This window comes from Terrimonas alba, assembly GCF_042434975.1.
In the GTDB taxonomy this organism is placed as follows: domain Bacteria; phylum Bacteroidota; class Bacteroidia; order Chitinophagales; family Chitinophagaceae; genus Terrimonas_B; species Terrimonas_B alba.
The window spans coordinates 57672-115342 of sequence record NZ_JBHMQM010000003.1 but is presented as its reverse complement, the minus strand read 5'-3'; the positions used below and the strand labels follow the sequence as shown (position 1 = coordinate 115342).

47 protein-coding genes and 2 tRNA genes are annotated in these 57671 nt (G+C 41.8%); 23 read left to right on the top strand and 26 right to left on the bottom strand.

Translation table 11 applies throughout. The annotated features are described in order from the left end of the window. Positions 1-20: 20 nt before the first annotated feature. A complete protein-coding gene (locus ACFEL9_RS09395) occupies positions 21-671 on the bottom strand; it encodes a hypothetical protein (RefSeq protein ID WP_385888825.1) in 651 nt (216 codons plus the stop codon). A gap of 103 nt (positions 672-774) precedes the next feature. Then, the gene (locus tag ACFEL9_RS09390) at positions 775-1239 is read right to left on the bottom strand and encodes a (2Fe-2S)-binding protein (RefSeq protein ID WP_385888823.1); all 465 of its coding nucleotides are present in this window, start codon (positions 1237-1239) and stop codon (positions 775-777) included. 411 nt (positions 1240-1650) lie between these two features. Here ACFEL9_RS09390 and ACFEL9_RS09385 point away from each other — a divergent pair, with 411 nt between their 5' ends. From ACFEL9_RS09385 to selD, 7 genes are all read left to right on the top strand, one after another. Further along, positions 1651-2529, top strand: coding sequence for an AraC family transcriptional regulator (locus ACFEL9_RS09385; protein ID WP_385888820.1), 879 nt, complete (start codon positions 1651-1653; stop codon positions 2527-2529). Positions 2530-2593: 64 nt separating this feature from the next. Further along, positions 2594-3211, top strand: coding sequence for a DapH/DapD/GlmU-related protein (locus tag ACFEL9_RS09380; RefSeq protein WP_385888817.1), 618 nt, complete (start codon positions 2594-2596; stop codon positions 3209-3211). A gap of 133 nt (positions 3212-3344) precedes the next feature. Beyond that, entirely contained in the window at positions 3345-4403 is a 1059-nt protein-coding gene (locus ACFEL9_RS09375) for an alpha/beta hydrolase (RefSeq protein WP_385888815.1), read from the top strand. A gap of 67 nt (positions 4404-4470) precedes the next feature. Continuing rightward, the gene (locus ACFEL9_RS09370; RefSeq protein ID WP_385888813.1) at positions 4471-4950 is read left to right on the top strand and encodes a cyclophilin-like fold protein; all 480 of its coding nucleotides are present in this window, start codon (positions 4471-4473) and stop codon (positions 4948-4950) included. Between the two features lie 53 nt (positions 4951-5003). Next, positions 5004-5762: an SDR family NAD(P)-dependent oxidoreductase gene (locus ACFEL9_RS09365; protein WP_385888810.1), complete on the top strand. Its 759-nt coding sequence runs from the start codon at positions 5004-5006 to the stop codon at positions 5760-5762. A gap of 196 nt (positions 5763-5958) precedes the next feature. Beyond that, complete coding sequence (gene mnmH / locus ACFEL9_RS09360) at positions 5959-7038, top strand: tRNA 2-selenouridine(34) synthase MnmH (protein ID WP_385888808.1); 1080 nt, start codon at positions 5959-5961, stop codon at positions 7036-7038. After that, the gene (selD, locus tag ACFEL9_RS09355; protein WP_385890048.1) at positions 7038-8117 is read left to right on the top strand and encodes a selenide, water dikinase SelD; all 1080 of its coding nucleotides are present in this window, start codon (positions 7038-7040) and stop codon (positions 8115-8117) included. The genes mnmH and selD overlap by 1 nt, the downstream gene beginning before the upstream one ends. Positions 8118-8600: 483 nt before the next feature. On the opposite strand, the gene ACFEL9_RS09350 is transcribed toward selD, so the two are convergent. The 5 genes from ACFEL9_RS09350 to ACFEL9_RS09330 all read right to left on the bottom strand — a co-directional run bounded on the left by ACFEL9_RS09350 (position 8601) and on the right by ACFEL9_RS09330 (position 13462). After that, positions 8601-8966, bottom strand: a complete 366-nt coding sequence (locus ACFEL9_RS09350) for a hypothetical protein (protein ID WP_385888806.1) — start codon at positions 8964-8966, stop codon at positions 8601-8603. 72 nt (positions 8967-9038) lie between these two features. Then, complete coding sequence (locus ACFEL9_RS09345) at positions 9039-10631, bottom strand: Na+/H+ antiporter (protein WP_385888803.1); 1593 nt, start codon at positions 10629-10631, stop codon at positions 9039-9041. A 183-nt stretch (positions 10632-10814) separates the two neighbouring features. After that, positions 10815-12338 (bottom strand): serine hydrolase, encoded by a 1524-nt coding sequence (locus ACFEL9_RS09340; RefSeq protein WP_385888801.1) that lies wholly within the window; start codon positions 12336-12338, stop codon positions 10815-10817. Between the two features lie 251 nt (positions 12339-12589). Continuing rightward, positions 12590-12841, bottom strand: coding sequence for a DUF4342 domain-containing protein (locus tag ACFEL9_RS09335; protein WP_385888798.1), 252 nt, complete (start codon positions 12839-12841; stop codon positions 12590-12592). Between the two features lie 123 nt (positions 12842-12964). Next, a complete protein-coding gene (locus tag ACFEL9_RS09330) occupies positions 12965-13462 on the bottom strand; it encodes a deoxycytidylate deaminase (protein WP_385888797.1) in 498 nt (165 codons plus the stop codon). Between the two features lie 118 nt (positions 13463-13580). Between ACFEL9_RS09330 and ACFEL9_RS09325 the strand changes: the two genes are divergently transcribed. Continuing rightward, positions 13581-14948: an amidohydrolase family protein gene (locus ACFEL9_RS09325; RefSeq protein ID WP_385888794.1), complete on the top strand. Its 1368-nt coding sequence runs from the start codon at positions 13581-13583 to the stop codon at positions 14946-14948. A gap of 136 nt (positions 14949-15084) precedes the next feature. Further along, positions 15085-15867 (top strand): NIPSNAP family protein, encoded by a 783-nt coding sequence (locus ACFEL9_RS09320; protein WP_385888793.1) that lies wholly within the window; start codon positions 15085-15087, stop codon positions 15865-15867. 25 nt (positions 15868-15892) lie between these two features. Here ACFEL9_RS09320 and ACFEL9_RS09315 read toward each other — a convergent pair whose 3' ends face one another. Continuing rightward, positions 15893-17185 (bottom strand): serine hydrolase, encoded by a 1293-nt coding sequence (locus ACFEL9_RS09315; protein ID WP_385888791.1) that lies wholly within the window; start codon positions 17183-17185, stop codon positions 15893-15895. A gap of 108 nt (positions 17186-17293) precedes the next feature. Between ACFEL9_RS09315 and ACFEL9_RS09310 the strand changes: the two genes are divergently transcribed. Together ACFEL9_RS09310 and ACFEL9_RS09305 are read left to right on the top strand one after the other, a co-directional pair. Then, complete coding sequence (locus tag ACFEL9_RS09310; RefSeq protein ID WP_385888788.1) at positions 17294-17839, top strand: 2'-5' RNA ligase family protein; 546 nt, start codon at positions 17294-17296, stop codon at positions 17837-17839. A 132-nt stretch (positions 17840-17971) separates the two neighbouring features. Next, positions 17972-18742 carry a DUF4846 domain-containing protein gene (locus ACFEL9_RS09305; protein WP_385888787.1) on the top strand — a complete coding sequence of 257 codons (771 nt, stop codon included), beginning with the start codon at positions 17972-17974 and terminating at the stop codon, positions 18740-18742. A 53-nt stretch (positions 18743-18795) separates the two neighbouring features. Here ACFEL9_RS09305 and ACFEL9_RS09300 read toward each other — a convergent pair whose 3' ends face one another. After that, a complete protein-coding gene (locus ACFEL9_RS09300) occupies positions 18796-22080 on the bottom strand; it encodes a TonB-dependent receptor (protein WP_385888785.1) in 3285 nt (1094 codons plus the stop codon). A gap of 181 nt (positions 22081-22261) precedes the next feature. Between ACFEL9_RS09300 and ACFEL9_RS09295 the strand changes: the two genes are divergently transcribed. Beyond that, entirely contained in the window at positions 22262-23479 is a 1218-nt protein-coding gene (locus ACFEL9_RS09295) for a bifunctional 3,4-dihydroxy-2-butanone-4-phosphate synthase/GTP cyclohydrolase II (RefSeq protein ID WP_385888782.1), read from the top strand. A gap of 131 nt (positions 23480-23610) precedes the next feature. On the opposite strand, the gene ACFEL9_RS09290 is transcribed toward ACFEL9_RS09295, so the two are convergent. Both ACFEL9_RS09290 and ACFEL9_RS09285 read right to left on the bottom strand, forming a co-directional pair. Then, on the bottom strand, positions 23611-24003 hold the full coding sequence (locus tag ACFEL9_RS09290) for an endonuclease domain-containing protein (protein ID WP_385888781.1): 393 nt from the start codon (positions 24001-24003) through the stop codon (positions 23611-23613). A gap of 183 nt (positions 24004-24186) precedes the next feature. Continuing rightward, on the bottom strand, positions 24187-28953 hold the full coding sequence (locus tag ACFEL9_RS09285) for a translocation/assembly module TamB domain-containing protein (protein ID WP_385888779.1): 4767 nt from the start codon (positions 28951-28953) through the stop codon (positions 24187-24189). Between the two features lie 251 nt (positions 28954-29204). Between ACFEL9_RS09285 and ACFEL9_RS09280 the strand changes: the two genes are divergently transcribed. After that, positions 29205-30257 (top strand): isoaspartyl peptidase/L-asparaginase family protein, encoded by a 1053-nt coding sequence (locus ACFEL9_RS09280; RefSeq protein WP_385888776.1) that lies wholly within the window; start codon positions 29205-29207, stop codon positions 30255-30257. A 135-nt stretch (positions 30258-30392) separates the two neighbouring features. Here the strand turns inward: ACFEL9_RS09280 and tnpA are convergent, their stop codons facing one another. The 3 genes from tnpA to ACFEL9_RS09265 form a co-directional block, all read right to left on the bottom strand. Further along, positions 30393-30827 (bottom strand): IS200/IS605 family transposase, encoded by a 435-nt coding sequence (gene tnpA, locus ACFEL9_RS09275; RefSeq protein WP_385888774.1) that lies wholly within the window; start codon positions 30825-30827, stop codon positions 30393-30395. 146 nt (positions 30828-30973) lie between these two features. Beyond that, positions 30974-32209 (bottom strand): exo-beta-N-acetylmuramidase NamZ family protein, encoded by a 1236-nt coding sequence (locus ACFEL9_RS09270; protein WP_385888772.1) that lies wholly within the window; start codon positions 32207-32209, stop codon positions 30974-30976. A 169-nt stretch (positions 32210-32378) separates the two neighbouring features. Beyond that, positions 32379-33074, bottom strand: coding sequence for a hypothetical protein (locus ACFEL9_RS09265; protein WP_385888770.1), 696 nt, complete (start codon positions 33072-33074; stop codon positions 32379-32381). Positions 33075-33255: 181 nt separating this feature from the next. Between ACFEL9_RS09265 and ACFEL9_RS09260 the strand changes: the two genes are divergently transcribed. Next, entirely contained in the window at positions 33256-34452 is a 1197-nt protein-coding gene (locus ACFEL9_RS09260; RefSeq protein WP_385888768.1) for a DUF5009 domain-containing protein, read from the top strand. Positions 34453-34551: 99 nt separating this feature from the next. After that, positions 34552-37371 (top strand): TolB family protein, encoded by a 2820-nt coding sequence (locus ACFEL9_RS09255; protein WP_385888766.1) that lies wholly within the window; start codon positions 34552-34554, stop codon positions 37369-37371. 130 nt (positions 37372-37501) lie between these two features. Here the strand turns inward: ACFEL9_RS09255 and ACFEL9_RS09250 are convergent, their stop codons facing one another. Then, positions 37502-40177 carry a valine--tRNA ligase gene (locus ACFEL9_RS09250; protein WP_385888763.1) on the bottom strand — a complete coding sequence of 892 codons (2676 nt, stop codon included), beginning with the start codon at positions 40175-40177 and terminating at the stop codon, positions 37502-37504. A gap of 213 nt (positions 40178-40390) precedes the next feature. Between ACFEL9_RS09250 and ACFEL9_RS09245 the strand changes: the two genes are divergently transcribed. Beyond that, positions 40391-41122 (top strand): esterase family protein, encoded by a 732-nt coding sequence (locus ACFEL9_RS09245; protein WP_385888760.1) that lies wholly within the window; start codon positions 40391-40393, stop codon positions 41120-41122. 6 nt (positions 41123-41128) lie between these two features. Here the strand turns inward: ACFEL9_RS09245 and aat are convergent, their stop codons facing one another. Both aat and ACFEL9_RS09235 read right to left on the bottom strand, forming a co-directional pair. Continuing rightward, positions 41129-41776 (bottom strand): leucyl/phenylalanyl-tRNA--protein transferase, encoded by a 648-nt coding sequence (gene aat / locus ACFEL9_RS09240; protein ID WP_385888757.1) that lies wholly within the window; start codon positions 41774-41776, stop codon positions 41129-41131. 27 nt (positions 41777-41803) lie between these two features. Continuing rightward, positions 41804-42106: an ATP-dependent Clp protease adaptor ClpS gene (locus tag ACFEL9_RS09235; RefSeq protein ID WP_385888755.1), complete on the bottom strand. Its 303-nt coding sequence runs from the start codon at positions 42104-42106 to the stop codon at positions 41804-41806. Between the two features lie 387 nt (positions 42107-42493). Here ACFEL9_RS09235 and ACFEL9_RS09230 point away from each other — a divergent pair. After that, positions 42494-42568, top strand: a tRNA-Val gene (locus tag ACFEL9_RS09230). 187 nt (positions 42569-42755) lie between these two features. Next, on the top strand, positions 42756-43304 hold the full coding sequence (locus ACFEL9_RS09225; protein WP_385888752.1) for a DNA-3-methyladenine glycosylase I: 549 nt from the start codon (positions 42756-42758) through the stop codon (positions 43302-43304). Positions 43305-43388: 84 nt separating this feature from the next. On the opposite strand, the gene ACFEL9_RS09220 is transcribed toward ACFEL9_RS09225, so the two are convergent. Next, entirely contained in the window at positions 43389-43697 is a 309-nt protein-coding gene (locus ACFEL9_RS09220; RefSeq protein ID WP_385888749.1) for a hypothetical protein, read from the bottom strand. A gap of 81 nt (positions 43698-43778) precedes the next feature. On the opposite strand from ACFEL9_RS09220, the gene ACFEL9_RS09215 reads away from it, so the two are divergent. Further along, positions 43779-43853, top strand: a tRNA-Val gene (locus tag ACFEL9_RS09215). A 121-nt stretch (positions 43854-43974) separates the two neighbouring features. Here ACFEL9_RS09215 and ACFEL9_RS09210 read toward each other — a convergent pair. The 3 genes from ACFEL9_RS09210 to mtaB form a co-directional block, all read right to left on the bottom strand. Then, a complete protein-coding gene (locus ACFEL9_RS09210) occupies positions 43975-45099 on the bottom strand; it encodes a glycosyltransferase family 4 protein (RefSeq protein ID WP_385888746.1) in 1125 nt (374 codons plus the stop codon). Between the two features lie 108 nt (positions 45100-45207). Further along, positions 45208-46080: a glycosyltransferase family 2 protein gene (locus ACFEL9_RS09205; protein ID WP_385888744.1), complete on the bottom strand. Its 873-nt coding sequence runs from the start codon at positions 46078-46080 to the stop codon at positions 45208-45210. 423 nt (positions 46081-46503) lie between these two features. Next, entirely contained in the window at positions 46504-47796 is a 1293-nt protein-coding gene (gene mtaB / locus ACFEL9_RS09200; RefSeq protein WP_385888742.1) for a tRNA (N(6)-L-threonylcarbamoyladenosine(37)-C(2))-methylthiotransferase MtaB, read from the bottom strand. Between the two features lie 109 nt (positions 47797-47905). Between mtaB and ACFEL9_RS09195 the strand changes: the two genes are divergently transcribed. From ACFEL9_RS09195 to priA, 3 genes are all read left to right on the top strand, one after another. Next, positions 47906-48364 carry a DUF4258 domain-containing protein gene (locus ACFEL9_RS09195; protein WP_385888740.1) on the top strand — a complete coding sequence of 153 codons (459 nt, stop codon included), beginning with the start codon at positions 47906-47908 and terminating at the stop codon, positions 48362-48364. Further along, positions 48364-49134, top strand: a complete 771-nt coding sequence (locus ACFEL9_RS09190) for a lysophospholipid acyltransferase family protein (protein ID WP_385888738.1) — start codon at positions 48364-48366, stop codon at positions 49132-49134. The genes ACFEL9_RS09195 and ACFEL9_RS09190 overlap by 1 nt, the downstream gene beginning before the upstream one ends. A gap of 87 nt (positions 49135-49221) precedes the next feature. After that, entirely contained in the window at positions 49222-51750 is a 2529-nt protein-coding gene (gene priA / locus ACFEL9_RS09185) for a replication restart helicase PriA (protein WP_385888736.1), read from the top strand. A 223-nt stretch (positions 51751-51973) separates the two neighbouring features. Here the strand turns inward: priA and ACFEL9_RS09180 are convergent, their stop codons facing one another. Beyond that, positions 51974-52648, bottom strand: a complete 675-nt coding sequence (locus ACFEL9_RS09180) for an NAD(P)H-binding protein (RefSeq protein ID WP_385888734.1) — start codon at positions 52646-52648, stop codon at positions 51974-51976. A gap of 33 nt (positions 52649-52681) precedes the next feature. On the opposite strand from ACFEL9_RS09180, the gene murB reads away from it, so the two are divergent. Then, positions 52682-53719 (top strand): UDP-N-acetylmuramate dehydrogenase, encoded by a 1038-nt coding sequence (murB, locus tag ACFEL9_RS09175; RefSeq protein ID WP_385888731.1) that lies wholly within the window; start codon positions 52682-52684, stop codon positions 53717-53719. Positions 53720-53837: 118 nt separating this feature from the next. Here murB and ACFEL9_RS09170 read toward each other — a convergent pair whose 3' ends face one another. The 4 genes from ACFEL9_RS09170 to ACFEL9_RS09155 all read right to left on the bottom strand — a co-directional run bounded on the left by ACFEL9_RS09170 (position 53838) and on the right by ACFEL9_RS09155 (position 57636). Next, positions 53838-55370 carry a MoxR family ATPase gene (locus ACFEL9_RS09170; RefSeq protein ID WP_385888729.1) on the bottom strand — a complete coding sequence of 511 codons (1533 nt, stop codon included), beginning with the start codon at positions 55368-55370 and terminating at the stop codon, positions 53838-53840. 25 nt (positions 55371-55395) lie between these two features. Next, positions 55396-55872 carry a GxxExxY protein gene (locus ACFEL9_RS09165; protein WP_385888727.1) on the bottom strand — a complete coding sequence of 159 codons (477 nt, stop codon included), beginning with the start codon at positions 55870-55872 and terminating at the stop codon, positions 55396-55398. Further along, a complete protein-coding gene (locus ACFEL9_RS09160; protein ID WP_385888724.1) occupies positions 55847-56944 on the bottom strand; it encodes a vWA domain-containing protein in 1098 nt (365 codons plus the stop codon). The genes ACFEL9_RS09165 and ACFEL9_RS09160 overlap by 26 nt, the downstream gene beginning before the upstream one ends. Positions 56945-57150: 206 nt before the next feature. Then, the gene (locus ACFEL9_RS09155; protein ID WP_385888723.1) at positions 57151-57636 is read right to left on the bottom strand and encodes a hypothetical protein; all 486 of its coding nucleotides are present in this window, start codon (positions 57634-57636) and stop codon (positions 57151-57153) included. Positions 57637-57671 lie beyond the last annotated feature (35 nt).

The following is a 57671-nucleotide window of genomic DNA, read 5'->3' as shown; positions in this document are numbered from 1 at the left end:
TTTCTTCATCTGTCAAAAAGTTATCTCGCTTTGGGAGCATAAGCACCTTTTTCGATCCAGGTGATCCATGCCTTTTTAAATTCCGCGTGACTCATCGGCGGAAGTGTACGGCCTTCACCGGGATTCCACGCAGCTAAAACCAAACCATCGTCTGCATGTTCAATTAGCTGTTCCTTTGTTTTGTGACCATTTTGTTTTGGATCCATTAATTGTTTGGCCAACTGGTGAGCTGTTCTGCCCTGGAAAACCATTTTCATATCAGCCGGTGGTAAATGCCAGTTTGGGTTACCGGGAGGTGTGTTTAATCCTGCTGTATTCGTTGGTTGATGACAGTTCGAACATTTCATTGCATAGACACCTTTGCCGTCTTTGCCTCTTTTTGGAAACATTGTATGCAAATGATTATCGTCTCCCTGTAGTGGTACATCTCCCGAAGGGTGACAGTTCATACAACGCGGACTCATCAATACTTTATACACCTGCATAAAGGCCTTTACTGATTCAACACTGTCCTTGTTGATGTAGTGATATTTTCCATCATTGCCTGTAAAATCATTCTTGTTCTTAAATGCCGAAGTCATTACTGCAACAACTGAAAGAATTATCGCCATGACAGTAATTGTTTTCACAGGAAAAAAATGCCCTGCCTTAAATGCCGAATGCTGTTTCATAAAATGAAATGAGTTTAACAGTATCAAATTTTGTATTCAAAAAACCGCTGCTTGTTACTGCACAAGATTGAAAAAACTGGTACCTGCATCCCGGTTACACTATTTAAAAACCTTTTCGCTGCTTCTCCGCTGCTAAATGAATGGCCTTACGAATGCGTGGGTAAGTGCCGCAGCGGCAAATATTACCTGCCATGGCATCATCAATATCCTGGTCGGTAGGATTCGGATTCTCCCTGAGAAGAACGGCTGCTGACATCAATTGTCCTGAGTGACAATAGCCGCATTGCGGTACATCAATTTCCTGCCACGCTTTTTGTAACGGATGGTCATTCTTTTCCGATAAGCCTTCAATCGTCGTCACTTTTTTCCCTTCGGCACGGCTGACTTTAGTAATGCAGGAACGAACAGCTTCTCCATCCAGGTGCACGACACAGGCGCCACATTGTGCTACGCCGCAGCCATACTTCGTTCCGGTAAGGCCGATGAAATCTCTTAACGCCCATAGTAACGGCATGTCAGGACTTACATCCACCTGGTATGTTTTCTGATTTACATTTAGTGAGATCATACGTTAGTGACACATTAGAAGTGAGAAAATATTTTTGGCCTTCCTGGTCTGAATCAGGAGAACTTTTATGTTACAGCAAAAACAGTGCATCTTTCAAAGGTATTTTAGTTCTACCGCAGGTTTTTTATGAATTTCAAACCATTTATTACGTTTTTCAAACAATCGCCGATTCGTTAACTTAAAAAACCGGACTAGCATCGTTCAGCTATTGTTCAATTCGGTGGGTAACTTATGAATTCGTTTACCGGTTGCTGAGCCGGGATGATTCGGCTATTTCAACCTACCTGCGACACGAATTATAGAAATTTTATTTCTGCGCATTCCGTTGCTATTGATGCCGTGTTTATGCTATCCAATGGTCATGAAGTATTTTTCTAGAAACCCACTATTTGATTTTCTTAACTTTGCTTCATGCAAAACAAGAATGTGCGTTCTATTTCGGAGTTCAATAATGAACTAAAGCTAAAGGGATTTAAAGTGTTCCAAATTGAAAGCGATGGTAGCGCAACCCGCATTTACAGCAGGAAGGATTTTTATAAGATTTGCCTCACTACGGGCAAAAGCATCATTCACTATGCCGACAGAAGTTTTGAGGCGGAGGGCACTGTTTTATTTTTTGGTAATCCCCATATCCCTTATTCCTGGGAGACCATTTCGAGAAGCTATGTAGGCTACACCGTTCTTTTTTCTGAAGACTTTTTAAAATTATCTGACCGCTCCGAAAGCCTGCAACAGTCACCTTTTTTTAAGATTGGCGGCACGCCCATTTTAAATATATCGGAAAAGCAACGGGAGTTTTTAAATAGCATTTTCCAAAAAATGATTGATGAACAACAAACCGAATATACTTATAAAGACGACCTCATACGCAACTACATTAATTTGATTATTCACGAAGCCCTGAAACTGCAGCCTTCTGAAAACTATGACACACATAAAAAAGCCTCTTCAAGAATCACTTCTGTTTTCCTCGAACTATTAGAAAGGCAATTTCCGATTGAAAGCACAGACCGTCCGCTTCAATTAAAGACTGCGCAGGATTATGCAAAGTCATTATCTATACATGTTAATCATTTAAATCGTTCAGTTAAGGAAATCACCGGCAAATCAACTACTACGCATATTGCTGAAAGAATCATAGCCGAAGCAAAGGCATTATTGCTTCATACTGACCTGGCTATTGCTGAAATTGCTTACGCACTTGGTTTTGAATATCCTACTTACTTTAATAACTATTTCAAGCGAATGACCGGAGCAGCCCCTTCATCCCTGCGGGCTGAAATTGTTTGAAATTCTTAAGCATTGGTTTGATAGTCTTTACCATACAGGGTAGGGGCTAAAATACCTTTGTGGTATGTTATCAAATTCAACGACAGTGGACAGGTGGGAAAGCAAAAATGTCTTCAACCAGAACGATCGGGACATTTTTGACAGAATGAAGGCCGGAGAGTTATTCCGGTTAGATGATCCGGAATATCCCAAGGTGCTTGAAATAGTTAACCGTACAATAAAATTATCTGCTGAACTCAATACTTCTACCGATGTTAATCAAATAAGGGAACGGTTGAGTGAAATAACAGGTACTCAGATTGATGAGAGTACAACTGTGTTTGCTCCGTTCTACACTAATTTTGGCCGCTTTATTCAAATAGGCAAAAACGTTTTTATTAACCATGCCTGCACCTGTCTTGATATGGGTGGAATAACCATCGAGGATGATGTACATATTGGACCCAAGGTTAATCTCATCACCGAAAATCATCCATTAGATCCTGCCAATCGAAAAGCACTTATTTGTAAGTCAATAGTTATTAAACGAAATGCATGGATTGGTGCAGGAGCTACTATACTGGCTGGAGTAACTATTGGTGAAAATGCTGTTGTAGCTGCCGGTGCAGTTGTTGCAAATGATGTTCCGGCAAATACGGTTGTGGTTGGTATTCCTGCTAAAGTTATTAAGCAAATTGATTAATCATAAATTTTGAAAACATGAAATGAGCCATAAAATTTTCGAGGTATTATACCAATCACCGATGAAAATTTTATGGTGAACCTGTCTGCCGATAGGCAAGATTCCATGTGACCAAAAAACAAAAAATATACACATGAAAAGAATAGCAGTTTTTACGATGTTGTGTCTAATGATGATGGGACAGGCAAATTCACAAACAATGCAAAAAGAAAAAAGCAAAACGATGAAACAAACAGAACAAACAGATTACTATACATTTCAATTAAGTGATAAAGTAAGCCGACAAAAAGTAAGTTTTAAAAACCGGTATGGAATAACTCTTACAGGCGATTTATATCTACCTAAAAATCGTAGCAGCGAACCTTTGGCCGCAATTGCCATTAGCGGCCCGTTTGGTGCAGTAAAAGAACAATCTTCGGGGCTATATGCTAACACAATGGCAGAACGTGGCTTTGTTACACTTGCATTCGACCCATCTTATACAGGTGAAAGTGGAGGCGAACCACGTAATGTAGCATCGCCCGACATTAATACGGAAGATTTTAGTGCAGCAGTTGACTATCTCGGATTACAACCATCTGTAAACAGGAACCGGATTGGCATCATTGGTATTTGTGGTTTTGGTGGCATGGCGTTGAATGCCACAGCAATTGACAAACGTGTGAAGGCCGTTGCAACCACCAGCATGTATGACATGTCACGGGTTATGGCGAAAGGTTATTATGATAGACTCACTATTGAACAACGCACTCAGATGCTGGAGCAGATGAGCCAGCAACGTTGGAAAGATGCAGAGAAGGAAACACCAACAGCTGGCCTACGTATTTTACCTGAAAAGTTGGAAGGCAACGAACCTCAATTTGTAAAAGATTATTTCGACTATTATAGAACCCCGCGTGGCTTTCATAAAAATTCACCAAACTCAAACGGTGCATGGACTGCAACCAATGCTTTGTCGTTTATGAATATGCCGCTCTTAACATACATCAAAGAAATCTCACCCCGGCCCATGCTTTTAATAGCAGGTGAAAATGCCCATTCACGTTATTTCACCGAGGATGCTTACAAAGCCGCAGCCGAGCCAAAAGAGTCAATGATTATTCCGAATGCCGTTCATGTTGATTTGTATGACAAAACAGAATTAATTCCCTTTGATAAATTAACTTCCTTTTTCACTCAAAACTTGAAATAAGTTAGTATCAATGTTGTTGTCTGTTGGATTGGTTAGAACTGTTGTAAACTGTTAACTAAATATTTTTATGAAACAATTACTCTGGCTTGTTTTCTGTGCATTCTCTCTTTTTACCATTTGTGCTTCTTGTGATAAAGATAGTACAGTACCCGGCGTCGAAAACAACAGTAGCAACAACTCAAATCCAACCGGAAGCAAAATGAAAATAAAAATTGGAAACAAGACGTTCACGGCAACGCTGTATGACAATGCCACAACAAACGTATTCAAATCAATGCTGCCGATGACTGTCAATATGGTGGAGCTAAATGGAAACGAGAAGTATGTTGATTTATCCAGGGATATCCCGACAAACGCTTCTAATCCGGGAACTATACAAGCTGGCGATTTGATGTTGTACGGCTCTAACACTTTAGTGCTTTTCTATAAAGCATTTTCCACATCGTATAGTTATACAAGGCTGGGACGTATTGCTGATGTTACAGGGCTTGCCGATGCTGTCGGGTCGGGAAATGTTACTGTTACTTTCGTATTGGAAAATAAATAATGGCAGCTAGAAAAATTGTTCTTTAATAAAGTGTATAAGCTCAAACAAGTGCAATGGCGAGAATATTTATCACCGGCTCGGCAGATGGACTGGGGCACCTGGCAGCAAAGGCAATGATTAACCTTGACCACCAGGTTGTTCTTCATGCACGCAATGAAGAGAGGGGGAAACAAGCATTAGATAAAGCGCCGGGTGCAGCCGGTGTACTGACAGCTGACCTTTCCAGTATTGAGGAAACAAAAGCATTGGCGTCAAAAGCCAATGCTTTAGGGAAGTTCGATGCGGTGATTCACAATGCCGGAGTTTACCAGGTTTCAAAGAATAGCATAGGTGCAGAAGGTTTGCCGGTATTATTTGCGGTAAACAGTCTTGCGCCTTATATCCTCACCTGTTTAATGCAAAAACCTAAACGGCTTATTTATCTAAGTTCAGATATGCATCTTCAGGGCAACCCTAACCTTGATAGTTTATCTGCGGGTAAATACAATCGTGTAACCTACTCCGACACGAAGCTTCACGATGTGATCCTTACTATGGCCGTAGCACGTAAATGGGCAGATGTATATGCCAATGCAGTTGACCCCGGTTGGGTACCTACAAAAATGGGCGGTGCAAGTGCACCTGACAATCTTGAAGGAGGATTTCAAACGCAGGTATGGCTTGCTGTGAGCAACCACCCTGAAGCCAAAGTAAGCGGGTGCTATTTCCACCATAAAAGGCAGGCTCATTATCTGCCGGCGGCTAATGATGCAGCTGTACAGGAGAAATTCCTTGCCTTGTGTGAAAAGATTACACGAGTAGGTTTCGTCTGAAGTCAGGTAGTTGATAAACAAAGAAGCTCGTTAACGGTATGTCATTGATGCAGCACCGATTTAATAACAAGTACATCTTATGCCTTCTTTGCAGGCAGATATCCACAACAGTCAGGACGCCATTTTATCCAGCTTCTTTAATGCCTAACTTCGCAATCTGGCAATTGAAAAATTACATATCGACCATTTCCTGGAGTTGGGAAAAAAGTTTCCTGTCCTCGATGTTCGTTCGCCGGGAGAATATAATCATGCACATATACCCGGTGCTTATAATCTCCCCCTGTTTAGTGATGAGGAAAGAAAAATAGTAGGTACTGCCTACAAGCAACAAAGCAGGGAAGCAGCTATCAAATTGGGTCTCGATTTCTTCGGCTCTAAAATGCGGCCCATGGTTGAGTATGTTGAATCATTGACTGCTTCGCTGTCAGCGGCTCCCGGGCCAAAACCCGTATTGGTGCATTGCTGGCGGGGTGGTATGCGCAGCGCTGGTGTTGCCTGGTTATTGGATTTGTACGGATTCAAAGTGTATACACTCACGGGTGGTTATAAAGCTTATCGCCACTGGATAATCGAAACATTTTCTTTTCCTTTTTCTTTCCATATACTCGGTGGTTATACCGGCTCGGGTAAAACCTATGTGCTGGATGAACTGAAGAAGAAAGGAACCAGCATTATCAATTTGGAGAAACTGGCTTGTCATAAAGGTTCGGCCTTTGGTAATATCGGGATGCCTAAACAGCCCACACAGGAAATGTTTGAAAACCTGTTGGGCCATGAATTAAGAGCTTGTATAGAAAGCGATGTGGCATCGAATGGTAACGGCCAATTTCATACTGCGTCGTTATCGATGGACCAGCAGGATCATATTTGGCTGGAAGATGAAAGTCAGCGGATCGGCGACCTTAATATTCCGCATACATTATGGAACAGCATGTCGCAATCACCGCTTCTTTTTATTACCATTCCTTTTGAAGAGCGGCTGAAGCATATAGTAGAGGAATACGGACAACTGGACCTGGAGAAAATGAACAATGCTATAACGCGGATCAAAAAAAGGCTGGGCGGGCTGGAAACGAAAACCGCCCTGCAAAGCCTGGCCGCAGGGGACATTGAATCCTGCTTCCGCATTTTGCTGAAGTACTACGATAAATTATATAACAAAGCGTTGGACAAACGCAATCAATCGAAGGCGCCGCTGACCAACCTGGATTGCCGCACTGTCAATGCTCCGTTGATTGCGGATAAGATAACAACGCATGAATTGCTGGTAAAATGATGACAACAGAAGAAATAGTGAAGCTTACCCAATACTCACATGGAGCAGGCTGTGGATGCAAACTCTCACCAAAAGTGCTGGAAGAAATATTATCCGGCAGCATGGCTTTACCCGATAATAAAAATTTATTGGTCGGCAATCATAGTAAAGATGATGCCGCGGTGTATGATATGGGTAATGGAACAGCGTTAATATCCACTACTGATTTTTTTATGCCGGTGGTGGATGACCCGTTTGAATTCGGACGGATAGCGGCCGCGAATGCCATTAGCGATGTATATGCCATGGGTGGCACGCCACTGCTGGCGATAGCTATCCTGGGCTGGCCCGTCAATAAGCTGTCGCCGCATATTGCCAAACAAGTGATTGAAGGTGGAAAAAGTATTTGCGCCGAAGCGGGTATTCCCCTTGCCGGCGGGCATAGTATTGATTCGCCGGAACCGATTTTCGGCCTGGCAGTAAACGGAATCGTTGCTACCAGCCACATCAAACAAAACAATACCGCAAAAGCAGGTGATTCATTTTATCTCACCAAACCATTGGGCGTTGGCATTTTAACTACGGCTGAAAAAAAGGGATTACTAAAACAAGAACATCTCGGCGTTGCCGCCAAACAAATGATGCAATTAAATAAACCAGGAGAGGCGCTGGGAAAGATAAAAGGCGTAACGGCTATGACCGATGTAACGGGTTTTGGCTTGTTGGGCCACTTGACCGAAATGGCCGAGGGAAGTAACTTAACGGCCGTCATTCCTGATGCCAGCATGGTTCCGCTTATCAATAGCGATCTTGAGTATTATATAGGTCATCAATGTGTGCCCGGTGGCACCAAACGCAATTGGGATAGTTATGGGCATAAGATTGCCATCAATGCCAATGCGGCAAAAAGCGAAATCATAAAAAGTATTTTGGCCGATCCGCAAACTAGTGGCGGGTTGTTGATTGCCGCTGATCCAAAAGCTGCCAATGAAGTGGAATCATTGCTGAAAGAATATGACCTGGCAAAACATCTTGTCCCGATTGGATATTTTAAGGAGAGGGAAGCGGTGTGTGTTTTGGTGGGTGATGTTGAATGCTGAGGGATTCCGAAAAAAATGAAATATTTTGTGTACTTCAATTAACAAGAGTGATAAAAAAAGTGATAGCGAAAAGACTTGGTATAAACTTGCTACTGACATTTGTGTTAAGTAGTTTTTTGACATTTCTGTCTATTCAAATTTATTATTCAAAAGAAGCAGGTAGTTTAGAAGGTAATCAAGGAATTGCTATAATGACACTTGCTGGTATTTTTTGGACTTTTGTTTTGACACTTTGTTCTTTGACCGTATTTTTTAATCTTAACGACAAAGTAAGACAGAACAAATTTATTAGTTCCCTGACTTTTTTTCTTGTTCCTATCTTAATTGCGACAATTGTCTTTATCACAAGTGATTTCCAAGATATGTGGCAATCATTTTTTCTAATGACACTTTCATTCATAGTGACACAAGTTTATTTTTTTATAAAATTTAGCAAGACCAACTTCGACGACAGCTAGGATGCCTGATGATAGGACGTTTTTCCTATTTCATTCTGTATCTTCTCAATAACCCATAAACAGGTTCAACAAGCAAAAGAGGATTGGCCTCAGGCTCTATCCCAAAATTTACATGTCCCTTTTTACAAGGAATCAGTAAAACAAAAAAATTACCATAACGGATAATAAAATATTCAAGACCGCCACAGTCTATATTACCCCGCTGCGAAGCAAGTTTGAGTAATGTCGGGTTGACCAGGATCTCTTCATATTTATCTGACTCATTGGAGCTGACATGCGTGATATCGCTACGCTGTTTCATGACAAGGCCGTCATCGTCGTATACAGCTATGTACCGGATGTGTTCGGATATTTCGAACGATTCGTTGATCAATTGGTCCTTATCGTTCATGTTTTTTTGTAAAGTTGGCATGTTTCTATTTGGTGAACAAAAACATGACCGGCTGTTATCCAACATAAGTCATTACTGGTACATCTCCAGCTTCAACCTTGTTTCTTCCAGGTCCAGTTCCTTTTCGATCTTTCGCAGTATTTCATCACTTGATTTGCCTTCCCGGTGCAATCGCTCTACCGTTTTTCTTTCCACGGCTATCATATCAATCTGTAGTTGCGTGTACTCATTAAAAACATTTGCGCCTAATGTTTTTCCATCGCCAAAATAATTGGCGGGAAGATCGGTGCGTTGCAGCCGGTTGTATTTTACTTCGTATTTGCTTTTGATATTGTTAAGTAAAGTGTCCTGTACCCGGGAAAGATTTTCTTCGATATGCGTGATGGTCTCCGTGACTACGTGATTGCGAACCTCGTATTCCTCTGCCTCCATGGAATGTTTTGGCAACTTTAGTTTTTTAATGATCCAGGGCAATGTAAAACCCAATAGTACCAGGGTGGATACGATCACACAAAAGGTAAGGTAAATGATAAGGTTACGGTAGGGAAAAGGAGAGTTGTTGGATAGCGTTAATGGCAGCGCCAATGCAGCCGCCATGGATACCACGCCACGCATGCCCGCCCAGCTAAATACTACAATATTGCGTGGGTCAATCTTATCCCTTATCATTCTGCGCCGCAAAGCCGGCACGGCAACGCGGGGCAGTATCCATACAAACCTGACAAGTATGACAACGAGGCTAATAACCACGCCATATAACGCCAATGTACCGGCGGGATAATCGTCAATGCCCTGGATAACGCTGCGCAACTGGAGGCCAAGCAAAATAAAGATGAGACTATTTAAAATAAAGATAACAACCTCCCAAACAGAATAGGCCATGATCCGGCTTTCGTGGCTGAATATGTGGCCGGAATGATAGGAGAGATACAGTCCTGTAGTGACTACAGCGATGACACCGGAAAAATGAAAGTGCTCCGCCAGCAGGTAAGAAGCGAATGGTGTAAGAAAAGTAAGGGTGACTTCAATAACCGCATTGCAAACAAATTTCTTGTGAATAAAATAAAGCAGGTAACCGATGGCAAGACCAATGGCAACACCGGCTGCTACGACTAAAAGAAAATTGAGCCCTGCCTGCCACAACACAAAGTTGCCCGCCATAACAGCCGCCAGCGCATATTTGTAAGCGATCAGCCCACTGGCATCGTTTACCAGGCTTTCGCCTTCCAATACGGTAATCAGCCTGGGATGAAGTCCCAATCCTTTCGTAACAGAAGTGGCGGCTACCGCGTCGGGCGGCGATACAATGGCGCCGATCAAAAAAGCCAGCGGCCAGCTCAACCCGGGAATGAGCAGGTGTGCGGCCACAGCCACCAGCAACGTAGTTAACAGTACAAGCCCAACTGCAGCCCTTGCAATCGGGCTTATTGCAGCTTTAAAATTGTGCCAGCTCGTATTCCAGGCGGCGGCATATAAAATGGGAGGCAAGAAAATGACAAAGACAATTTCAGGATTAAGAGAAATAACCGGCAAACCCGGTATAAGACTAATGGCGATGCCGGATAATACCAATACAATGGGGAAAGGGAAATTGTACCGGAAGCTTAAAAGACCCAGAAAAGTGATACCAAATAAAAGCAATATAATAAGGCTGACATTTTCCATAGCATAAAAATAAGTGTTTGAAAGCTATGTCTGCCGGGAGGGGTGCATTCTAAATTGTCGCCATGCAAACAGGGAAAATATAGCTACAGGGATTACACAAAGAAGGCACTGGGCACACAGAGAAACACTTCGTGGCCCCTGTGTAAATCTCAGTGAGCTTCATGGTTAATAAAATAAGTGCGACTATTTCGGTAGGTTAAATTTTCGGAACACTATATCCTTTACCATTGGCTCAAAAGGAATTTGAAATGATTGGAGCGTACCTTTCTTATCAAATTTGAATACGACATCTCCAACGCCATTCGGAAAAATTCCTTCTTCCCACCAGTAGTGACTGGAAAAGCGATGTCCGCCTTTCGGGATCAATAAAAGTTTCAGGCTATAATAAGTTAACAAAAGCGCTTTTTTATAGTGTTCGATCTTTATTTCTCCATAGCCGGCGTTACCAAATAGCCCGGTATATTTTTCAATTGAAAAGAGCGGCCTGGTGCTGATTGTATCAACATTTACCAATACAGGTTTTGCTGTGTTGCCTTCATACTTTTTTCGGGCTGCGATAAAAGCGGAATTTTTATCACGAACGGGAAGATTAAATACTAAATCCGCAACGAAACCCGGAACAAGACTTATCAGTGGGGAATTATTCTGGTTAGTAAGCACCACTATTCCCAGGCTATCGTAAGGGAAAAAACTGATACTGGAAGAAAAGCCGTCTATATTTCCGTTATGATGGGCCTTGTAATGCCCCCGGTAGGAAGACAAAAACCAGCACAAACCCATATTGGTAAAATGCTCATCAGGATATTGATCATTTATTCCGCTATGAACCACGAAATGCGATTCAATAGATTTTTTTACAAAATCCCGGCTGAGCACCTGTTTGTTTTTATACTTTCCCCCGTTGATCCACATTTGCAACCAATGCCCCAGGTCAGCGGCAGTTGAATTAACGGAGCCTGCTCCGAGCAGATCATCCATCTGGTTCGTGGTTTTTAACCGGAAGGAATCGTTGAATTCATAGGTGAGTGCTGCATTTGTATAATTATTATTTCGTGAGGCGTAGTTGCTATACGTATTATTCATTTCCAGCGGCTGAAATATTTTTTTACCGGCAAGATCATTCCACGTTGTGTTATATAATTTACCGCTTAACACACTTAATGCGAAGAACATAAAATTGCTGTACTGAAATTGCGTCCGCAAAGGAGCAAATGGCTCCTGGTGTTTTATTCTTTTTAAGTACACTTCTTTCGGGAAGTTGGTATTAAATGTCCATGCCCAATCGTGTCCTGCTGATCCTGTACTATGACTGAGCATATCTTCAGCTGTTACCTGCATGGTCAATTGGTCAGTGTAAAGTTGAAACTCCGGGAAATATTGATGCACCGGTTTATTCAATTGAATTTTGCCATCCTTTTCAGCAATTCCCATAAGAGCCGCCGTAAAAGTTTTGGAACAGGATGCTATCGGGAAAACCGTGTTTTCATTCACGGATAATTTATTCCTATAATCCCGGTAGCCATATCCTTTTGCCAACAGCACTGAATCTTTCTTTACAATGCCGATGGCGAGACCCATGAGATGCCAGTCGTTCATGGCTTTGGTGATAAAGCTATCCAGTTTTTCTGTTTGAGATGGTGTTAATTGACAAAACGGGTGAGTGGAAATGATGATCATTCCTGCCAGCGAAAGAAGAAACCGGTTCATTGTTTTGGTTTAAAGGCGGACAGAAGTTACAACAAATTCCCAGGAAGACGCCTGTTTGGGCTAATTCTTATTTTGAGGTGCCGGATAAAATTTTCGTAAGACCTAGCCAGTATCGAAACTTTGTTCTCTTTGCGTATTTTCCTGGCCTTGGTAAAAAGATTTAACCGCAAAGAACACAAAGGTTTTTCGCAAAGATCCGCTAAGCAACTATAGGCAGTTGACCACTCTTTTAATTCTTTGTTTCAGTTGCTTTAGATTTTTTCTTCTCTTTCCACAGCGATGGTGCATTCGCCAATTAAGGCAGCCAGTGCACCCACCGCAGCCAGCACCGGAGCTAATACCGCACCGACAACACCTACCGTAAGTGGAAAGGACATGATCTCTTTGTCGTTTTTATCGTGAATGGTGATTTTTCTCACATTGCCTTCCTCGATCAGTTCTTTTATTTTCTTCAGTAACTGTTCGCCCTTTAACGTAAAGGTTTCTTTAAATGTGGATGACATAGTTAGCCGATTTTTTTAGTTATTAAAGTTATGTTTTTACTATCGGTGAAGGCTGAGCCAAATCAGGAAGGCAGTAAAGTTTAATCAGCTTTTTATTACAATCGGTATGATAAACCTAAAGGACTATACATCTTCCTCTTTGAATGATAAAAGTAAATCCCGGATATTCGCCTTTACCTTCCTGTATTGGATGCCTGCTCGTTCCAGCATCAGCCTGGAAGCCCTTGCAGTGTCAGTGTCAGCATATTTATCGGAAAGATAGATCACTTCGATAATGCCTGATTGAATAATTGCCTTTGAACATTCATTGCAGGGAAAGAGAGCAGTATAAATCCGGCAGCCTTTTAAATCCATGCCGATATTATTCAGAATAGCATTTAGTTCTGCATGACAGACATACGGATATTTGGTGTCCAGAAAATCACCCCGTTTTTCCCAGGGAAATTCATCGTCATCACAGCCAATGGGCAGGCCGTTATAGCCTGCTCCTACAATTTTATTTTTATCATTGACAATGCAGGCGCCAACCTGGGTATTGGGATCTTTGCTTCGCTTGGCTGACAGAAGGGCCACACCCATAAAATACTCATCCCACGAAATATAATCTTGTCTTTTTTTCACAATGATAATAGAAGTTTTATTAAATATTGTTTTGCAGTAATCAAATAATCACGGCAGTCAAAAGTATAAAATGAAGTACATTTAACGACGCCATTTTTTTGCATCTTAAATTTTTGCCATGAAAAGTTTAATCCTGCTTTTTGCAATATTCTCCCTTGTTTCCTGCGTGGCTCAATCCCCGGTTGATAACAAGCAAAAAGAAGTTGTGTTTAAAGGGGTGAACATTATCCCGATGGATAAGAATGAAGTAGTGAAAAATCGTGATGTTGTTGTAAAGGATGGGGTGATAACTGCCATTAACCTGTCTGGCAAATCGGTCTACAGTAAGGATGCAGTAGTTGTGGATGCTAAAGGAAAATATTTACTACCCGGCCTCGCAGAAATGCACGCCCATGTACCACCGGTTGATGATTTGACGGCAATGAAAGACGTATTGATGCTGTTTGCATTGAAAGGAGTAACCACTATCAGGGGGATGCTGGGTCATCCGCGACACCTGGAATTAAGAGCCAAACTTCAGAGTGGCGAAATAATTGGGCCGCGATTTATTACGTCGGGCCCTTCTTTTAACGGCAACAGTGTGAAAACACCGGGAGCGGCATCAGCGATGGTAAGAGAGCAAAAGCAAGCGGGCTATGATTTTTTAAAATTGCATCCCGGTCTTACGAAAGAAAACTTTGCCGCCCTGGCAGCGACGGCCAAAGAAGTGAATATCCCTTTTGCAGGACATGTTTCATTTGACGTAGGCGTATGGCGTGCCATCGATGCGGGTTATGCTACCATCGACCATCTTGACGGATTCGTGGAGAGCCTTGTGCCGGGAATAGAAAACGTGAAAGCAGAGGAAACGGGTTTGTTTGGACTTTTTATTGCTGATAAAGTGGATGAAACGGGAATTCAAAAACTTACTGACTCCTTGCGCAATCATCATATTTGGGTAGTGCCGACACAGGCATTGGCAGAACGCTGGTTTCATCCAACCCGTGATGCCGATGCACTGGCTAAGGAAGAAGAAATGAAATACATGGATGCCGGCACTCTAAAAAACTGGGTTACGACAAAAAAGAATTTACTCAATAATCCCAATTACAATCCTGCAACTGCGAGCCGCCTGATCGACGTGAGAAGGAAACTGATAGCTGCCTGTAATAAAAGCGGTGTCGGCCTGTTGCTTGGCTCCGATGCACCACAGGTTTTTGATGTACCCGGATTTTCGGTCCATCATGAACTGAGATACCTGGTTGATGCAGGTCTTACACCTTATGAGGCGCTGAAAACAGGAACGGTAAACGTCGGTAAATTTTTAGGCCGTGATGATCTTGGCGTGATTAAAGCAGGAGCGGTGGCTGACCTGTTGTTGCTAAATGATAATCCACTGGAGAATATTGATCATTCAAAAAATATTGAAGGAGTGATGATGGGGACTCTTTGGATGAATAAAGAATATATCAAAGCAGAATTAAAAAAACTGGAGAAAAATAAATAATACCTCTATTCAATCAATTTTTATGAAATGAGCCATGATCCGCCGCGGCGGATCACCAACCGGGATGATTATTTGACGAACCTGTCTGCCGACAGGCAAGATTCCATATGGCCAAAAACCAATAACAAATAAACATATGAAAAAAATATCTCTTCTTTTTGCTGGCCTTTTTCTATTGCAACAATTGTGCTGGTCACAAACACGTAAGGATGGCCGTGAGTTTTACCAGCTTACTATTTATCACTATACAAAGGACGACCAGGAAAAGAAACTAGATGCCTATCTCGAAAATGCATTGTTGCCTGCCTTACACCGGATGAAGATTAAACAGGTCGGAGTCTTTAAAGCTATCAGCAATGATACATCAACCGCTAAGTCGTTGTATGTTTTGTTGCCATTGTCCTCGCTTGATATGATCGGTAAGATTGAAACCGGCTTACAAGCTGATAAAGACTACCAGGCAAAAGGCAGTGAGTACATCAATGCGGTATACACTGATCCTTTTTTTACAAGAATGGAAACAATTCTTGCCAAAGCATTCCCATGGGCGCCGCAACTGCAATTGCCCCAACTGAAAGCGGCTAAAAAAGACCGGGTTTATGAATTGAGAAGTTATGAGAGTGCATCGGAGAAAATATTTAAAAATAAAGTGCAGATGTTTAATGAAGGCGGGGAGATTGCTTTGTTCAAGAGACTAGGCTTTAACGCTATTTTTTACAGTGAAGTAATAGCCGGAAGTAAAATGCCAAATCTCATGTATATGACAAGCTTTGAAAATATGGCGGACAGGGATGCGCACTGGAAAAGCTTTTCAAATGATGCTGAATGGAAGAAAATTTCTTCGATGCCAGAGTATCAACATAATGTATCGCATATCGACATTATATTTTTGCGGCCCGCTGAATATTCTGATCTGTAACAAGGAATACAAAAAGTACGGACTGTTAATTATCAGCATCCCTGATCGCAGGCCGTCCGTCTTCTTTTCGTAAGCTGTATTTCATCTTAAATCTGGAAAGATCGGGTTTGTATGTTCTTGCTCGTTTCAGCTCATATTGATAAATAGCTTGTCCTACTTTGTACAAAAAGGGCCAGCCGATAGTTTCATAGTCATATTTGTCATCGTTCAAAATGCCATCGCTATTGACATAGATAGTGACAGCCAGCATAAATTCCACTTTGTTTTTAAAATCGGCTACATAGGATACATCCGTCAGGCAACCATAGGCCCATCCCACCTTGTTAAAAACCCGGACATGTGCCGGCATGCTATGCTGAGGTGAGCGAAAGAAAAATTTTACATAGCTGTCATAATATTGGCTGGTATCATACTTAGGGTAATTTGTTTCAGATGGATATTGCGAAAGATACCGGTAAAGAAAATTAAGATCATCCCTGGTTAAGCGGAACCGTCGGGTAGCTGGTACTGATTCAGGAAATAGTACTGACTGCAGTAGCTGTTGCATATCTTCCAACGGGAGGTTGTTAGCCGTTGTAAAATCGATAGGCTCATTGATTAAACTATCCTGCGAATTATAATGTGCTTTTCCCATTTTGTAAATGCGGCTAAAGTCAAATGAATCTTTGTTTACCTGCATTCCTTGCCGGTAAATCACTCCATTATCCTTGTTGATAAAACGAATAGGATTGGTATGCCTGTTTTCGTTCGCATTCATGCGCATAAAACGGCGGGTGATACGGATGCCAGGATAGCCCATGTCATGCAATCGCCTGTTGATGGTTTGCTGTCCCACAAATTCATATAGGCGGTTATAAGCATCATTGTCACTAATCAGGAAAGCTTTTTTAATATAGTGGGCTATTGAGGGTAAATTGTTTTCTGCAGTGCTATCAGTGTATGCTTTTGTTTGCCTCGACCAGCCGCTGTCAAATTGCATGGCCGTGAATTTGTTTACGCCGGGAATTTTGATATCATTCAGCTTTTCCAAAGAAAGAAAAGCTAATGGCATTTTCACAACGGATGCCGGGTTGAAATAGCGTTCGGCATTGACATTGTAATAATAGTTTTTAAACGAAGGAATATTGTTTTTGTCCCTGTCTATACGGGTGTAAATTATTTGGTAGCGATACATTTCAGGATGGTTTAACACGGCTTCCAATAAACTATCGGACTGTGTCGCTAAAATCTTTTTTAAAAGAGCATCACTTTTCACCTGGGCAGGGGCAGTATGATTAAAGAAAAGGAAAAGAAGAAATAAAAAAAGATATCGCATCATGAAAAGTATCCGGGATTAGAAAGAATAAATATAATTATTCTGGTGAAGATCCATTCCTGGCAGAACGATTTGCTTCGGTAACTTTATCATTTAGTTTAAAAATGAAGGGTGCAGAAAGCCGCACATCATATGTATTTTGTGGCGTTGATTTGTCCGCCACCGCTGAATGAAAAAATTCTCCGGTATAAGATCTGGATGAGAGACCAGTTTGGTTGCATAGTAGCAATGAAATCACCCGCCCACATTACGTTGATTCCGCCTTTTTGGGTACCAGATGCAGAAGAGGAAAAGTTGTTGGATACACTCCAATCTTTTGCCAGTACCATGGATGAACTAACTATCCGGCTAAACGGCTTCTCGCATTTTAAAAAAAGAGTTTTGTTTGTGGATGTAAAAACCTTTCCGGAACTGGAGCAATTAAAGAAACGGGCAGAAGATCATTTTGCAAATTTTTTTCCAGCCATTAAAAAAGATACAAGGCCATTTCATCCACACATTACAATTGCCAACAGGGATATGAAACCTTCGCATTTTGAAAAGGCGTGGGAGCATTTTTCGAAAAAAGTCCACGATGAATTTTTTGTGGTGAATGAGATCACTCTTTTAAAGTTAGGGCCAGGCAGATGGGATGTCATTAGCGGAAAGACTTTCTAAGTTGTATCCCTTGTTTTTTTAGTTGAGAGTTATAGACAATCCTCCTGCATTTTGAAAATATTAACATGGAATGTCTCTGTAGTTATATGGAAAAGTTTTGCGAACGATTCTTAGTGTTCCAAACCAGCTACCATGGGACAAGCCTTATTGTTCTTTTTTGCCTTTATTGTTACGGGATGTAAAGGCAATGTTTCTGTTTGGAATAATCAACAAAGTAATTTTATAGCAGCATCGCCGTTTCCGGCAACTATAAATGATATTTTGCCGCCCGAAAATTTTAAACGGGTAACAGCGCCACGGGATTCATTCGGTGCATGGTTGCGGGATATTGCACTGAAAAAAGACAGGCATGTTTATTTATACAATGGAGCGTTGAAAAGAAATCAGCAGGCCCAGTTTGCCGTGTTGGACAAGCCGGTCGGCAAAAAGGATCTGCAACAATGTGCGGATGCAGTGATGCGTCTCAGGGCTGAATATTTATTTTCTTGCAAGCGATATGAAGAGATCATCTTTCGTGATAATAACAACACGGCCTATAGATGGAAGGGAGACTCGGATGTAAATGGGTTTGAACGCTATCTGCAGACTGTTTTTGGTATGTGTGGCACGGCATCCTTACAAAAACAATTGAAGCCTGTATCGGACCCGCATGATATTTACCCTGGAGATGTATTTATTAAAGGGGGTTTTCCCGGGCATGCGATGATTGTGGTAGATGTAGCCGCGAATGGTGAGGGAGAAAAAATATTTATGTTAGCCCAAAGTTATATGCCCGCGCAAGATATTCATATTGTAAAAAATCCGTTGGACAGTAAGCTAAGTCCCTGGTATCGGATCAATGGCCAAACTAAAGTAGTTACGCCTGAATGGACATTTGATTTGAGCCAACTGTATAGGTTTTAAGATGGCCATAAAAAAACCCGGAAATTTTCCGGGTTTTTTATGTCAAAACATGATTAAAAAATATAACGCAAGCCCAGCTGTATTCCCCAGGTACTAAATGTAGAAAAATCAGTTCTGTATACACTACCCGGACCGCCAGGGTTAAAGGTATATTTTGGTGTTGCCCTGTTGAAAGATTCGTTTCCTGTATTGTTGCTTGAAGTTCCTGAGGTTGGAAGACCTAATAACCCTTGGTCGCTAAAGCCGCCAAAATTATAAGAATATCTTGTGCCCCAACTATTGTCTAACAGGTTCAGGAAGTTCACAACATCAACAGTAAACTGGAACGTATGTTTCCTGTCCAACGCGTTGAAGGAAAAATCTTGTAAAACACGCAGATTTAGATCGTGAGTCCATGGGAGAGTAGCTCCATTTCTTTCCATTACCTGTCCTTTGTGCTTTCTCAGGTAAGGATCATTCTCAATAAAAGCAAAGAATGCATCTTTTTGTTCCTGAGCAGTGTAAACTTTGCTGCCGACTTTAAAGCCTTCTACAAAAGTAATTTGAGACGGATCAGCAGGAATATACATCAGGTCATTGGTTTGGCCATCACCATTAACATCACCGGCATACCGGAAATGATATCTTTCCTGTGAAGAAGCACTATAATACAATCCAACTGTTGTTGCCAGTTTGTTCTTCAGGTAATTAAACTTGTATGAGAAATTAGCAACAATCCTGTGCGGAACTGAGAAGTTAGAAAAACTTAGCTCGGGTTTGTTGGAGTTTTCGGCGATATTATTGGTTGAGTAACTACTGGCTGCACGGTCGCTCGTTCCGATATTAAGGTCTTGTGCAAAAGTATAGGTGTAAGCAATAAACCCTTCCCAGTTTTTGGAAAAAGCTTTTTGAAGTTGAGCTGTCAATGATGCACTAAAACCTTTGCTGACATTATCCATTACGATCATGGTACTGATATCATTATTCAGCCTGGTGTTAAAGTAAGGTCTGTTGTTGCCAGCATTATTCAAGACACCATTCTCTGTGCCAAGATTTGCATTTCTAAAATATACATTGTTAATCGACTTCGTGAAAATACCCTCAAGAGTTGCAGTATAATCGTTCCCCATCTTTTTATCAAAAGCAATATTGGTTCTCCAAACCTGTGGCATTTTAAAATCAGAAGCCGCAGCGCTATAGCCCGGTCTTCCTGAAGGAATAGCGGTGCCGGGTTGTGGAATCGTTATTTTGTTGATGTAGGCCGTTCTGTCCGGGTTGAATTTATAATCGGCCAATGCAGCGGCATCAGAAACCTGGTAGATGGATCTCAGCACTCCATTGTCTGCTACCTGGTTAACAAGCCAGATAAAAGGTATACGGCCGGTGAAAATACCGGTACCACCTCTTACAATCAGGTTCCGGTTGCCCTCAATGTCATACGTAAATCCAACTCGTGGGGAGAATAATAATTTTGACTTAGGCCATTTGCTTACATCAAAACTTTCATCGGCCCCATTTTCGTCTTTGAAAATAATTTTCTCCAAAGCTGGATTCCGCGGGGCATCATAAGTGTATAAAGGTTTATCGACCCGTAATCCATAAGTTAATTTAAACTTGCTATTAGTAGCCCATGCGTCCTGGAGATAAAAACCCAATTGTGCAAAATTGGCAGCGGCAGGAGGAATATTACCAGGGTCTTTTGTATCATAACTATATGTCAGGGCAAAAAAGCTGGGAGCTTCATTGTTTAAAAAACTTTGTAGTGATGAAAAGCGATAATAGCTGGGTCCTCCAAAATCTGAAAAGTAATTTTCGAATTTCAAATAATCATAGCTGGCGCCGGCAGTTAATGTATGCTGTCCGAGATTAAATGTAGCATTATTAGCGATGTTAAAAGCCTGGTCGTCTATCTTGTTTTCATAAGAGAAGAGGTCAGTGCCAAAAGAAGTATACACACTGGTGCCATTCATAATGTCCACAAAAGGAAACGCACTGTTCGGGACACGGATAGGCTGAGTACGTGTATACGAACCAATCAATTGGTTAGAAAATTTAGAAGTAAACGTTGAGTTCAATTCAGCGACTGCTGATTTTACTTTTGTATTATTTTTAAAGTTTGAGCTGGCAAAATTCAAACCACCTGTCGCACTACCACCTCTTCTGCTATTGCTAAAACGTGGATTAGGTCCGCTGTTCGAATTCACCCTGTCATCATCATCCGTTTCTGATTGGTTATATTTCAGGGTAAGGCGGTGCCTGTCATTAATATTCCAGTCAAGGCGGGTTACGAATTTTAAATTTTCTGTTGCAAAATCATAACCTTCATAAGCGCCGGGATCGAACTTGTAAGTGCTTTTCAAATAATTGGCAAGGTTATCCAGATCGCTTGCCAGGGCAGAAGTAGCATTGGGGTTGTTATCTGTAGGGCTTCTCTTAGCAACAGATGTTTGTCCTGGCAAAGTTCTTTTCTCCGTTTCGATATTAGCAAAAAAGAAAAGTTTGTTTTTAATGATAGGGCCACCCACACTTGCCCCAAATACTTTAGTCGACCTTTTTGCATTCGCAACTTCAACATCCCTTACTTTTTCTCCATTGAAGTTTTGATTTCTGTAAAATCCATAAACCGTACCCGCAAAGGTGTTGGTACCTCTCCGTGTAACAGCGTTAATTCCGGCGCCTACAAACCCTGCCTGCCTTACATCATACGGTGCTATATTTACCTGTATTTGGTCAAGGGCATCAATCGAAATTGGTGAGGCACCTCCACCAGGAATCTGACCGTCACCGGAACGTCCAAAGTTATTATTGAATAAGGCGCCATCGATAGTGATATTATTATACCGATAATTAGCTCCGGCAAAGCTATTACCATTTGCCTGGGGGGTTGACCTGGTAAGCCCTTCTATACTGCGGCCGATGTTCGGCGTGTTTTGTATTTGCCTTCTTGAAAAACTGGTAGAAGCCCCGGTTTTTTCTGTATTACCTCTCCTCGAAGCTGCCACCACTACTTCACTAAGCTGCTGCCCCGATCCGGCCAATGCAGCCTGCAAGTCATAGGTTTCTCCAAGGGGGATATAAATGTCGGATTTGCTGAATTCGGTGAAGCCGACATAACTTACTTTGATGTTGTAGGGACCGCCGGGAACTACGTTTTGAATATCAAAACGGCCCCCTGTACGGCTAACGGTACGGTAAACAGTGCCAGTAGGCTCATGGGTTGCTGTTACGGTTGCGCCGGCTAAACCTTCATTTTTATCGGTTTTTGCAAAACCACTAATACTACTGGAAGTTACCTGGGCCATAGTGACCGAGGTGGCTATTAGTGAAATAATAGCCATGAATAAGATTCTCTTAAGCATGATTGTTTGTTTGTTTTCTAGTTTGCAAAGAAAGGGAATAATAACATTCGGTCGTTAGGCAAATATTAACAAATTGCTATCCCCTTTTTGTTTAATCCCATGACTAGTAAGAGTTTGATTTTGCCCAAGGTGCTGCTTTTGGCGAGATGTATTGTTGTTACCTTTGCGTAAACTTTCAAGCATGTTTCATACAATAGAGGAAGCGATTAAGGATATAAGAGAAGGAAAAATAGTCATTGCGGTGGATGACGAGGATCGTGAAAACGAGGGCGATTTTATAGCCGCCGCTGCTACCATAACCCCTGAAGTAGTGAATTTTATGACCAAGAACGGGCGGGGGTTGATCTGTGTGCCCCTGCCGGAAGAGCGTTGCGACGAACTGGGCCTCGAGCTGATGGTCAGCAATAATACGGCTCTTCATGAGACGGCATTTACCGTGTCCGTGGATTTGCTTGGTCATGATTGCACAACCGGTATTTCTGCGCATGACCGGTCAAAGACAATCAAAGCGCTGATCGATCCTTTTTTGAACCCAGCCGAATTAGGCAGGCCCGGTCATATTTTCCCATTAAGGGCAAAAAAGGGCGGGGTGTTAAGAAGAGCAGGGCATACCGAAGCCACGATTGACCTGGTGAGATTGGCCGGCTTTCCGGCTCCTTATGGCGGCGTACTGGTGGAAATCATGAATGACGATGGCAGCATGGCCCGTTTGCCGGAATTACGGGAAGTGGCCAAAAAGTTTGATTTTAAGATCATCTCAATAAAAGACCTGATAGAATACCGTATCAAAAGAGATTCGCTGATCGAGGAAATTGTGAGGGTGGATATGCCAACCAAATATGGCGACTTTAAGTTGGTCGCTTTTAAAGAAAAGAATTCAACGAATGAGCATATGGCATTATTGAAAGGCGAATGGGAAAAAGACGAGCCCGTTATGGTCAGAATGCACTCTTCGTGCTTTACGGGTGATATCCTGGGATCACTTCGTTGCGATTGCGGTGAACAATTGCATAAAGCCATGCAATTGGTGGAAAAAGAAGGGAAAGGTGCTATTATATATATGAACCAGGAAGGACGGGGTATAGGATTGATGAATAAGCTAAAAGCTTACCGCTTGCAGGAAAATGGCATGGACACCGTGGAAGCCAATCTTCATCTTGGTTTTCAAATGGACCAGCGGGACTACGGTGTCGGCGCACAGATATTAAGATCATTAGGCATCAGTAAACTCCGTTTGATCAGTAATAACCCAAGGAAAAGAGTGGGGCTGATAGGCTATGGGCTGGAAATTGTAGAAAATATCCCCATTATCATCAAACACAACCAGCACAACAAAAAATACCTGCAGACTAAAAAAGATAAATTGGGGCATGAGTTGCATGAACATGAAGGGGAATAGCAGGTTTAGATTTTGGGCTAATTCTTATTTTGAGATTCTTGGGCATGACTGATCGGGCAGAGGAAGTTTGCGTTGTCCCCCGCTGGCGGGGGAAGCGCTTTGACCACAATGAAATTTCAATTGGGGGTGGATTAGACCTGTCGGTTAAATTTCTTTTCAATCCAATCTTCCAGGAAATTAAAAACTGCCTGTACATTGTTTAACACTTCTTCATCACTAAAACGAAGTACAGTAAAACCAGCAGATTCCAGCGCTTTTTGCCTGATTTCATCCTTTTTGATGGCATCCTCCCAGTGGTGTGTTATCCCATCTACCTCAATTATCAACTTTAATTCCTTGCACATGAAATCTGCAATATAATTCAATACGGGTCGTTGACGTCTGAACGGAAAACCTTTGAGTTGGCCCGCTCTCAAAACATATTTCCATAAACAAGCTTCGGCCTTGGTCATTTCCTTGCGCAAACGGTTGGCATAAGGTTGTAAATTCTTGTTGTAATAATAATTATCATGTTTGCTGACCATGTAATGAAATTATAAAATATGCGACAACCTAATCCACCCCCGTCCGAAAATTTTCTAAGACCGAAACACTTCCCCCGCCAGCGGGGGATATCATAATGTCTCATTTTCGCATGGGCTAAAACTATTCAGGGTTCTTTCGTAGCATCTCAAAATATGCCTGCATTGCGGCCTAAAGAATAAATATTACGGTTTCTTATTGTCTTTAGCTGTGTCTGTTGTATCATCTTCTTCTGGCTTTGTGGCCTCAACTGATGGTTTCTGTCTTAATAATTCCTCTCTTTTTTTTCTGCTCCTGAAAAATTCACGGAGCGTTTCAAATTCCTTGCGGTAAGAAATGCTTGCACCGGAACGTTTTGTTCGTGCTGCACCAGTAGTGCTGGTAGTAAGGTAATCCAGGTTTTGACGGTAAAAGAAGCTGGCACGGATAGTTCCGCTCTGGTTAATGAGCCATTCCGCCGTTACATCAGGTAAAAACTGTACGTTTTGTTGTATGGTGGATTGCAATGGTACGTCCAATGTACTTCCCAGGGTTACTACGAATCGGTCTTTAAACATGGAGATCGGGACATTCACATTAAAATTACTCTGGTTGATATTGAAGTTGTTACTGCTTTGCTGGTCAAGCAGGTTTCGGTTGTATACGGAGCCGCTGAAATTGATACTGATATTATCCGTTTTTAAAATTTTTGATAACTCGCTGTTGAGCTTTTTATTGATCTCATTAAAGAATAAGCCAGAGATACTCGAAATGGTGTTATAAGTAAGTTCATTGATGGTAGAACCAAAACCGACATTGGTGGGTCCCGATTCAGGTGGTGCAAAGCTATTAAATACGATCAGGTAAGTAACCTGGCGATTTAGATCATTGGTATTATTTTGCATTAACTCAATACTCTTAGCCACCGCAAAATCATTTTTCACTTTGCTATTCGATGGGAAGTCGAGGCTAAACCTAAAATCCGGCTTAAACAGATCGCCGGATAAATAAGCGACTACATATACATCATCTCTCAACCGGCTATAGGCTGGGTCAAAGTTCAGCGCATTAACAAGAGGAGAGAAGCTTACATTTTCGGCGGTATATACTGCTTCAAATTTTATCTTGGCGGCGTAGGGGTCACCCGTCCACGAAATATAGTTCTCTGTTCCTTTTCTTATTTCAAAAGGTTTTTTGAAAAATGATTGGAATGTAAACAGGTAGTTACCTTCTTCAATATCAAAGCGGCCACGCATGGTTAGTTTTTCGGTAGTGCCCGAATGAATATTTAATGATCCGGCACCTCTTCCTTTTATTTCATCGCCAGTCAAATCATCCAATACTACCCGCACGGTCACCATGGGGTTGGCTGTTACGTCAACATCATAGGTAATATTTGAACTACCCGCTAAACTGGCATCTGTCATTTCACGTCCGTACTTTCTTTCCACCAAAAAGTCGGCGATTCCCGATTCCCGGCTTTTTGAAGAAGGAATAGTCACCGTGCTGCTGTCAGTAGCTGAAGCTATCGCATCTATTTTCATGTACAGGTCAGATTGGTAACCTGATAATGAAAAAGACCCCGTTCCTTTTACCCGGCCATAAAATTGCTTGTTGTCATTGTAGCCAGTATTCAGTAATAAAACAGGCTTGTTGAATTCCGGCCCCCTCGTATTGGGTTTCAGCGTTGAGGCTGTAAGGCCAAAGAACATTTTTTTAAAAGCATCGTGTTGAATATTTCCAACGAGGTAGATCGGGTTGCCCGTCGCCGGATCAGTTAAAACAATACCATCCAAATTGATCTCACCCTTTTTCAATTCGATATCTGTATCGTTTATTTTATAAAAACATTGCGTGAAGTTTACTTTGAGGCCGGCATCTTTTAATCGTCCCTTGCCCGTCACATCTAAATGATTGAATGGCCCCCGTAACTCAAAGTCGCCGGTGACATAGCCCTGGATATCGGAAAACAAATTGCCTAAGAATCGCTCTAGAATTTTTAGCTGAAAATTGTTTGCTTTAAGTGCAATCAGGTTATTTTTTTGCGCTTCAGCATTTGCCAAAAACAAATTAATATCAAAGGCAAGACTGTTTGGATTGTCCACCGTAGTACCCTTTGCTTTTAACTGTTTTGTTTTATTATCATATACCAGGTTAGCTTTTACATTACCGAGCGAATCATTGTCGAGCCGGATGCCCTCGCCGGTAAGATTATCTGCTGTGATAAATGGATTGTTGATTGGATCCTCAATTAAAATATCTCCGGACAAAAGTCCTTCCAGCCTGTTCTGTGGCAACAGGAAGGGGGCAAAATCCCCAGCGTTTACCTTCTTCAGTTCAATGACAAGATCATTCCAGTCGCCAATTTCAGATGGTCTTGTTCTCATCCTCACCTCCTGGTTGCTTTCTCTTAGTACCAGTTGTCCGCTGGCCGGAATGTTTCTTCGAAATTCTAATTCGCCATTTTCTTCAATCGTCCATGTCTTTCCGTTGACAATAAAAGAGGACGGGTCAAATTCTATTTTTACCCCGTTATTATAGGTAAGGACCTGTGCATTCAGATCGGCCTGGTTAATGGCCTGGTTGGCACCCGTATGAATTTGCACTTTTGAAATATCGTTGTGTGCGTTGATATGAAATAAAGCTACAGGAATATTCAAGCTATCACTTACATTGATATTGGAGGCGCTGCCATCCAACACAAGGCTGTCACGATTTCCGATAGCCTCGAGATCAACGTTATTGAAAATATATTTTCCGTATTGGAATTGCGGGACATTGGCCGTAAGGTTTAACCGGTTGTTTCTTGTATCAAGACTACCGAAAATATGACTGTTATTAAAGCCAGCAAGACTGCTGTCGATCAACTTAATGTAGCTATCCACATTTAAGGTGGTAATATCAAATTTCAGTGATTGATTTTCCGGTTGCGTCCGCGGGGGTTTAATGTAAGCCGGGTAATATTTATTCAGAAATAATTTGAAGGCATCCGGCAGATCACGAATAGTAAAATCACCGGTGACGATGGCTTCAAATTCGTTTGAGCTGGCTCTTAATGTTTTTACATTGTTTGCGTACTCAGAAGTAAAGATCAAAGAATCAAACGGCAGCGGATTGCCATTCCGGGTGAGGGAGGCTTCTGAAATAACCGCTGAACCGAGAAAATTATCGATTGTAGAACCCGAGAAATTTAAGTTGAATTTCCCCCCAAAGCTTATATCATCCCTGGTCAGGTTGAGCTTTTTTAAATTCGCTTTTTGCACATCCGCAAAGAAGTTAAACAAGGGTATGGGGCTGTTAAAATCGATCTCACCATTCAATGTCAATTTTGCTTCTTCATCATCAATGGATGCATCACCTTCAAATCGTTTTTTATCCAACTCACCATTCAGCGTTATATTATCGTAACGGTAACCTTTATAGTCGGCAAACAAAATTTTTCCATCAATGGTCGCCATCCGGTTTTTCTCACTGAATCCTTTTCCCTTCAGCGATCCATTTAAAGCGACAGCACCAATATTAGCGTCTCCAATAAAATCACCCAATTTAAAATAGTCGGTAGAAATCATACCGGAATATATAGGCTGTTTACCAACAGGTAACTTCATGTTGAGGTCACTCTTTACAATCCCCAGGTTGGTTTGTAACGTACCATAAGTAACGAAGTCGCGGATAAAACCGGTGAAGCTTCCATTGAAACGAAGGAACTGTAACCGGCGAAGATTTGGAACCGTCACACGCCGCACCTCCGGCACAAATGAAGCTGCATCTTCATAGGTAGTGCGAAAGTCGTTGGCCCTAAAATCAATAAAGGTTTGATTGATGTCGGGAAGACCAGTCATGCTGATATCGCCATTCAGCAATGTGTTGTTGCCGGCTTGTATTACAAGGTTCTTTCCTACAATGTCATCCACTGTTCCCCGCACAGCGCCTTTTAGCTGGATATTCTTTTTCCATGAACTCATTTCAGGAGCGAAGAAGGCGATATCATCGCTATCGATCTCGGAGTCATTGAAATTAGCCTGCATTTTTACTTTATGAATGAAGTCATTCATGCTGCTAATATCATCATAGCTCATCCGGAAATAATCACGGATAATGCTGTTAGTCGTTTGGATATCCAGGTTGCTGAAGGCCATTTCCTGTGGTGTCAGCTTTACATCCGCATTCATGTTTTTTACTTCGAATCCGCTGCGTTCTTTTGTTTGCAGTACCAGGTGAGTGGTTACCGTATCTTTTTCCCAAAGCGTATTAGTAAAGCTTCCATTGATTTTTGCAAATTCAATATGCCTGCCATCAAAAGTTGAAACGGTTGGGGTGTAGCTGTAAGCATTGTTTTTGAACGTGCCGTTTTCAATTTCCAGCTTGGCGATTTTTACAACCCAGCCACCTTCGTTCCAGTTCAATGCCGAATCGAGTGGGGACGGAGTTATTGCTTTTATTTCGGTGGTGGGGGCAGGTTTTAATTTCTGATAATTGAAAAGGCTTACATAAGGATCAACCATCTTCAACGAACCGAGGTCAATGGTCTTTTTATTAAAGTTGATATTGCGGGTATCGATATTTAAGGAAGAAACGGCAATGGTCATATCCTGTCCGAGCCAGGCATCACGTTTGAGAAAAGAAATGTTTTTAAGTTCTACCTTCTCCAGGCTAAGTTGTGTGCCGCCCTCTGTCTTTTTTCCGGACGAAGGGGAAGAAAAATAATCGACAAAAAACTGGTGGTTCCAGGTGGCATCATCCCTTTGCATCTTTATCACTGCATTCTCCAGGCCGATATATTTCAGTACGATATTTTTTTTGAAAAAAAACCAGTCTGTGATCCTGACTCTTACTTCACCTGCGGACAAAATGGTGTCTTTTTTTTGATCCTCGATCAGCACTCCCTGAAGGTGCATATGGTTGAACAGGGAGAAGTCCACACGCTTTATTTCGATACGGGTATGAAGGTCTTTTGAGAGGCGTTGGGTCACCTGATGTATGAGCCAATTTTGACCCCAGGGTGATTGAATAAATAACCAAAGTGCTATAAAAAGAAACAGCAGGGAAGCTATAAACCACAATAATATTTTCTTGAATCTCTTCAGGCGCCGGTATTTAATTTGTAAAAATAGGCATTACGTCATGCAACTTAGATGCCAATGGCTTATATATTCAATATAATCCTTTCACCATACGTGGATAACCCAATGGTTTAATCGGTAATTTGCTTAAAAATCGCAAGATGAAGAAACTGTTCGTACTTTTTTCACTTTTCTTTTTTGAAAAAGCAATTGCGCAAACACCTGCACAGGCAAAAGGCAAGTTTGTTCTCGTGATACATGGCGGCGCTGGTACGATTCTAAAAAGCCAGATGACACCCGAAAAGGAAAAAGCTTATACAGATGCTTTAAACCAGGCGCTGGAAAAAGGTTCGGCTATTTTAAGTAAGGGCGGCTCCGCGCTGGATGCCGTGGAAGCGAGTGTGCGGGTGCTGGAGGATAATCCGCTGTTTAATGCAGGTAAGGGTGCGGTTTTTACGAACGAGGGAAAGAATGAATTGGACGCTGCTATCATGAATGGGAAAACACTGGAAGCCGGTTCAGTAGCGGGGGTAACTACGATCAAAAACCCTATTAGCGCCGCCAGGGCCGTAATGGAAAAAAGCCCTCATGTAATGATGGTGGGCAAAGGTGCGGAGCAGTTTGCGAAACAACAGGGATTGGAAATAGTAGATCCTTCCTATTTCCATACGGAAAGTCGGTGGAAAGGCTTGCAAAAAGCAAAACAGGAAGATTCAGTACAAAGAACCAACAAGGATACTATTAAGAAAACTCATGCCTTTAGTGAATTTTTCTACTCTCCTTTAGGGGTTGGGGGCAAATATGGCACTGTTGGCGCCGTAGCATTGGATCAGCATGGAAATTTGGCCGCAGCTACCAGCACAGGTGGAATGACCAATAAAAAATTTGGGAGAATTGGCGATTCACCGATCATTGGCGCCGGTACCTATGCCAATAATAAAACGGTTGCCATCAGCGGTACGGGGTGGGGTGAGTTTTTTATCCGACTTGTTATGGCCAAAAGCATCAGTGACATGATGGAGTTTGGTAAAATAAAATTGAAAGCCGCGGCCGATGAAATGATCTTGAAAAGATTGCCCGCACTGGGTGGCGATGGTGGTTTAATTGCGGTAGACAAGGATGGAAATATTGCGATGCCCTTTTGCACTGAAGGAATGTACCGGGGATATTTGAAACAGGGAGGGAGGAAAGTAGTAGAAATATATAAAAAATAGCAGGAGCTTTTCATTTATTGCCACATCTTTTAGCTATTGCCACGCCCTTCAGGTATTGCCACGCTCTTCAGGTAGCCCTTCAGGTATTGCCACGCCCTTCAGGGCGTGGCAGAATGTATTCTGCATTTCCTGGCTTTAGCCAAATCTTTGAAACCCATATTTATTGATAAACTCGTTGTATTCTTCCATAAATGTTTTTTTCCGATGATGATTCACCTGGTTGTCAATATAAGTCCTTACGTTATTCAACATAGATTCACCTACCGAAACAGCAAAATACTCATCCTGCCATTCAAGCCTGGGAGCATTTAATCCTGATTTATTATTAAACCAAAAAGAAGATTCACCTTTTATTAACTGTGCGATTTTTTCAATGGTTTGGTCAGAGCCTAAAGAAACCAGGCAGTGTACATGATCGTAGTATCGATTTACCCGGTCAAGATAGATGTTTTTTATTTGAGCATTCTGTTTAATATGATCAAATAGGGGATAGCGGAAATCATCTTTAAGGATTGCTTCTCTGTTTTTTGTTGACCATACATAATGGATCCATACTTTGATGAAAGGCATTTTTATTTTGAATTTAAGCAAGTTTGGGCTAAAGCCTATAAACCTGATGCCATATATCTCCCCGCTCTGAAGAGCGGGGCAAAGTCATTATCAAGGCGAGAAATTTTTATAGGCCTTTTTTTTCAATAATGTTATTGTAATGATCATCAGTGATACAACAGGTACTTCTTCCGCATTGCTTTATATTTTGCTAAACCCGGTTCCCACGATTGCCGGATTTCTTTTGCCGATTTTCCTTCCATAATTTGTTTTTTGAAATCATAGGTGCCCGCCAGTCTGTCAATGCTACCCACCTGGTTACTAAATGACCGGTCGAAAAATTTTTCTTTTTCAGGATAGCTATTATAGAGATCGATCATCCATTGAATATTGATACGTTTTGTTTTTCTTAATTGTTCCACATCATAATTTCTGAGATCGATGCCATAACAGGTTTCATTCATGTGCAACGGCGTTTCACTCATGCCCGGTATACTCACAGGCGTGAAGGAGAAATCATAAATTCCCTTCAATTTAGGGCTGCCGAAAATCGTAAAAGGAAAATAAGTGCCCCGCCCATGATTCAAAACAGTTCCTTCAAATAAGCAGGTAGATGGATAAAGCATTATACTTTGTTGCGTGTTTAGATTGGGAGAGGGTTTGATAGGAAGGGCATAAAGCATGTCGTGATTATAATTAGCCACTTTGATAATTTTCAATTTGCATTTTAATCTGCCGGGAATCCAGCCCTCGCCATTGATCATTTGTGCAAACTCGGAGATCGTCATTCCATGTGCGATCGGAATGGGAAACTGACCGATGCCCGATTTCAGTTCCATGTTTAAAACGGGACCATCTACTAAATAACCATTGGGATTGGGTCTGTCCAGGATGAGCAGCTCTTTATTATTTTCCGCGCAAGACTCCATTACATCACGCAGCACATTGATATAAGTATAAAACCTGCAACCGACATCCTGGATGTCAAAGATCATGATGTCTACATCCGACAGGTCTTCCCTGGAGGGTTTGCGTTTAGCACCGTATAAAGAAATTATTTTTAATCCGGTTGCAGCATCTTTTTCATCCTTCACATCGTCGCCGTTACTGGCATTTCCTCTAAACCCATGTTCCGGGCCAAACACCTTCACCACGTTTATTCCGGCAGATAGCAGGCTATCGACAAGATGACGTTGACCAATGATAGTGGTTGGGTTAGCAAGTATAGCCACTCTTTTGCCCCTGAGATAGCCAAAATATTTTTCCGTTTGTTCGGCACCGGTAATAATTGCCGGCTTCGTTCCCGTTAATGCCTTCTCTTTGTTCTTAGTTATAGAAGCTGTGTTTTGAGCAAGTCCACTAAACGTTATTACCATTGCAAGAAAAGTCAGATTTGTTTTCATGTGACTGGTGAGATTTTTAAAAACTAAATATAAGCAAATAGTAAGGGGATCAATCCAGTCGTCTGCAATTGTTGGATTTAATATAAGCGATCTTAATGACTAAAAAAGCAGTGCGGATTTCTGCAGGATGAGATTGCTTTTGTTTTCTTTTTCTCCCATGGAAGCATGTTTAATTATTTTGCAAAAAAGTGAGCAGGCCCTTTATATCTTCTTCCCGGGTGAAGTTGACATTGTTGTCCTTCAGGTAAGTTTTTATTAGTTTACTTTTTTTCGGGAACAGATCGGGCAGGCTTTTCTTGTTTACAAGTTGGAAATTGTTGAATTTGTCAGCAATATAAAATTGAGTGACTTTTTTCAGATTGACGACTTCCTGCACTGTTAACGATTTGATGCCGGTGGCAGTATTGGCCGATTTGTAGCTAACAACAGATGCAGAAGTAGTCTGTCCATATGCGCCTATCTTAAGTGAGTTGACAAGGCCAAAATATTGCCGTTGCGCCAGTTTGATTTCACCAAAAGTGGCGATCTGTTTTACAAAAACATCACTGAAATAAAATGTGTCTGTGTTGATTGTTATTTGCCGGATTATCGGTGCATCAGCAATTGCCAACGTATCTCCGGTGTTGTTCAGAAACATCATTTCTTCAAAAAGATAATTGTAGTTCAATTGGACAGTGCCATTGCGGTTGTCTTTAAAAGAAATATAACCTTTGGTAAAAGCGGGATAAGCATATTGTACAGAATCAGGAATTTCCTCTGCAGGTTTTTCTCCCGGGTTAATGGTGAAATAATCTCTTTGCTGAGCTTTAACCGGTATAGCAAATAAAAAAAAGAGCGGAGCAATGAAAACAATTTTTCGGATCATACAGTTTCTATTGATGACTACCTGGTCAAATATTCTAAATACTTTCTGCAGCCGAAAAACTCATCCCGCAGACAAATGCCATTTTAGCAAAATATACGACGTTTTTATATTCTTTTGAAAACTGCCTTGCTTAACTTTAAACTTTTTGATTTGGATAAGGATAACCAAATGACGCCTGCTTATGTATAATCAGCTTACCACACAGCGCATCCGTTCCATTGATACCTTTCGCGGTATTACCATCCTGGTTATGATTTTTGTGAATGATGTTGCGGGTGTATCAGGTATCCCTGCATGGATGAAGCATATGCCGGCAGATGCAGACGCCATGACTTTTGTGGACATGGTTTTCCCGGCCTTTCTTTTCATTGTTGGCATGTCATTACCCTTTGCTATTAATAACAGGCTGGCTAAGGGAGAAAGTTTTTGGAAGTTGCAGGGACATATACTGTGGCGAACGTTGGGGCTGCTGGTGCTGGGGGTGTTTATGGTAAATGCTGAAAGCGGTTACAATGAAAAAGCCATGGGAATATCTATTGCATCGTGGTCGTTGTTGTTTTATACCTGCGCTATACTGGTGTGGAATGTCTACAGGTTTCAACATAAACTATGGACTTGGCTGTTTCGGGGTATGGGGATAGCAGGGTTGGTGATTTTAGCTTTCGTATATAAAGCGGGTGAGGATGGTAGCCAGGGAATGACGCCGCGCTGGTGGGGGATTTTGGGATTGATAGGTTGGGCTTACCTGTTTAGTTGTATCATCTACCAACTGGTAAAGGGCAGAATACTATTGTTGTTGCTTTCTATTGCTGCTTGTATTGCCTGGTATACGATCAGTAAGGCCGATACTGCAAAAGACAATCTTGTTTTGCAATGGATGGCCGCAAGAGCCGGGCATGCTACCCATACATGTATCGTACTATGCGGAATGCTGGTTTCACTTTTGTTTTTTGACGCCGCGATTTTCCGAAAGATCTATGAGCGGTTTATTGCTGCTTGTGTATTTGCATTGATGGCGGCTTTGGCAGGTTATTGGATCAGGCCCTATTATGCGATTTCAAAAATTTACGCCACACCAACCTGGTGCCTGTATTGTGTTGCCATTTGTACGATGATATTTTGTTTGTTGTATTGGCTGATTGATATTTTAAAGTACCAGCGATGGACAACATTTTTTCAGCCCGCTGCTGCAAATGCTTTGCTCGTCTATATTCTTCCTGCTATTATAATGTATTTACAAATAGTGACAGGACTATATTTTATGCCGGCTGAGTTTCACCGGGGGCTTTTAGGTATTGCCTGGTCTGTTTGTTACGCCATATTTATCATGGTGCTTGCAATGGGACTAAACAAGTTAAAGATCCGGCTGCAATTGTAATGACCCATTGAGATGACAATAGGAATAATATTTGTAACGGAATAGCAAGCTAAACCAGCCTATCCTTTTCCTCCGTAACTTTCCTTAAATCTTGAACTCATGCGGAAGCTCGTCCTAATGGTAATAAGCCTGGTGTTATTTACAGATTTGTTTGCTCAACGCTTTGGCGGTACTCCGCCTTCGGTAAAATGGAAACAGATCAACACTGATGCCGCCCGGGTCATTTTTCCCCGGGGGCTCGATAGCCAGGCTCAGCGGATAGCTTCATGGGTATACTCGCAGGCAACACTTAACCCGGTGCCATTGGGCAAGCGGTCCAAAAAAATAAATATTGTTTTACAGAATCAACCGGTAATTGCTAATGGTTATGTGGGCCTGGGACCGTACCGCAGTGAATTTTATCTCACGCCATCGCTCAACAATTTTGACCAGGGTAGCTTATCGTGGGCGGGACAATTAGCGGTTCATGAATACAGGCATGTACAGCAGTTCAATAATTTCAACAATGGCATCAGCAAGTTGATGCATGTCTTATTTGGCGAAGAAGGTTATTCTTTGGCGATAAATGCAAGTGTACCCGACTGGTTTTTTGAAGGCGATGCGGTTTACCATGAAACAGTTTTATCAGCGCAGGGCAGGGGACGTCTGCCGTTATTTTTAAATGCGTACCCGGCCCTTTGGAAGGCTAATAAGAAATATCGCTGGATGAAATTGCGAAACGGATCATTCAAAGATTATGTGCCTGATCATTATAACCTGGGATACCTGCTGGTTAATTATGGGTATGAAAAGTATGGTCTTGATTTTTGGAGCAAGGTTACCCGTGATGCCAGTGCTTTTAATGGTTTATTTTATCCTTTTCAAAAAGCTGTCAGAAAATATAGCGGCGTTAGTTTTAAGACATTCCGTAATGAGGCGCTGAATTATTATAAAGACAAAGAGAGAGAGGATGCAAAAAACAAAACCGGAGAAACTTCATCCATAACAGCTGTTTCCCCGGTTAACAAGCATTTTGTTAAAAATTATTTGTTTCCCTATAGCATTTCTCCGGATTCATTATTGTATTTAAAAACTACTTATCGTCATCGTCCCGCATTTTTTATAAAGGATGCTACGGGTGAACACCGGTTGAGGGCTAAGGACATTGCGATAGAAGATCAATATTCCTATCGTAACGGAAAGATCGTATATGCCGCTTATGAGAATGATCCCCGCTGGAGATGGCGTGAATACAGCGTTTTAAAACTTTTGGATGTTCAAACCGGCCAGCAAAAAAGATTGACACGCCGATCAAGATATTTTTCACCGGATATTTCTGGCAGTGGTAATAGGGTTGCTGCGATAGAAATGAGTGAAAGCGGAAAAAGTGAATTACATATTTTAAATGTAAATTCCGGGGAAGTTATTAACAGGATCGATGCCGGCGGTGTAAACACATTTACTGACCCAAAGTTTATTGGTGAAGATTCCGTGATAACAGCAGTTCGGCTACCCGACGGAAGAATGGCTCTTGCGGTTACTGAATTGAAAACAGGTAGCACCACCAGGCTTACACCACCCTCATTTAACGTAGTTGGGAATCCCAGTGTCAATAACAATATTGTTTATTTCACCGCATCGTACGGTGGCAGCGACAATGTGTTTGCATTAAAATTAGGCGATCAGAAAATTTACAGGGTGACCAATGATGTTTTAGGTAATTATTTTGTTAATGCTGCTCATGGAAAGATCACCTGGTCGGCATTTACTGCAGAAGGATACCAGCTAAAGCAAATGAATGAGATGCTATTAACAGGCGAGCCGGTTGATAATGCCATTACTGAGAAACTGGCAGAGCCTTTTTCAGTAGGACATGCCGCTGAAATCCCGCTCATCCTTACCGATACTATTGTTAATCGTAAATTCCCCGTAAGCAATTATAGAAAAGGCACCCGGCTGCTCAATTTTCATAGCTGGCGGCCCTACTACGAAGATCCCGAGTTCAGTTTCTCACTTTATGGAGAGAATGTGTTGAATACGTTACAAACGGAACTGTATTATCTCTATAATGAAAACGATAAAACGAATGCGGTTGGAATAAGCACTATCTATGGTAGGTGGTTTCCGTATGTTGATTTGGGTGCAGAGTACACTTTTGACCGCAACCAGGTTATCAATAACAAACTGAGAACATGGGATCAGCTCGACTTAAGTGTAGGATTAAGCATACCGCTGCGGTTTAATAGCGGTCGTACTTTCAAAACCTTTACTGTGGGTACAGATTATGTTTATCGCAGTGATATGATAAAGGGGGCTTCGAAACTTGATTTTCTCAACTCCAATTTCAGTTATCTCCTGCATCATATTTCATTCAGCGAGCAGATCGAAACGGCCGTGCAGCATATTTATCCAAGATTTGCCTACTCCTTATCGGCGCAACACCGGTATGCGATTACCAACTATAAGAGCTGGCAGTTTTTAGGAGGCGCAGCGCTGTACCTGCCGGGCCTGTTTTCGACCCATAGTATTGTTTTAACGGGTGGTTTCCAGGAAACGGATACCGCCAATGTTCTATTTGGCAACCGGATTGCGTATGCAAGGGGATATAATGAAGCGTATTTTGCCAGAATGCTACGGGGCTCAGTTAATTATCATTTCCCATTGCTTTACCCGGATTGGGGTTTTGGTAATATGCTCTATTTTCAACGAATAAGGGCCAATGGTTTTTATGATCACATGAAAGTATTCTCCAACGATAAAAATACCTCGGCAGAACAGCGGAGCATTGGCGGAGAGATTTATTTTGATACCAAATGGTGGAACCAATATGAACTAAGTTTTGGTTTCCGCGTCAGCCGGTTACTGGATAAAGATTTTTATACAGGAGGAAAAGGAGCCGTGTACGAGTTTATATTGCCGGTAAGTATATTTCCGAGATAAGGGCTCCATCACAACCTTTCCACTTAGAAAAGGCCATAACACACAACCCAGCTTTTCAAAGAGCAATTTGTCGAAATTTTTGAAAAGCGAGGTTTGTGTGCTGGCACCCCCCCCGATATATCGGGAGGATTTAGGGAAGGTCCTGCAAACTTTCTTCTATCGCCTTTATCTTGGCCTCGGCGTCTACTTTTTTCTTTCGTTCGATGGCTACCACTTCAGGTTTTGCATTTTGAACAAATTTTTCATTGCTCAATTTTTTCTCTACTGATAGTAAAAAGCCTTTATGATATTCCAGGTCCTTTTGTAATTGTTCTTTTTGAGAAGCAGTATCCAACTCTGTGGTCGTTTCAATAAAGAATTTATCTTTTTGAATAACCACATTGATGCAATTACTAACAGGGTTTTCTGTAAATGCAATTGTTTCTGCATTTATTTGTTTGGCCAGTATCGGGTCAATAGCTTCATAGATGGATTTGTCCGTTGCCAGTATATGCAATTTGATGGTTTCTTTTGGTTTTAACTGAGCCTTATTCCTGGCATCGCGGATAGCGGTGATCACCTCTTTCAGGATGACAGCTTTTCTTAAGATAGATTGATCAGGCTGCGAAATTGCGGGGTATTGCTTTATTGTTATATCGTCTTTTCTCTCACTTAGCTGGTGATAGATTTCTTCCGTAACAAATGGCATAAATGGGTGAAGCAGCTGCATCAACTGTTCAAAGAAATTAATTGTTTTTTTATAAACAGTCGAATCTATCGGCTGCTCAAAACCAGGCTTAACCCACTCAAGGTACCAACTACAGAAATCATCCCAGATCAGTGAATAGATCGTCTTGAGTGATTCGCTTAAACGAAAATCTTTGAATTGCTCGTCCAGTTGAAGTTTTACTTCATTCAACCTGCTTTCAAACCATTCGCCGGCAAAGTTGCCAGTTGCCTGTTGATCGTTGACCGTTGACTGTTCATCCTGAGCTTGTCGAAGGGACCACATCTTTACCAGCTTCAGTGCATTCCACATTTTATTGATAAAGAACTTTCCCTGCTCATTACCTGCCTGGTCCCACATAAGATCGTTGCCGGCCGGAGAGGAGATCATAATGCCGAAGCGAACAGCATCGGCGCCATCATTATCAATCATTTCAAGAAGATCGGGCGAGTTGCCTAATTGCTTGCTCATCTTTCGGCCAATCTTATCTCTTACAATACCTGTAAAGTAGACTTCGCTAAATGGTTTTTCTTTTTTGTATTCATAGCCCGCCATGATCATTCGTGCTACCCAGAAAAAAATAATTTCAGGCGCGGTAACTAATGTATTGGTGGGATAATAATATTTTACCTCTTCATTATCGGGATTGCTATACCCTTTAAATACTTCGAAAGGCCAGAGCCAGCTGCTGAACCAGGTATCCAGGCAATCTTGGTCTTGTTTTAATACAGCATTGGAAATTGAAAATTGGGCATTGAACATTTCCTTTGCCTTTTCTTCAGTTTCAGCCACTACAAATCTTCCTTCTGCATCATACCAGGCCGGTATGCGATGACCCCACCAAAGCTGGCGGCTGATACACCAATCTTTGATGTTTTCCATCCAGTGGCGATAGAGATTTTTAAACTTGGATGGATAAAATTTTATTTCATCATCCATCACTGCTTTGAGAGCAGGGCCATAAATTTTTTTCATATCCACCCACCACTGCAAGCTAAGCCTTGGTTCAACTACCACATCCGTTCTTTCACTATAGCCCACTTCACTGGTGTAATCTTCGGTCTTTAGCAAAAAACCTTTTTCCTCGAGCTCTTTTACGATCTTCTTGCGGGCTTCAAACCTGTCCTCACCAATATAGATCTGGGCCGTTTCGTTTAATGTGCCATCTTCATTCAGGATATCGATTACTTCCAGGTTATGTTTTTGCCCGAGCATATTATCATTGATGTCATGAGCAGGCGTAACTTTTAAGGCGCCGGTCCCAAAATCCATGCTTACATAATCGTCTGCAATAATGGGAATGCGGCGGTTGATCAGGGGAACATAAGCAAATTGTCCGTGCAGGTGTTTGTACCGCTCATCGTCCGGGTGAACAAAAACCGCGGAATCACCCATGATCGTTTCAGGCCTAACTGTGGCGATAGTAATAAAGTCAGAGGCCTGAGGTTTGATGTCTGATATCTGACTTCCGGCACCTGGCTTCATCTCAAGGAAATACTTTAGGTAGTAAAGCTTCTGCTGCGTCTCTTTCCTGATCACTTCTTCATCACTGAGTGCAGTCTTAGCTTTTACATCCCAGTTGATCATTCTTTTGCCACGATAGATATATCCCTTATTATACAGGTCGATAAAAACATTGATTACGGAATCATAGTAATCGGGGTCCATGGTAAACGTGGTTCTGTCCCAATCGAGACTGCAACCCAATTTTTTCAGCTGTTGCAGAATGATGCCGCCATATTTCTCTTTCCACTCCCACGCATATTGCAAAAACTCGTCACGGCTCAGTGAAGATTTGCTAATTCCTCTCTCACGCAACATTTGCACCACTTTGGCTTCTGTGGCAATCGACGCATGATCGGTTCCCGGTACCCAGCAGGCGTTCTTTCCCTGCATCCTGGCTCTACGAACCAGGATATCCTGGATCGTATTATTCAGGCAATGACCCATATGCAAAACGCCGGTTACATTAGGAGGGGGGATGACGATTGTATAGGGTTCCCTTTCGTCAGGGACACTTTTAAAATACTGTTTATCCAACCAGTGTTGGTACCACTTGTTTTCTGCTGCCCGGTGCTCAAAATTTTTGCTCAATTCCATAAGGCGGCAAATTTACCTGCTTTTGACAAAACCACGAAAAGTACAAGGCTGTTCAGGTTGCAATGCTGCAATAAAAGACGGATGAATAGCAAGAAGTACAGCATATTAGTTTTTGAGATATATTTATCGAAATAACCGGATGTAAGGATGAAATTTTCATCCTGGTAAGTTTCCCGGACAAGTTCGGGACTCAAAAAAATAAAGAATAAACAGATGAAACGTCAACTCGCTTCATGGTACAGTCCTTCTTTGCAGAAAGAAATGCCAGTTGCTACCTATGGTGATTATGGATTTGCACTGCTAATGATACCGACTGCTGCTGCGGATTACCTGGAGTATGAACGTTTCCAGTTGATGAATGAACTGGCGCCTTTTGTTGACAGCGGTAAAGTGAAAATTTATTCCATCGATAGCATCAATAATGAGAGCTGGATGAATAATGGCATGGATCCCTGGCAAAAATCGATCCGCCACCAGCAATGGAACAGTTATGTGTTTAATGAGGTAGTGCCATTTATCCGCAATACAAGCAGTTGGGACACGCCGATCATCACATGCGGCGCTTCGTTTGGCGCCCTGCACAGCATGAACTTATTTTTAAAACGTCCGGATATCATCAATGGCGTAGTAGCCATGAGCGGTGTCTATGATCTGACGGAGTACACAAAGGGCCACTATGATGAGAATGTTTACTTCAACAGCCCTGCTCATTATATTCCTAACCTGACCGATCATAATATATTGGAGCAGATCCGTCAAAGCAGGCATATTCATATTCTTACAGGTAGCGGTAATTATGAGGACCCGGCGGCCAGCGGCAGGTTTGCCAAACAATTATACGATAAGGGTATCTGGTATGAGCTTGATATTTGGGGTGCTGAATGGCCGCACGATTGGGATACCTGGCGAAAAATGTTACCACATTATTTGGGGACGAGATTTTGATGAAATCTATTTTATTAACTGCCTCAATAAAGCTGTAAATTCTTTTCCCTCTATCATTCTTGCACCAAAGCTTTCCAGGTATTCCGTATAAACCTGGCAGTCGATTAATTCCACGCCTTCCAATCTAAGTTGGTCAATATATTTGATAAAAGCATAGCGGGAAGTGTTGCTTAATTTGCTGAACATGCTTTCGCCAAAAAAAACTTTTCCCAGCCTGATTCCGTAAAGCCCGCCAATCAAATTTCCCTCTTTCCATACTTCAGCGCTATGGGCATAACCAAGCTCATGCATTTTTATATACGCTTTTTCTACCTCTTGGGTTATCCAGGTGCCATCCTGATCGGGGCGGGATATTTTTTTGCATTGATGAATTACGTCTTTGAATGCTTTGTTGATCGTGAAATCAAATTCATTTCTTTTCAAAAGCGGCTTAATGCTTTTGCTGATCTTAAGTTCACCGGGAAACAATACAAAACGAGGATTGGGGCTCCACCATAGAATGGGATCAGTCTCATACCAGGGAAATATTCCCTGCTTATAAGCCAGTAATAATCTTTCGGGTGACAAATCGCCACCGATGGCTAATAAACCATCCTGTTCAGCCAGATGTGCCGGGGGGAAATAAAGCTTTTTATCGAGAATAAAAAGGGACATGGGATGTGATCAGTAGTGAATAAAAGCTTATTCAGCGATCACTTCAACAGTAGCGCCAATTCCTCTTTCAGTAATGGCATCGCACATTACTTTGAGTTCGTCATACTCTCCTTGTTTGACGGCGTATTTACCCTTGTAGTGAATGAAATAGGAACATTGCTCTGCCTGCTCAGGGCTATGACCACACACTTCAATCAATGTTTCGATCACCCACTCAAACGTGTTCACTTCATCATTCCAGACAATAAGGTTACACAGGCTCTCAAAATCGGTGAGAGTATCTGTTTCTTCCTGGCTATGTGTAAGTATGTTGCTTTTTGTAGTCGCCATTGTCATTGGCATTTATGCAAAAATAGAAAATCTGTTGCTGTAAAAAACATATTCTACCGGTCTATTTGTATTCTGCTATAAATCAATTTTTATGGGAATTAGTTTGGATGGTCTTCATTGAGGTGAATGATTCCTTCTGATCCAGATCAGGTAAATGTAGAGTAAACGACTTGGGTTGGCGGGAGCAACTGAATTGAAAACGAGAAGTTCCGATTGGCTATACAAAAGTTTGAATTTAGCCCGGCATAGCTATAAATGAATTGTGAAAAACTTCAAAGGCTTTGATCAAAAATCCCACATATTCCAGGCTGGAAACTAAATTAAAAAGAGTGAAAAAAAATTTGGCAAAAAACGAGACACCCTTATCTTTGCACTCCCAATAAAAAAGGGAGTTTAGCTCAGTTGGTTCAGAGCATCTGCCTTACAAGCAGAGGGTCGGCGGTTCGAGCCCGTCAACTCCCACAACAAAGAAGGTTTCAGTTCATGCTGAAGCCTTCTTTTTTTTTACCAAGATGCCTGGTTGGTTGAGTGCATCCCGATGTGCTAAGCGGAGTCGAAGTATCGGGAGGGTCGGTCCCGGTTGAACCGGGATCAACTCCCACAAGAAGGTCGCAGGTTGAAGTCTTTTTTATTTTCCTAAATTTATCTTATGGCATCTTCTTACTGCGAATTCGTTCAAAATGCCGGGAAGGACACGGTTCACCGGCACTATCATGACAATGAGTATGGCTTTCCAATCAATGACGATAATTTGCTTTTTGCAAGATTAGTGTTGGAAATTAACCAGGCTGGGCTTAGTTGGGAAACGATTCTGAAAAAGAAGGATAACTTCTTTGCGGCCTTCGACAATTTTGAAATCAATAAAGTAGCCCGTTACACTGTCAAAAAGAAAGAGAAGTTGTTACAGGACGCCGGAATTATCCGCAATCGCTTAAAAATTGAAGCGGCTATACATAATGCCCAAAGCATCCAATCGATTCAAAAGGAATTCGGATCATTTAAGAACTGGCTGGATAACCATCACCCCAAGACAAAAGAGGAATGGGTGAAATTGTTTAAAAAAAACTTTCGGTTTACAGGTGGGGAAATTGTCAACGAATTTTTAATGAGTGCAGGTTATCTGCCCGGGAGCCATATTGAAACCTGTCCAGTGTACAAGAAGGTTCTGAAGCAAAAACCCAAATGGGCGGAAAAGTAGAGGGAAAGAGAAGGCAATTGGCAGTAGCGGAAATTCTATAATAGGCACAACTGCCTGTCATTTGTACGCTGATATTTGTCATCCCTAATTAGGTTGGACTGCGGGTAACCTATAATGCAAACCATCAATAACAAACAGTTCATCTATCTCGTAGCTCCAAAACTTATGTAGAGGCGATTTTTTCAGAATATCCTCGACTTCTTTTTTTCCGGCTGCATTCAGGGTTATCCACACACGTTGTGTTTCCATGCTTACGGCATACTGGTCAACTATATCTTTATTAATAAGGAAATTGACATAAGTACGATGAGGGGGGATCAACTCCATAAAATCATCTGACATCTCGAACTGTATCGTCACCTGGTATTTTTTCATTACTAGTAAAATAGACAAAATAAACCGCTGAAAGTTGCAAAATGCCGAAAAATAATTTCTTAAAAATCAAGTGATAAAAGACCTTAATTTTGCCAACCCGGGACGTTAGCTCAGTTGGTTTAGAGCATTACTTTGACAGAGTAGGGGTCACTGGTTCGAGTCCAGTACGTCCCACATTTTTAGCCTCTTGCCTGCAGTGGCTGAGCATCAAAAAAATCTAAAATGAAATAAACCTTCCTGCGATAGGAAGGTTTATTTCATTTTGTAGACCTATGAACTGATAAAGTACCCGTAGCTAGGCAGCCATCAATGTTTCAAACGTCCCGATATGAAGCGCCGAAATTACAGACAGGCAGGCAACTGCCGATTGTATGGCATCAATCACGCCTTTTGCTGCATTTTGAAAATTGTATTTCTGTACATGTTTGTGTGCATTAGCAGATAGTTTCTCGTACAAAGCCTGGTCTTTCAAAATATTAACCACTGTTTCAGCCCAGACTTCCTTTTCCACAGGGAGTACAAACCCAGTTTCTTCCTGGATAACCAGGTCATGAGCTACACCGGCATTTTCGCAGGTGATAACCGGTAGCCCTGCCGCCATAGCCTCATTTGCTACTACACCCCAGGTGTCATTGAGAGTGGGAAACAGGAGAATTTTGGCTTTCGAATAATACTCTGGTAAATTCCTGGTTTCTACGAATCCCGGATAATCATAGTCGATACCGTATTCGTCAAGTTTTTTTAGTACGTCTTCCTTTAGTTCTCCCGAGCCTATCAGCAACACCCGGCAATAACCAAGTCTTTCTTTTACTTGTTTAGCAATTTCGACGAAAAAGAAAGGAAGCTTCAGGTCAATAAAACGAGCCGAAAACATCAACTCATATTTCTTTTCAGCTAATGGCACTTTTTTAAACTGGGTGTTATCCACGCACAGGTAGCTTCGGAAAAACCGATGGTTTTCGATGTCATAACTTTTGTAGAGGGCCTTAGCACCGTCGCTTACACCGATAAAGGCATTTGTTTTTGAAAAAACGATTTTCCGGATAAGCTTATGAATAATTGATAAGCGGTTTTCAGAATTTAATGTGCCGTCGGTAAAGATCAATGGCTTTTTTTTGTTTACCATGCACCAGGCGAAAGCGTATAACATAGTGGGATAAAACCCATCCAGGATCACAACTTCAGGATTAATTCTATTCAAAACACGCCATATCCTGTGATTGCTGTGCACAGTGGTTTTGTTGTACTTTGATAAGAAAATCTTTTTGTAATTACCAAGATTGAATTTCCAGGTTCTGTCAGCTTCTTTTTCAGCACAGTAAATAACTGTATAATTATGCTGAAATTTTTCGGCGATTAATTCATGAAGCTTTTCTCTGTAAGGGGCAGGGATGTTCGTGACAAGTACTGTCTTAATCATAAGGTTCGTTTTAACTGGTGATACGAAATGATTTTTGCTTTCGTCAGGATATTGGATTATCTATGGCTATAACAGAAGATTGGTGGATTGAAAATTAGCCAGGTTGTCCTATGCACGGACAGTTTGTTTTTTCCCTCTTGATTCCCACAAAACAGGGAAAAAGGTTTTTGTCCAAAGTAATGCCCACGCTTTTGGCAAGTAGAGCGGAAAAAATTTCCTGACAAAAGCAAGATATTCTTTGTAGGCAAGGCCTTTATGGCTATACAGGTATTGTATGCGTTGTTTTAGGCTATGATCACCGGTTTTCCAATTTACTCCATGATCGTCCGAACAATAGCCGCAATAATATGAGCAGATATAGGACGGAATACCGGCCTTTTTTGCTTTCAACGTATAATCATAATCCGCAAAACTGTGTATATAAAGATCGGACAGGACTCCTATTTTATCAACCACTTTTGCGGGTACCAGCATAATGTTGGCATTACCGAGATGACACAACTGGGGGGAAACATTATTAGGCTTCACTACCTCAGCCTTCGAGATATAACCATTCTTCAAAAGTCGGCCACCGTAAGAAAAATTGCCCGAAATTTTGTCTTTAGTTGAACCAATCAGGATGCATTGCTCATTCTTCATTGTTTTCAAATCTGCAAACAGATTTTTAAATGCACCATTTAACAGGAGCGTATCATCATTCAGCAATAAGAAATAATCAAAACTCTTTTTTGTTTTTATCGCTTCCCGCCAGGCATAACGCATGCCACCGGCCCAGAAAAGATCGCCGCTTCCTTTGAAAACATGCACATTAGGAAATTCAATTTTTACAGCTTCACCCGTACCGTCTGTAGAGTTATCATCCACCAAATAAATTTCAAAGTTGTAGTTGCTGATATCTTCCTGGCTGTAAACGCTCCTAAGACAGGATAGGGTTTTTTCTTTCCTGTTATAGGAGGTTAAGAGAATTGCAAGTTGAATCATAATTTTCTATTATCCTGGTACGTAAAAATCTTTTCCAGGCCTTTCATATTTATTGGGAGATATTAGAAGGTGTCAGCGTTTAAACCTACGATCTGACGTTGTTTGCAGATTTGAGAAAGTGTTTTCAGAGTTGTACTCCTTGCTTTTCACCTCTCATCGCAAGAGATTGGAGAACATTGTTAGTAGTAAGTTTTCATGTTTACGGCTAAAGTTCTCTTTATTTGAATGTGAAAATATACACTGTCCGGGATTTTTTCAAGGTTTTTGCCAAGAATTTGATTTTTCCACAACGAATGATTTTTTTTAGTAATAACCGGAGTTATTTCTTTTGGTTTAAAATAAGATAAAAGATTAGTAATTAATTGCTTCTTGCAGGCACTCACCAAAAAATATCGGAACGGATGGGGGAAAATTATCCGGAGGTCATAGCCTCCACACAACAATTTTATTTCTCCATTCTTCCCGATAGGGAGTAGTAATGCGGATATAATTGTCGGTGTAGCCTTCCATCATTTCGCCTTTCCCATTTTTTTCAAACAAGACCTTGCGAGTTTGCCCTGCATGCTGCTCTGTGAAGTACTGCATTTTCATATATGACAGGTTGCGCAGCGTCTTATTTCTTTCATGACGAACGTTTACCGGCACCACCGGCTTTAATGTCAGCGCATGGGTGTTATCTCTTTCGGAATAAGTAAATACATGCAGGTAGGAGATATCCAGCGAATGGAGAAAATCAAATGTTTCCTTGAAATACTCCTCCGTCTCACCGGGAAAGCCAACGATCACATCGACGCCGATGGCACAATGCGGCATTAAGGTCTTGATCAGTTTTACCCGGTCAGCGTACAATTCTCTCTTGTATCTTCTGCGCATCATGCCCAAAATAGTGTTGCTGCCGCTTTGCAGAGGAATATGAAAATGCGGCATAAACTTGTCGCTGTTGGCTACAAATTCAATGATTTCGTTGGTAAGCAGGTTGGGCTCGATAGAGGAGATGCGGTACCGTTCGATCCCTTCCACTTTTTCCAAATGCTGTATTAGCGAATAAAAATTTTCCGGCCTGCTATTAATTCCTGGTGTTGAACCGGCACCATCAGGCCCCTTTCCAAAGTCGCCGAGATTTATACCTGTCAGCACGATTTCTTTTGTACCATTGGCAGCGAGTTCCTCTGCACTCTTAATTACGTTGCTTATGCTATCGCTCCTGCTTTTCCCTCTCGCCATGGGAATGGTGCAAAAAGAACAGTTATAATCGCATCCATCCTGCACTTTCAAAAACGTTCTGGTACGGTCATTTATAGACCATGAAGAATGAAAGCCGGATACCTCTTCGATATCGCAGCTACAGATTTTCGCAGAATCTCCTTTACTGAGCTCACGAATATGCTGTGCGATATTGAATTTTTCAGCGGCGCCCAACACCAGGTCCACTCCTGGAATTTCAGCTATTTCTTTAGGCTTTAATTGGGCATAGCAACCGGTAATTACTACTAAGCTTTCGGGAGATCTGCGTTGAATACGGCGAACGAGGTGGCGGCATTCCTTATCTGCGTTTTCGGTAACAGAACAGGTATTGATCACATACACGTCGGCCATATCATCAAACTCTTTTTTCTCAAAACCTTCGTTTTCAAGAAGCCTTGAAAGGGAAGAAGTTTCTGAAAAATTGAGTTTACAACCCAGTGTATGAAACGCTACTGTCCTCGATTCTGCCATAGTGGCCGCAAAGATAAGTCACAACCCCGATTTGAAGGATTTAAAAGGATTATGATGAACCAATTGTTGACAATCATGGATTTACTTTTAATTTGTAAAAATTACTGTGGTGAATAAAAAATGGTGGCCCTATCTTATCATTCTTGCTTTGGCAGTTGTTCTTTTTTTTGTAAAGAGATACCAAGAAAACGAGCTGGCTGATCCCAAAACTATTCAGGATAAAAATGAGAAATCTTCAGCGATTAATCGTAACCGTGGTTTTGACAGACGGATTTCGTTTATTGAGTACACCGGGCATGCCAAATGCAGAATGGAATGCAGGCATATTTCCCAGGCCGAGGTGGAAGAAGTAATGCGGGATGGGAAAATCAATTACGCCAAATCAGACGTAAAAGACAAACCCTGCCCAACTTATGCATTGGAAGGAATTACCAAAGACAATCAACGGGTGCGCATTGTATTTGCTCAATGCGACTTAAAAACAAAAGTGATTACAAGCATTGACCTGGATACAGATTGGGAATGCCATTGCCCGGGTGATGAACATTCATCTAAAAAAGGGAAATAATGGCCTGGCTGCTGAAACCACTTCAATGGCTGTATAGTTTTTATGCACATATTCTTTTTGTAGCGATCATGCTATTGATCTTTCCGTTTGTTATTATATCGAGTTTTTTTGGAAGGATAAAAGGTGGGAATATGATTTTGCGTCTTTGCTCATTGTGGGCAGATATCTGGTTTCCACTCATCTTTATTTTTCATAAAAAGATCTACGAGGCGCCGCATAATAAGTTGAAGCCATATGTTTTTGTCACCAACCATATTTCTTATATCGATTCGGCGGTGCTGGTGAAGGCCTATCGTCAGCCTGTTCGTCCTTTGGGCAAATTAGAGATGAGTAACGTGCCGTTGTTTGGATTCATCTATAAAAAGGCCATCGTGGCGGTTGATAGAAGTAGTGTTGAACACCGGGCTGCCAGCATCCGTATCCTGAAGTCCATCATTTCAAAAGGTATTTCGGTGGTGGTCTTTCCGGAAGGAACATTCAACATATCCAATAAGCCTTTAAAAGAATTTTATGATGGTGCCTTTAGAGTAGCTATCGAAACACAAACTCCTGTTAAGCCTGTTTTGTTTTTAGATACCTACAGCAGAATGCATTACAACAGCATTTTTTCAATGACACCCGGAAAGTGCAGGATCGTTTACCTGGATGAAATACCAGTGGCCGGGTTAAAGGCTGGAGATGTCCAATCGTTAAAACAAAAAGTGTACGCAACGATGGAGAAGAAATTGATCGCATACAAAGCTGCTTGGATAAGAATGAACCACGATTAGCAAGATTTAAATGGATTAGTGGGACACTAACCTCGCTGTTGCGGTAAATATTTTTGCTTGGTAATTGCTAATTATCTTTAAACCCTCATGGCAGCAGAAATCAACAATACAAGAGAAGGAAATACAATAGGGAGCAACCGTGAACTGTATGCGGATATTATCATACCTCTTGCATTACCCAAAACGTTTACCTGGGCGATTCCGGCTAACCTCATCGAAACTGTCAAAGTGGGATGCCGGGTTGAAGTGAATTTGGGGAAGAATAAGAAGTATGCTGGCGTTGTTAAGTCTATTCACGATCAGAAGCCTGACTTTTTTGAACCGAAGCCAATTCTAAATGTGCTCGATGCGGAACCTGTTGTTTTTGACCAACAATTAAAACTCTGGGAATGGCTGGCCTCTTACTACATGTGCAGCGAAGGGGAAGTAATGGCCGCTGCTTTGCCTGCACACTTTAAATTGTCGAGTGAAACAATTCTTGTTTACAACGAGGAGTATGGCGATGATTTTTCTGCACTTGATCATGATGAGTACCTGGTTGGGGAGGCCTTGTTGATAAAGAAGGAATTGAAATTGCCGGAAGTTCAGCAAATATTGGATTCGTCTCATGTCTATCCTGTTATCAACCGGCTGATCCATAAAAAAGTGTGTTTTGTATGGGAGGCATTAAAGCAAACATATGCACCTAAAAAGGAGACATATGTTTTATTGAATCATCAATACGACAATGAAGAAGAGTTGGCTAAATTGTTGAACGAGGATAAGAAACTACAAAGAGCAGAAAAGCAAATGGAATTATTGTTGAGTTATTTGTACCTGGTAAAAACTGAAGGTGAAGTAACAAAAACAGAGCTGCTAAAAAAGTCAGGAGCAACGGATGCACAGTTAAAAGGGTTGGTCGACAAAAAGATACTGTGGACAGAAAAAAGAAATGTAGACCGGCTCCGGTTTCTGCCAAAAGATATTAAGGTCGATTTTGATTTATCGGCACCACAGCAAAAAGCGTTAGCAGAAATTCAGGAAATTTTTATAACCAAACCTGTTTGCTTGTTGCATGGTGTTACATCCAGCGGCAAAACAAATATTTACATAAAACTTATCGAACAATATATAAGAAGGGGGCAGCAGGTTTTGTATATGTTGCCGGAGATCGCACTGACCTCGCAGATAATCCGGCGGTTGCAAAAACATTTTGGTGGCTTCATTGGTATTTATCATTCTAAGTTTTCGCCTAATGAGCGGGTAGAGATATGGAATAAGGTAAAGAGCGGTGAATTAAAAATAGTATTAGGCGCAAGGTCTTCTATTTTCCTGCCCTACACCAACCTGGGGTTGGTCATATGTGATGAAGAACATGATTCCTCCTACAAACAGCAGGAGCCGGCTCCACGATATAATGGCCGGGATGCAGCCATCTATTTTGCTTCCTTGTTCAACGCTAATGTAGTATTGGGAAGCGCCACCCCATCGCTTGAGTCATATTATAATGCTCAAAAAGGAAAGTATGGCCTTGTTGAATTGATGGTTCGTTACGGTGAGGTAGAAATGCCGAATGTAGAGGTAGTGGATACAAAAAAGATTGAGCAAAAGGACCGGTCCAAAGTGATGCTTTCACCCCATTTGGTTGCGGCGATACAACAGGTGCTTGACCGCAATAAGCAGGTGATACTTTTTCAAAACCGGCGCGGCTATACACCTTACCAGATCTGTACGGTGTGCGGATGGGTGCCTCAATGCAAATACTGTGACGTGTCACTGACTTTCCATAAGTTTTCTAATAAATTACTGTGTCATTACTGCGGCACCACCTATGCACCGGTGATTACCTGTGCTGCCTGTGGTAGCCATAGTTTTAAAGAGAGAAATTTTGGAACGGAAAAAATTGAAGAGTTGTTACAAGAAACTTTCCCGAAGGCAAAGGTGGCCCGGATGGATATCGATACGGTAAGGGGGAAAAATGCACATGATGTACTGATACAACAGTTCGAACAGCGCCGTATTGACATTTTAGCCGGTACGCAAATGGTGGTAAAAGGGCTTGACTTCGATAATGTGGATTTGGTTGGAATCCTGGACGCGGACGGATTGTTGCATTTTGCTGACTTCAGGGTCAATGAAAGGGGGTTTCAGTTGATGGAGCAGGTAAGTGGGCGTGCCGGCAGAAAGCCGGGGATGGCAGGAGTGAAGAATATTACCGGGAAAGTGTTGATACAAACCTCGCAGCCGCATCATCCCGTTTTGCAGTATGTGCAGCAACATGATTACAAAAAAATGTATGCAGATGAGCTGGAAAAAAGAAAACAATTTTTTTATCCGCCATTTTCCCGCATTATCCATCTTTCGTTTAAGCACAAAATAAAAGAAGTTGTGGAGGGAGCGGCGCATCATTTTGCCAATGCACTAAAAAATAAATACGGTAACTACCTGGTAGGTCCGGCGGAGCCTGTTGTTGGCCGCATCCGTAATCAATACCTGATGGAGCTGCTATTAAAATTGCCGAAGGATAAAAATCTTTTGATCAATTGCAAAAAGGATTTGCTGGAGCAGGTAGCCCTTTTGCACAATGAAAAAAGATATAAGAGTGTGGGAATTGTGCCGGATGTCGATGTGATTTAGAGGCCTCCTTCCGATCCCGACGGAACAGTCGGGACCATCTATGCACAGCCCCGGTTTTCGAAGACTCCGCAAGAATTCGGGTCCCGAAAATGCAGCGCAGAGATTCAAGGCTGATGTGGTAGTGATGAAGATTGATTAGTAATGCAGCCCGTCCCTCTTCGTCATTGCGAGCAAAGCGAAACGAGGAGAAGAGATAAGAGGGTGATGCCGGGAGAGGCTTGGTTTAATCCATCTCCGCTACTTTCTTTATCCCATCAAACGTATATCTGTAAAAACCTGATTCACTTTTTTTCGCAGCATTTAACATCGCTTTCGCAACCGTCTTGCCGTGTATAGCCCTGTATTTTCGGAGTGAGCCAACAAATATTCCTGATAAAGTTTTCATTGATCCCTGGAGGATACTTTCGCCGGTACGCTTTTCTTTTCTCTCTCCCAGCAATTGGGATGGTTGCATAATATGTACTGACCGTAATCCAATACCGTGGATAGCATTTTCCAATTCGCCCTTTAGCTTTAGATAAAATGTGTTGCTGTGACGGTTGGCCCCTACGGCGGAGACAAGGATAAATTTTTCACAGCCCAATTCCTTACAAAGCGTTGCGGCTTTCACCGGAATATCAAAATCAATTTGCCGATAGAGATCATGATTGCCTTTTACATTTTTTTGAGTGGTGCCAATGCAGGAAAAAACTGCACCACTTCCATCCAGCGCCAGCTTCAATGATTCGGTATCTGAAAAGTCCACTAGTTTTACTTCCATTTTCGGGTGTTTTTTTTCATAAGGTCTCCGTACAATGACCCTGGCAGTATCAAAGTAATCGTCGGCCAATATTTCTTCTAATAAATAATTGCCGATCATGCCGGTTGCTCCGATTATCGTAGCTATTTTTTCGCTCATGATTTTTGCAGTATAATTGCTCAATTTATGTCTATGCAATTTCAGGAAAATATTTCGTTGAAGTCATACAATACATTTGGAATCGAAGCGGCGGCCAGGTATTTTGCCAGCTTTCATTCGCTGGAAGAACTGCAGAATCTATTAACCTCAAGCTCGTCATTGCGAGGCACGAAGCAAAAACCTCAAACCTCAAACCTCGTGCTGGGAGGTGGGAGCAATATTTTGTTTACAAAAGATTTTGACGGTGTTGTTCTGAAAAATGAGATCAATGGAATTGAAAAGATTTCAGAGGATGAAAATTTTATTTATATAAAGTGCGGGGCAGGGGAGAACTGGCACCAGGTTGTTTTGCATTGTATTGAAAATAACTGGGGCGGCCTGGAGAATCTATCGCTGATTCCGGGATGTGTAGGGGCGTCGCCCATGCAAAATATCGGGGCTTATGGCGCCGAGATCAAAGATGTTTTTCATGAGTTAACAGCCTTTCACCTGCAGGAAAAGGGAAATTACATATTCAAATTAAAAGATTGTGAGTTCGGCTACCGGGAGAGTGTGTTTAAACGGAAATACAAGGATCAGTTCGTCATCGCCGATGTTACTTACCGGCTGAGCAAAAAACCAAAGGTCAATACAAGCTATGGTGCAATAGAGCAGGAACTGGAAAAAATGGGTGTGCAGGAGGTAAATATCAAAACTGTTTCCCAGGCAGTGATCAATATTCGTTCCTCCAAATTACCTGATCCGAAAGAAATAGGTAATGCAGGCAGTTTTTTTAAGAATCCATCTGTTGCAAAAGAAAAATTCCTTGCACTCCAATCTGAATTTCCTTTAATAGTAGGGTATGAAAATGCGGATGGTTCCATGAAGTTGGCTGCGGGATGGCTGATCGAGCAATGTGGCTGGAAAGGATTCCGGGATGGTGACGCCGGGGTGCATGCAAAGCAGGCACTTGTTTTAGTCAATTATGGCAATGCAAAAGGAAGTGAGATATATGCGTTGAGTGAAAAAATTGTTGATAGTGTAGCGGATAAATTTGGCGTGGCGCTGGAACGTGAGGTGAATATTATATAGAGCATGTCAAAATAATAAAAAAGTAACACAGCGGCCACTAAGAAAACACGAAGGACACAAAGCAGTATAAACTTCGCGTCCTTCGTGTAAGTTTGGAGTTCTTCGTGAACCCGATTAGTTAAGCTTCCTCATCAAACTCCTCTTCATAATCTTTGCTGTCGAAATTCATCATACTTCCCATCAGGTCCTTGAATTCGATTTTTGTTTCAAATATCTTTTTACTGATAAGCGAATAAGAAGCCAGGCCATGTAACACAAACTCCATCAGGAAAGCGGTTTCGGTATCATTGGCATTGGCAAAAAATTTTCTTACCAGTGCATGTAAACCGTCTACCTGGTAAAGCAACATTGTTTTGTCTTTATCGCTTGTATTAAATGAGACGTTCAGGTGATTGCCTTTATCAAACCAACTGATGATGGCACGGTAAGGATTATCATCTTCTTTGACCTGCTGCGAGGGCTTGCCGGTTGCCTTTCGTTTCTTAAGGGTTTCCGGATTGGGAAAATATTGAGTGAATTGGCTGCGGATGGCTTTATCCACTAAGTTCATGGCCACCTGGTAAGGACCTTCCTGTTCTCCTTCATATACCAGTTCTACTTTACCTGTGATAGCCGGGATGATACCGGCAAGGTCGGCCACCCACACCTGCGTTTGTTTTTCATTATTGATAATAGCCCTGCGTTCGGCGGCGCTTACCGCATTTTCAAATGCAGAAATAGTAAGCCTTGCACTGACACCGCTCTTCTTATCCACGAATTCGCTTCCCCTTGCTTCAAAAGCCACCTGTTCGATCAACCGCTTTACCAGGTCACTCACTTTTACCTTGCTTTTTTGCTCGTCACTGATTGTGGCTTCCTGTTCTGTAATTTCCAAAGCATGTTCCAGCGACTTGGGGTAATGCGTCAGTATCTGGCTTTCGATCCTGTCTTTTAATGGTGTGACGATCGAACCCCGGTTAGTATAATCTTCAGGGTTGGCTGTGAACACAAATAGAATATCAAGTGGCAATCGAAGCTTGAATCCTCTTATTTGGACATCACCTTCTTCTAAAATATTAAACAGCGCCACCTGTATCCGGGCTTGCAGGTCTGGTAATTCATTGATCACAAAAATGCTGCGGTTGCTTCTTGGTATGATGCCGTAGTGAATTACTTTTTCATCGGCAAAGCTTAGCTTCAGGTTAGCTGCCTTGATCGGATCGATATCGCCAATAAGATCCGCTACGCTTACATCAGGTGTCGCCAGCTTTTCACCATAACGTTCACTTCGGTGTATCCAGTGAATAGGCGTGTCATCGCCGTAAGTCGCAATTTGTTCATGTGAAAATTTTGACACCGGGTTGATAGGGTCATCATTGATCTCACTGCCGGCAACGCCCGGAACGTATTCGTCCAATAACTGCGTCATTTGACGGGCCATTCTTGTTTTAGCCTGTCCACGTAAGCCGAGAAATAAAATATTATGCTTACTTAGCAAGGCTCTTTCTACGTCGGGTATCACACTATCTTCATAGCCGATAATTCCGTCAAACGTAGTTTCCTGTCTTTGCAATTTTGCAATCAGGTTTTGTCTTATTTCTTCCTTGATACTTTTGGGACGATAGCCACTTTTTTTTAATTCGCCAAGTGTTTTTATTTTATTTATATCCATAGTCTGAACCTTGATTTGGGTGGATTTATTGATTAATAGGAAAATTGTGAGTGGTAAACTTTTGATTTTCCAGTCTTTTAAACTGCAAACTGATACTTCCAAAATTTATCAGCAGACCAATTTGCATGTTGTATGCTTCAAGATAATTTTTTGCCTGGGCTAGATGTACCTTTTCAAGTTGAATGACTGCTTTTAATTCGACCATTATTTTTTCTTCCACAAAAAAATCAACTCTTCGTTCTCCAATATTTCTTCCTTTATAATAAATGGGCATGCTTAGCTCCCTGGCGAAACGAAGTCCTGTATCTTCTAATTCAATTTCCAGCGCCCTTTGATATATCATCTCCTGAAAGCCATTACCTAATGCCGCATGGACTTTCATTGATGAGCCAATGATTTTTTCGGTTATTTCCTTGTATTTGTAATCCGCCATACTCTTGTCTAATCTTATTAATCTCCCCAAATCATGGTTCAGACTAGTAAACTGTTTTCCTTTTACCACTTTCAAAATCTTTAAATATAAATGCTCCCAACTTATCCAGTGATGCGAAATAGGCTTTGCCATGATTCATTTCGGTGAACTCCTGGACAAAGCGTTGCAAATAGGGATCTGTAGCAATCATAAATGTAGTAATCGGGATCTTTAACTTTTTGCATTGCGCAGCCAGGTTCATGCAACGGTTCACGACTTTCCTGTCAAGCCCAAAACTATTTTTATAATAACGTTTCCCGATCTTCAGGCAGGTCGGCTTGCCATCGGTGATCATGAAAATTTGTTTGTTGGGATTTTTCCTTCTGCGTAAAATGTCCATCGCCAGTTCCAAACCGGCAACCGTATTGGTATGATAAGGACCCACCTGCAGGTAAGGAAGATCTTTTACTTCGATAGGCCAGGCATCATTTCCGAATACAACTATGTCCAGTGTGTCCTTGGGATATTTTGTTTGTATCAGCTCACTCAGTGCCATCGCCACTTTTTTGGCCGGGGTGATCCTGTCTTCACCATACAGTATCATAGAGTGTGAAATGTCGATCATCAGCACGGTCGAAGTCTGTGCCTTAAAGTCGGTTTCCCTGATGCTCAGATCGTCTTCCTGCAGGCGAAAACTATCCAGTCCGTGATTGATCTGTGCATTGCGAATAGACTCAGTAAAATCAATTTGCTCAATCATATCGCCAAACTGGAACTGCCTGGTTTCCGGATTTTGTTCATCACCCTGACCGGGTTTGAAACTATGGTGATCTCCCTGTTTGGTTTTTTTCAACTTGCCAAATATTTCTTCCAGGCTTCTTTTGCGGATGCCTTGTTCTGTCTTTGGGGTAATCCTGATCTCGCCACGCTGGTTATCTTCCGTGATGTATCCTTTTTCTTTTAGCTCATCTACAAAATCACCCATGCCATATTCGTTGTCCGTGAGCTCATATTTGTTGTTTAGTTCATTGAGCCATTGCAAGGCTTCGCTCACATCTCCACTGGTATAGGTAAGCAATTGCATAAAAAGATCCAGCAATTGATCAAAACGGGTCTTGCCGTCTTCATTAGGATCAAACCTGGTAAAATGAAAGCCTCTCATGTTTGATAATTTGATTTTTCCTGCGGGATGGCGGAATTAAAAATGAAATAATGATTAATACCGTCGGCCCATACAATTTACGATAATAATGCCAGCTTGTTTTTGAGCGGTCTTTGACAGCCTTGAAAACGCTACCAGTGCTTACTATAGCAAACGGAATGAAATACTTACAAAACGGGAATGTTTATAAGTTATAACAAAATTTGTCAGCGATAGTTTTCAAAATCTTTGCGGCTGAATGTGCCCGCTGAAATATGATCGCCTGATGGCATGTCGTAATTAACATACCGGATCCCTTTCAACTCTGTAAGACTAAAAGTGGTAGAAGCCATATAAGCCTGCGCTCCTGCGCTTCCCATTTGCTGGCCAAGAAATTTGCTGTCAGGTATGGCAACATATAAAGTATCGTTGGAAGTTTTTACGAAAACAAGTTTTACATTTTCCCAGGCTGCATTCAGGTCATTGATCAGGCTGGCAGCTGTTAGTGTATCGGCATTTATTGTGCGTTGCTGTTTCAGATAAAACTGGTTTTTCACGGTGTCATAATCTGAAATCCAGAGTAGCCTGTCCGGTGCCGACGCCGGCGTTTCTTCCGCTACGATTACGGTATCTGAAGGAATTTCTCTTTCAGAACCTTCATTATTACAAGCTAGCAGGAAGACCATACCTGTATATAATAAAATATTTCGCATAAGCTAAGCTAATAAACAAGGCGCAAACTGCAGGT

What these genes read in the sequence shown, in the direction of transcription:
- selD (WP_385890048.1), top strand. Translation starts at nt 7,038, where the DNA reads ATGACAACAGAAGAAATAGTGAAGCTTACCCAATACTCACATGGAGCA.
- ACFEL9_RS09280 (WP_385888776.1), top strand. Translation starts at nt 29,205, where the DNA reads ATGAAGAAACTGTTCGTACTTTTTTCACTTTTCTTTTTTGAAAAAGCA.
- ACFEL9_RS09250 (WP_385888763.1), bottom strand. Translation starts at nt 40,177, where the DNA reads ATGGAATTGAGCAAAAATTTTGAGCACCGGGCAGCAGAAAACAAGTGG.
- tnpA (WP_385888774.1), bottom strand. Translation starts at nt 30,827, where the DNA reads ATGCCTTTCATCAAAGTATGGATCCATTATGTATGGTCAACAAAAAAC.
- ACFEL9_RS09395 (WP_385888825.1), bottom strand. Translation starts at nt 671, where the DNA reads ATGAAACAGCATTCGGCATTTAAGGCAGGGCATTTTTTTCCTGTGAAA.
- ACFEL9_RS09365 (WP_385888810.1), top strand. Translation starts at nt 5,004, where the DNA reads ATGGCGAGAATATTTATCACCGGCTCGGCAGATGGACTGGGGCACCTG.
- ACFEL9_RS09245 (WP_385888760.1), top strand. Translation starts at nt 40,391, where the DNA reads ATGAAACGTCAACTCGCTTCATGGTACAGTCCTTCTTTGCAGAAAGAA.
- ACFEL9_RS09255 (WP_385888766.1), top strand. Translation starts at nt 34,552, where the DNA reads ATGCGGAAGCTCGTCCTAATGGTAATAAGCCTGGTGTTATTTACAGAT.
- murB (WP_385888731.1), top strand. Translation starts at nt 52,682, where the DNA reads ATGCAATTTCAGGAAAATATTTCGTTGAAGTCATACAATACATTTGGA.
- ACFEL9_RS09160 (WP_385888724.1), bottom strand. Translation starts at nt 56,944, where the DNA reads ATGAGAGGCTTTCATTTTACCAGGTTTGATCCTAATGAAGACGGCAAG.
- ACFEL9_RS09210 (WP_385888746.1), bottom strand. Translation starts at nt 45,099, where the DNA reads ATGATTAAGACAGTACTTGTCACGAACATCCCTGCCCCTTACAGAGAA.
- ACFEL9_RS09265 (WP_385888770.1), bottom strand. Translation starts at nt 33,074, where the DNA reads ATGATCCGAAAAATTGTTTTCATTGCTCCGCTCTTTTTTTTATTTGCT.
- ACFEL9_RS09305 (WP_385888787.1), top strand. Translation starts at nt 17,972, where the DNA reads ATGGGACAAGCCTTATTGTTCTTTTTTGCCTTTATTGTTACGGGATGT.
- ACFEL9_RS09375 (WP_385888815.1), top strand. Translation starts at nt 3,345, where the DNA reads ATGAAAAGAATAGCAGTTTTTACGATGTTGTGTCTAATGATGATGGGA.
- priA (WP_385888736.1), top strand. Translation starts at nt 49,222, where the DNA reads ATGGCAGCAGAAATCAACAATACAAGAGAAGGAAATACAATAGGGAGC.
- ACFEL9_RS09270 (WP_385888772.1), bottom strand. Translation starts at nt 32,209, where the DNA reads ATGAAAACAAATCTGACTTTTCTTGCAATGGTAATAACGTTTAGTGGA.
- ACFEL9_RS09180 (WP_385888734.1), bottom strand. Translation starts at nt 52,648, where the DNA reads ATGAGCGAAAAAATAGCTACGATAATCGGAGCAACCGGCATGATCGGC.
- ACFEL9_RS09370 (WP_385888813.1), top strand. Translation starts at nt 4,471, where the DNA reads ATGAAACAATTACTCTGGCTTGTTTTCTGTGCATTCTCTCTTTTTACC.
- ACFEL9_RS09380 (WP_385888817.1), top strand. Translation starts at nt 2,594, where the DNA reads ATGTTATCAAATTCAACGACAGTGGACAGGTGGGAAAGCAAAAATGTC.
- ACFEL9_RS09295 (WP_385888782.1), top strand. Translation starts at nt 22,262, where the DNA reads ATGTTTCATACAATAGAGGAAGCGATTAAGGATATAAGAGAAGGAAAA.
- ACFEL9_RS09235 (WP_385888755.1), bottom strand. Translation starts at nt 42,106, where the DNA reads ATGGCGACTACAAAAAGCAACATACTTACACATAGCCAGGAAGAAACA.
- ACFEL9_RS09290 (WP_385888781.1), bottom strand. Translation starts at nt 24,003, where the DNA reads ATGGTCAGCAAACATGATAATTATTATTACAACAAGAATTTACAACCT.
- mtaB (WP_385888742.1), bottom strand. Translation starts at nt 47,796, where the DNA reads ATGGCAGAATCGAGGACAGTAGCGTTTCATACACTGGGTTGTAAACTC.
- ACFEL9_RS09335 (WP_385888798.1), bottom strand. Translation starts at nt 12,841, where the DNA reads ATGTCATCCACATTTAAAGAAACCTTTACGTTAAAGGGCGAACAGTTA.
- ACFEL9_RS09190 (WP_385888738.1), top strand. Translation starts at nt 48,364, where the DNA reads ATGGCCTGGCTGCTGAAACCACTTCAATGGCTGTATAGTTTTTATGCA.
- ACFEL9_RS09385 (WP_385888820.1), top strand. Translation starts at nt 1,651, where the DNA reads ATGCAAAACAAGAATGTGCGTTCTATTTCGGAGTTCAATAATGAACTA.
- ACFEL9_RS09260 (WP_385888768.1), top strand. Translation starts at nt 33,256, where the DNA reads ATGTATAATCAGCTTACCACACAGCGCATCCGTTCCATTGATACCTTT.
- ACFEL9_RS09300 (WP_385888785.1), bottom strand. Translation starts at nt 22,080, where the DNA reads ATGCTTAAGAGAATCTTATTCATGGCTATTATTTCACTAATAGCCACC.
- ACFEL9_RS09155 (WP_385888723.1), bottom strand. Translation starts at nt 57,636, where the DNA reads ATGCGAAATATTTTATTATATACAGGTATGGTCTTCCTGCTAGCTTGT.
- ACFEL9_RS09350 (WP_385888806.1), bottom strand. Translation starts at nt 8,966, where the DNA reads ATGAACGATAAGGACCAATTGATCAACGAATCGTTCGAAATATCCGAA.
- ACFEL9_RS09320 (WP_385888793.1), top strand. Translation starts at nt 15,085, where the DNA reads ATGAAAAAAATATCTCTTCTTTTTGCTGGCCTTTTTCTATTGCAACAA.
- ACFEL9_RS09345 (WP_385888803.1), bottom strand. Translation starts at nt 10,631, where the DNA reads ATGGAAAATGTCAGCCTTATTATATTGCTTTTATTTGGTATCACTTTT.
- ACFEL9_RS09205 (WP_385888744.1), bottom strand. Translation starts at nt 46,080, where the DNA reads ATGATTCAACTTGCAATTCTCTTAACCTCCTATAACAGGAAAGAAAAA.
- ACFEL9_RS09315 (WP_385888791.1), bottom strand. Translation starts at nt 17,185, where the DNA reads ATGATGCGATATCTTTTTTTATTTCTTCTTTTCCTTTTCTTTAATCAT.
- ACFEL9_RS09340 (WP_385888801.1), bottom strand. Translation starts at nt 12,338, where the DNA reads ATGAACCGGTTTCTTCTTTCGCTGGCAGGAATGATCATCATTTCCACT.
- ACFEL9_RS09325 (WP_385888794.1), top strand. Translation starts at nt 13,581, where the DNA reads ATGAAAAGTTTAATCCTGCTTTTTGCAATATTCTCCCTTGTTTCCTGC.
- ACFEL9_RS09390 (WP_385888823.1), bottom strand. Translation starts at nt 1,239, where the DNA reads ATGATCTCACTAAATGTAAATCAGAAAACATACCAGGTGGATGTAAGT.
- ACFEL9_RS09225 (WP_385888752.1), top strand. Translation starts at nt 42,756, where the DNA reads ATGGCATCTTCTTACTGCGAATTCGTTCAAAATGCCGGGAAGGACACG.
- aat (WP_385888757.1), bottom strand. Translation starts at nt 41,776, where the DNA reads ATGTCCCTTTTTATTCTCGATAAAAAGCTTTATTTCCCCCCGGCACAT.
- ACFEL9_RS09170 (WP_385888729.1), bottom strand. Translation starts at nt 55,370, where the DNA reads ATGGATATAAATAAAATAAAAACACTTGGCGAATTAAAAAAAAGTGGC.